This is a genomic window from Aeromonas sp. R10-2, from assembly GCF_040908445.1.
Classification (GTDB): domain Bacteria; phylum Pseudomonadota; class Gammaproteobacteria; order Enterobacterales; family Aeromonadaceae; genus Aeromonas; species Aeromonas veronii.
In genome coordinates this window covers 1-57,083 of the sequence record NZ_JBFODS010000068.1, presented here as the reverse complement: position 1 = coordinate 57,083, position 57,083 = coordinate 1, and the positions used below count along the sequence as shown (strand labels likewise).

49 protein-coding genes, 3 tRNA genes and 2 pseudogenes (1 of these 54 running past the window's edge) are annotated in these 57,083 nt (G+C 58.9%); 26 read left to right on the top strand and 28 right to left on the bottom strand.

Going from position 1 to position 57,083, the window contains the following annotated elements:
* On the top strand, window positions 1–2,063 hold the 3' portion of the coding sequence (gene mngB / locus AB5Y97_RS14550; RefSeq protein WP_201946907.1) for a mannosylglycerate hydrolase. 592 nt of this gene lie to the left of the window's left edge; the window shows 2,063 of its 2,655 coding nt (coding positions 593–2,655); its start codon lies beyond the left edge, outside the window; the stop codon is at window positions 2,061–2,063.
* 169 nt (window positions 2,064–2,232) lie between these two features.
* Here the strand turns inward: mngB and AB5Y97_RS14545 are convergent, their stop codons facing one another.
* Window positions 2,233–3,222, bottom strand: a complete 990-nt coding sequence (locus tag AB5Y97_RS14545; RefSeq protein WP_040066371.1) for a D-alanine--D-alanine ligase — start codon at window positions 3,220–3,222, stop codon at window positions 2,233–2,235.
* A gap of 204 nt (window positions 3,223–3,426) precedes the next feature.
* Window positions 3,427–4,035, bottom strand: coding sequence for a 2OG-Fe(II) oxygenase (locus AB5Y97_RS14540; protein WP_058057456.1), 609 nt, complete (start codon window positions 4,033–4,035; stop codon window positions 3,427–3,429).
* Between the two features lie 349 nt (window positions 4,036–4,384).
* On the opposite strand from AB5Y97_RS14540, the gene AB5Y97_RS14535 reads away from it, so the two are divergent.
* Both AB5Y97_RS14535 and AB5Y97_RS14530 read left to right on the top strand, forming a co-directional pair.
* On the top strand, window positions 4,385–4,861 hold the full coding sequence (locus AB5Y97_RS14535) for a glutathione peroxidase (RefSeq protein ID WP_368158262.1): 477 nt from the start codon (window positions 4,385–4,387) through the stop codon (window positions 4,859–4,861).
* A gap of 182 nt (window positions 4,862–5,043) precedes the next feature.
* On the top strand, window positions 5,044–6,432 hold the full coding sequence (locus AB5Y97_RS14530; RefSeq protein ID WP_368158260.1) for a DEAD/DEAH box helicase: 1,389 nt from the start codon (window positions 5,044–5,046) through the stop codon (window positions 6,430–6,432).
* A gap of 98 nt (window positions 6,433–6,530) precedes the next feature.
* On the opposite strand, the gene hutW is transcribed toward AB5Y97_RS14530, so the two are convergent.
* A complete protein-coding gene (hutW, locus tag AB5Y97_RS14525; protein ID WP_368158258.1) occupies window positions 6,531–7,892 on the bottom strand; it encodes a heme anaerobic degradation radical SAM methyltransferase ChuW/HutW in 1,362 nt (453 codons plus the stop codon).
* A 256-nt stretch (window positions 7,893–8,148) separates the two neighbouring features.
* On the opposite strand from hutW, the gene AB5Y97_RS14520 reads away from it, so the two are divergent.
* A complete protein-coding gene (locus AB5Y97_RS14520) occupies window positions 8,149–9,744 on the top strand; it encodes a methyl-accepting chemotaxis protein (RefSeq protein ID WP_164536955.1) in 1,596 nt (531 codons plus the stop codon).
* Between the two features lie 122 nt (window positions 9,745–9,866).
* Here the strand turns inward: AB5Y97_RS14520 and aroG are convergent, their stop codons facing one another.
* From aroG to AB5Y97_RS14495, 5 genes are all read right to left on the bottom strand, one after another.
* A complete protein-coding gene (aroG, locus tag AB5Y97_RS14515; RefSeq protein ID WP_005351268.1) occupies window positions 9,867–10,922 on the bottom strand; it encodes a 3-deoxy-7-phosphoheptulonate synthase AroG in 1,056 nt (351 codons plus the stop codon).
* A gap of 220 nt (window positions 10,923–11,142) precedes the next feature.
* Complete coding sequence (gene aroA / locus AB5Y97_RS14510; RefSeq protein ID WP_118853929.1) at window positions 11,143–12,426, bottom strand: 3-phosphoshikimate 1-carboxyvinyltransferase; 1,284 nt, start codon at window positions 12,424–12,426, stop codon at window positions 11,143–11,145.
* Window positions 12,427–12,653: 227 nt separating this feature from the next.
* Window positions 12,654–13,742 (bottom strand): 3-phosphoserine/phosphohydroxythreonine transaminase, encoded by a 1,089-nt coding sequence (gene serC / locus AB5Y97_RS14505; protein ID WP_368158256.1) that lies wholly within the window; start codon window positions 13,740–13,742, stop codon window positions 12,654–12,656.
* A gap of 225 nt (window positions 13,743–13,967) precedes the next feature.
* A complete protein-coding gene (locus tag AB5Y97_RS14500; protein ID WP_274160505.1) occupies window positions 13,968–14,894 on the bottom strand; it encodes an electron transfer flavoprotein subunit alpha/FixB family protein in 927 nt (308 codons plus the stop codon).
* Complete coding sequence (locus AB5Y97_RS14495; protein WP_274160506.1) at window positions 14,891–15,643, bottom strand: electron transfer flavoprotein subunit beta/FixA family protein; 753 nt, start codon at window positions 15,641–15,643, stop codon at window positions 14,891–14,893. The genes AB5Y97_RS14500 and AB5Y97_RS14495 overlap by 4 nt, the downstream gene beginning before the upstream one ends.
* Before the next feature lie 169 nt (window positions 15,644–15,812).
* Between AB5Y97_RS14495 and AB5Y97_RS14490 the strand changes: the two genes are divergently transcribed.
* The 3 genes from AB5Y97_RS14490 (at window position 15,813) to AB5Y97_RS14480 (ending at window position 19,307) form a co-directional block, all read left to right on the top strand.
* Window positions 15,813–17,456, top strand: a complete 1,644-nt coding sequence (locus tag AB5Y97_RS14490; RefSeq protein WP_368158253.1) for an electron transfer flavoprotein-ubiquinone oxidoreductase — start codon at window positions 15,813–15,815, stop codon at window positions 17,454–17,456.
* Between the two features lie 293 nt (window positions 17,457–17,749).
* The gene (corA, locus tag AB5Y97_RS14485; protein ID WP_005337059.1) at window positions 17,750–18,697 is read left to right on the top strand and encodes a magnesium/cobalt transporter CorA; all 948 of its coding nucleotides are present in this window, start codon (window positions 17,750–17,752) and stop codon (window positions 18,695–18,697) included.
* Between the two features lie 148 nt (window positions 18,698–18,845).
* The gene (locus AB5Y97_RS14480) at window positions 18,846–19,307 is read left to right on the top strand and encodes a DUF2919 domain-containing protein (protein WP_042023947.1); all 462 of its coding nucleotides are present in this window, start codon (window positions 18,846–18,848) and stop codon (window positions 19,305–19,307) included.
* A gap of 12 nt (window positions 19,308–19,319) precedes the next feature.
* Here AB5Y97_RS14480 and AB5Y97_RS14475 read toward each other — a convergent pair whose 3' ends face one another.
* Entirely contained in the window at window positions 19,320–20,090 is a 771-nt protein-coding gene (locus AB5Y97_RS14475; RefSeq protein ID WP_201946919.1) for a hypothetical protein, read from the bottom strand.
* A 220-nt stretch (window positions 20,091–20,310) separates the two neighbouring features.
* Between AB5Y97_RS14475 and AB5Y97_RS14470 the strand changes: the two genes are divergently transcribed.
* Together AB5Y97_RS14470 and AB5Y97_RS14465 are read left to right on the top strand one after the other, a co-directional pair.
* On the top strand, window positions 20,311–20,862 hold the full coding sequence (locus AB5Y97_RS14470; RefSeq protein WP_368158250.1) for a lipoprotein: 552 nt from the start codon (window positions 20,311–20,313) through the stop codon (window positions 20,860–20,862).
* Window positions 20,863–21,057: 195 nt separating this feature from the next.
* Complete coding sequence (locus tag AB5Y97_RS14465) at window positions 21,058–23,055, top strand: hypothetical protein (RefSeq protein ID WP_368158248.1); 1,998 nt, start codon at window positions 21,058–21,060, stop codon at window positions 23,053–23,055.
* 84 nt (window positions 23,056–23,139) lie between these two features.
* Here the strand turns inward: AB5Y97_RS14465 and glgC are convergent, their stop codons facing one another.
* Window positions 23,140–24,414, bottom strand: a complete 1,275-nt coding sequence (glgC, locus tag AB5Y97_RS14460; RefSeq protein WP_005337070.1) for a glucose-1-phosphate adenylyltransferase — start codon at window positions 24,412–24,414, stop codon at window positions 23,140–23,142.
* Window positions 24,415–24,603: 189 nt separating this feature from the next.
* Here glgC and AB5Y97_RS14455 point away from each other — a divergent pair, with 189 nt between their 5' ends.
* Entirely contained in the window at window positions 24,604–26,244 is a 1,641-nt protein-coding gene (locus AB5Y97_RS14455; protein ID WP_042055710.1) for an EAL domain-containing protein, read from the top strand.
* On the opposite strand, the gene AB5Y97_RS14450 is transcribed toward AB5Y97_RS14455, so the two are convergent.
* The 9 genes from AB5Y97_RS14450 to AB5Y97_RS14410 form a co-directional block, all read right to left on the bottom strand.
* The gene (locus tag AB5Y97_RS14450; protein WP_042055706.1) at window positions 26,207–26,701 is read right to left on the bottom strand and encodes a hypothetical protein; all 495 of its coding nucleotides are present in this window, start codon (window positions 26,699–26,701) and stop codon (window positions 26,207–26,209) included. The genes AB5Y97_RS14455 and AB5Y97_RS14450 overlap by 38 nt on opposite strands.
* Window positions 26,702–26,876: 175 nt before the next feature.
* Window positions 26,877–27,239, bottom strand: a complete 363-nt coding sequence (locus AB5Y97_RS14445) for a DUF2750 domain-containing protein (protein WP_005337077.1) — start codon at window positions 27,237–27,239, stop codon at window positions 26,877–26,879.
* Between the two features lie 180 nt (window positions 27,240–27,419).
* On the bottom strand, window positions 27,420–28,724 hold the full coding sequence (locus tag AB5Y97_RS14440; protein WP_005337079.1) for an inosine/guanosine kinase: 1,305 nt from the start codon (window positions 28,722–28,724) through the stop codon (window positions 27,420–27,422).
* A 186-nt stretch (window positions 28,725–28,910) separates the two neighbouring features.
* Window positions 28,911–29,303 carry an MAPEG family protein gene (locus tag AB5Y97_RS14435; protein ID WP_139463897.1) on the bottom strand — a complete coding sequence of 131 codons (393 nt, stop codon included), beginning with the start codon at window positions 29,301–29,303 and terminating at the stop codon, window positions 28,911–28,913.
* A 34-nt stretch (window positions 29,304–29,337) separates the two neighbouring features.
* Complete coding sequence (gene hemH / locus AB5Y97_RS14430) at window positions 29,338–30,312, bottom strand: ferrochelatase (protein WP_245130591.1); 975 nt, start codon at window positions 30,310–30,312, stop codon at window positions 29,338–29,340.
* Window positions 30,313–30,408: 96 nt separating this feature from the next.
* Complete coding sequence (gene adk / locus AB5Y97_RS14425) at window positions 30,409–31,053, bottom strand: adenylate kinase (RefSeq protein WP_245130593.1); 645 nt, start codon at window positions 31,051–31,053, stop codon at window positions 30,409–30,411.
* Window positions 31,054–31,356: 303 nt separating this feature from the next.
* Window positions 31,357–32,115, bottom strand: coding sequence for a tRNA-(ms[2]io[6]A)-hydroxylase (miaE, locus tag AB5Y97_RS14420; RefSeq protein WP_005346385.1), 759 nt, complete (start codon window positions 32,113–32,115; stop codon window positions 31,357–31,359).
* A 205-nt stretch (window positions 32,116–32,320) separates the two neighbouring features.
* Window positions 32,321–33,841 (bottom strand): amidophosphoribosyltransferase, encoded by a 1,521-nt coding sequence (gene purF, locus AB5Y97_RS14415; RefSeq protein WP_005351229.1) that lies wholly within the window; start codon window positions 33,839–33,841, stop codon window positions 32,321–32,323.
* Window positions 33,842–33,862: 21 nt separating this feature from the next.
* Window positions 33,863–34,351 (bottom strand): CvpA family protein, encoded by a 489-nt coding sequence (locus tag AB5Y97_RS14410; protein ID WP_005337086.1) that lies wholly within the window; start codon window positions 34,349–34,351, stop codon window positions 33,863–33,865.
* Between the two features lie 8 nt (window positions 34,352–34,359).
* Here AB5Y97_RS14410 and AB5Y97_RS14405 point away from each other — a divergent pair, with 8 nt between their 5' ends.
* Window positions 34,360–34,536: a hypothetical protein gene (locus AB5Y97_RS14405; protein ID WP_155395816.1), complete on the top strand. Its 177-nt coding sequence runs from the start codon at window positions 34,360–34,362 to the stop codon at window positions 34,534–34,536.
* 2 nt (window positions 34,537–34,538) lie between these two features.
* Here the strand turns inward: AB5Y97_RS14405 and serS are convergent, their stop codons facing one another.
* The 5 genes from serS to lrp form a co-directional block, all read right to left on the bottom strand.
* Window positions 34,539–35,834: a serine--tRNA ligase gene (serS, locus tag AB5Y97_RS14400; RefSeq protein WP_368158245.1), complete on the bottom strand. Its 1,296-nt coding sequence runs from the start codon at window positions 35,832–35,834 to the stop codon at window positions 34,539–34,541.
* Window positions 35,835–36,140: 306 nt separating this feature from the next.
* On the bottom strand, window positions 36,141–37,478 hold the full coding sequence (locus AB5Y97_RS14395) for a replication-associated recombination protein A (protein ID WP_201946925.1): 1,338 nt from the start codon (window positions 37,476–37,478) through the stop codon (window positions 36,141–36,143).
* Window positions 37,479–37,554: 76 nt separating this feature from the next.
* Entirely contained in the window at window positions 37,555–38,163 is a 609-nt protein-coding gene (gene lolA / locus AB5Y97_RS14390; protein WP_041202312.1) for an outer membrane lipoprotein chaperone LolA, read from the bottom strand.
* An 80-nt stretch (window positions 38,164–38,243) separates the two neighbouring features.
* Window positions 38,244–40,760, bottom strand: a complete 2,517-nt coding sequence (locus AB5Y97_RS14385) for a DNA translocase FtsK 4TM domain-containing protein (RefSeq protein ID WP_368158243.1) — start codon at window positions 40,758–40,760, stop codon at window positions 38,244–38,246.
* Window positions 40,761–40,962: 202 nt separating this feature from the next.
* Window positions 40,963–41,454 (bottom strand): leucine-responsive transcriptional regulator Lrp, encoded by a 492-nt coding sequence (gene lrp, locus AB5Y97_RS14380; RefSeq protein ID WP_005300047.1) that lies wholly within the window; start codon window positions 41,452–41,454, stop codon window positions 40,963–40,965.
* A gap of 150 nt (window positions 41,455–41,604) precedes the next feature.
* On the opposite strand from lrp, the gene ald reads away from it, so the two are divergent.
* From ald to AB5Y97_RS14365, 3 genes are all read left to right on the top strand, one after another.
* Complete coding sequence (gene ald, locus AB5Y97_RS14375) at window positions 41,605–42,720, top strand: alanine dehydrogenase (RefSeq protein ID WP_047438314.1); 1,116 nt, start codon at window positions 41,605–41,607, stop codon at window positions 42,718–42,720.
* Window positions 42,721–42,905: 185 nt separating this feature from the next.
* Complete coding sequence (gene trxB / locus AB5Y97_RS14370; protein WP_019445530.1) at window positions 42,906–43,856, top strand: thioredoxin-disulfide reductase; 951 nt, start codon at window positions 42,906–42,908, stop codon at window positions 43,854–43,856.
* A 62-nt stretch (window positions 43,857–43,918) separates the two neighbouring features.
* Entirely contained in the window at window positions 43,919–45,166 is a 1,248-nt protein-coding gene (locus AB5Y97_RS14365; protein WP_201946935.1) for a diguanylate cyclase, read from the top strand.
* 108 nt (window positions 45,167–45,274) lie between these two features.
* Here AB5Y97_RS14365 and AB5Y97_RS14360 read toward each other — a convergent pair whose 3' ends face one another.
* Window positions 45,275–45,745, bottom strand: coding sequence for a glycine zipper 2TM domain-containing protein (locus AB5Y97_RS14360; protein ID WP_005337104.1), 471 nt, complete (start codon window positions 45,743–45,745; stop codon window positions 45,275–45,277).
* Between the two features lie 19 nt (window positions 45,746–45,764).
* On the opposite strand from AB5Y97_RS14360, the gene aat reads away from it, so the two are divergent.
* The 3 genes from aat to infA all read left to right on the top strand — a co-directional run bounded on the left by aat (window position 45,765) and on the right by infA (window position 47,472).
* Complete coding sequence (aat, locus tag AB5Y97_RS14355) at window positions 45,765–46,472, top strand: leucyl/phenylalanyl-tRNA--protein transferase (RefSeq protein ID WP_201946937.1); 708 nt, start codon at window positions 45,765–45,767, stop codon at window positions 46,470–46,472.
* Window positions 46,469–47,185 carry an arginyltransferase gene (locus AB5Y97_RS14350; RefSeq protein ID WP_123173239.1) on the top strand — a complete coding sequence of 239 codons (717 nt, stop codon included), beginning with the start codon at window positions 46,469–46,471 and terminating at the stop codon, window positions 47,183–47,185. Before aat ends, AB5Y97_RS14350 begins: the two co-directional genes overlap by 4 nt.
* Window positions 47,186–47,253: 68 nt before the next feature.
* Window positions 47,254–47,472, top strand: coding sequence for a translation initiation factor IF-1 (gene infA, locus AB5Y97_RS14345; RefSeq protein ID WP_005300033.1), 219 nt, complete (start codon window positions 47,254–47,256; stop codon window positions 47,470–47,472).
* 68 nt (window positions 47,473–47,540) lie between these two features.
* Here infA and clpA read toward each other — a convergent pair whose 3' ends face one another.
* Complete coding sequence (gene clpA / locus AB5Y97_RS14340; RefSeq protein WP_201946938.1) at window positions 47,541–49,796, bottom strand: ATP-dependent Clp protease ATP-binding subunit ClpA; 2,256 nt, start codon at window positions 49,794–49,796, stop codon at window positions 47,541–47,543.
* A gap of 59 nt (window positions 49,797–49,855) precedes the next feature.
* On the bottom strand, window positions 49,856–50,173 hold the full coding sequence (gene clpS / locus AB5Y97_RS14335; RefSeq protein ID WP_005337111.1) for an ATP-dependent Clp protease adapter ClpS: 318 nt from the start codon (window positions 50,171–50,173) through the stop codon (window positions 49,856–49,858).
* Window positions 50,174–50,402: 229 nt separating this feature from the next.
* Here clpS and cspD point away from each other — a divergent pair, with 229 nt between their 5' ends.
* Entirely contained in the window at window positions 50,403–50,621 is a 219-nt protein-coding gene (gene cspD / locus AB5Y97_RS14330; protein ID WP_005300025.1) for a cold shock-like protein CspD, read from the top strand.
* Between the two features lie 117 nt (window positions 50,622–50,738).
* Here the strand turns inward: cspD and folD are convergent, their stop codons facing one another.
* Complete coding sequence (gene folD / locus AB5Y97_RS14325; protein WP_005337113.1) at window positions 50,739–51,593, bottom strand: bifunctional methylenetetrahydrofolate dehydrogenase/methenyltetrahydrofolate cyclohydrolase FolD; 855 nt, start codon at window positions 51,591–51,593, stop codon at window positions 50,739–50,741.
* A gap of 213 nt (window positions 51,594–51,806) precedes the next feature.
* Between folD and AB5Y97_RS14320 the strand changes: the two genes are divergently transcribed.
* From AB5Y97_RS14320 to AB5Y97_RS14285, 8 genes and pseudogenes are all read left to right on the top strand, one after another.
* Window positions 51,807–51,883: transfer RNA gene (locus tag AB5Y97_RS14320), tRNA-Pro, on the top strand.
* Between the two features lie 37 nt (window positions 51,884–51,920).
* Window positions 51,921–51,997: transfer RNA gene (locus tag AB5Y97_RS14315), tRNA-Arg, on the top strand.
* 52 nt (window positions 51,998–52,049) lie between these two features.
* A tRNA-His gene (locus tag AB5Y97_RS14310) sits at window positions 52,050–52,125 on the top strand.
* Window positions 52,126–52,440: 315 nt separating this feature from the next.
* Window positions 52,441–53,151, top strand: coding sequence for a two-component system response regulator RstA (gene rstA, locus AB5Y97_RS14305; RefSeq protein ID WP_201946940.1), 711 nt, complete (start codon window positions 52,441–52,443; stop codon window positions 53,149–53,151).
* A gap of 21 nt (window positions 53,152–53,172) precedes the next feature.
* Window positions 53,173–54,498, top strand: a complete 1,326-nt coding sequence (gene rstB / locus AB5Y97_RS14300) for a two-component system sensor histidine kinase RstB (protein WP_201946942.1) — start codon at window positions 53,173–53,175, stop codon at window positions 54,496–54,498.
* Between the two features lie 54 nt (window positions 54,499–54,552).
* Window positions 54,553–54,735: a hypothetical protein gene (locus AB5Y97_RS14295; protein WP_005337116.1), complete on the top strand. Its 183-nt coding sequence runs from the start codon at window positions 54,553–54,555 to the stop codon at window positions 54,733–54,735.
* A 153-nt stretch (window positions 54,736–54,888) separates the two neighbouring features.
* Window positions 54,889–56,547 (top strand): annotated as a pseudogene (locus AB5Y97_RS14290) (lysylphosphatidylglycerol synthase domain-containing protein); the annotation flags it as partial.
* 61 nt (window positions 56,548–56,608) lie between these two features.
* Window positions 56,609–57,083, top strand: a pseudogene (locus AB5Y97_RS14285) (IS3-like element ISAeme20 family transposase); the annotation flags it as partial.

The following is a 57,083-nucleotide window of genomic DNA, read 5'->3' as shown; positions in this document are numbered from 1 at the left end:
TCGAATCCTATTTCGAGGTGCTGGAGAAGGCCTCGGTGACCAAGGATATCCTGCTGCCCAACGGCCACGATCAGATGCCGCTGCAACAGAACATCTTCGCCATCATCGACAAGCTGCGCGAGATCTACCCCCAGCGTGAATTCCACATGAGCCGCTTCGAGCAGGTCTTCGAGCGCATCGAGGCGTGCCGCGACCAGCTGGCCACCCTCAAGGGGGAGTTCAACGACGGCAAATACATGCGGGTACACCGCACCATCTCCTCCACCCGGATGGACATCAAGCTGGCCCACGCCGCCATCGAGAACAAGATCGTCAACATCCTCGAACCGCTGGCAAGCATCGCCTGGGCACTCGGCTTCGAGTACCACCACGGGCTGCTTGAGAAGATGTGGAAGGAGATCATGAAGAACCACGCCCATGACAGCATCGGCTGCTGCTGCAGCGACAAGGTGCATCAGGAGGTGATGACCCGCTTCATTCTGGCCGATGACATGGCCGAGAACCTGATCCGCTTCTACATGCGCAAGATTGTCGACAACATGCCGGTGGCGCTCTGCGAAGACGGCGTGCAGGTGGCCGACAAACTCTGCCTCTTCAACCTGATGCCCTTCCCCCGTCAGGAGGTGATCAACACCAGCATCCGCATTCGTGCCCAATCCTTTGCCCTGCGCGATGAAGCAGGCCAGCCGGTCCCCTACTTCATCCGCGCCAGACGCGAGATTGATCCGGGTCTGGTAGACCGACAGATCGTTCACTACGGCAACTACGACCCCTTTATGGAGTACGACATCCAGCTCTGCCATCCGCTGCCGGCCATGGGCTACTGCACCCTCCATATCGAGGGCAACCAGCCGGGACTGGAGCAGCCGGTGACGGCCAGCGGCGAGCTGCTGGAGAACGATTTTTACCGCATCGCCCTCAATGACAACGGCACCCTGCAGATCCTGGATAAACTGCGCGGCACCACCTTTGATCAGGTGCTTACTCTCGAAGAGGGCTCCGATGATGGCGACGAATATGACTACTCGCCATCGCGGGACGAGTGGCTGCGTTACTCCACCGAGTTTGCGGTGACCCGTGAGGTCACCCATGAAGCGTGGCAGAGCACCGCCACCCTCAAGCTTCGCATGGCCTTGCCTGCCAACCTCGCCGAGCGGGCCAGCCGCCAGTGCAGTGGTCACCTCGATGTCACCTGCCGCATCACGCTGGCGCATCAGAGTCCGCGCATCGACATCGAGCTGGAACTCGACAATCAGGCCGATGATCACAGGGTGCGAGTGCTGATCCCCACCCCCTTCCCGAGCGACACCGTGGTTTCCGACAACCAGTTTGGCTGCATCACCCGCCCCACCCGCGACAGCGCCATGGCGAACTGGGAGGCAGAAGGGTGGAAAGAGGCCCCCATTCCGGTCTGGCAGCTGATGAACTTCGTCGCCCTGCAAGATGGCAAGCAGGGGCTGGCGGTGCTGAGCGATGGTCTGCGCGAGTTTGAAGTGATTGGCGAGCAGTGTGACACCCTGGCGCTCACCCTGCTGCGCGGGGTCGGCGTACTCGGTAAAGAGGAGCTGCTGCTGCGCCCGGGTCGCCCCTCCGGCATCAAGCTGCCCACCCCGGACTCCCAGGTGCGCGGCAAGCTCAGCTGCCGTTTCAGCCTGCTGGCGTTTGCCGGTGATCACATCAGCGCCAACGTGATGCAGGCGGCGCGCAGCTACCTCACCCCGGTGCGCTGCTACAACAAGATCCCGTTCGATGCCATGAAGCTCAACAAGGCGAGCTTCACCACCCCGCTCCACTTCAGTCTGCTCACCATGGATCCCTCCGGTCCGGTGCTGAGCACCCTGAAAAAGGCAGAGGATGAAGAGGCGCTGGTGATCCGGGTCTACAACCCGAGCGAGCAGGCTGTGCTGAAGGGTGGCAAAGTGAGCTGCGAACACGCCCTGAGCGACTGGCAAGCGGTGCGGATGGACGAACAGCCCCTGCCCCTTGAACTGGCTGATGGCGAATTTGGCGAGCTGGCGCCGTGCCACTCCCGCAGCGTGCGCTTTCGGGTGGCTCGCGGCTAACCGCCGGTAACACCCACAGCTAGCAACAGGCGGGGAAGAGTCATCCCCTCCCCGCCTGTTTATCCCTTCAAGCTTGCCTGCCCCGCTTGATAAAGGCATAAAAAAATCCCCGCCGATTGGCGGGGATTTTTATTGGGTTCTGCTTCATCCCGCGAGCGGGAGAGCCCGCTTAGCTGGCCTTGCGCAGGATCTGCTCAAGGTAGTCGGCGAAGCGGTGACCGTGATGCTCCAGCAGTTTCGGGAACATGGAGATGGAGGTCATGCCCGGGAAGGTGTTGATTTCATTCAGCAGGATCTCCCCCTCCTCGGTCAGGAAGAAGTCGATGCGCGAGAGATGGGTCAGTTTCAGCTGACGGAACGCCTTGAGGGCATACTCGTGAATAGCGTCAGCCTGCGCCTCGGTCAGCCCCTCGGCGCGCAGTGCGGTCTCGGTATGGCTGGCACTGCTGTACTTCTCTTCATAGGTGTAGAACTTGTCCTGCGGCACGCAGATCTCGCCCGGATAAGTCGCCACCAGCTCGTCACCATACTGGTAAACCGCCACTTCCAGCTCACGCGGCTTGACCGCCTTCTCAATCAGAACCTGTTCGGAGTAACCAAAGGCATCGGCAATACCTTTCACCAGATCCGCTTCGTTGCTGGCGGAGTAGCAGCCAACGGAAGAGCCCTGGGAGGCCGCCTTGATAAAGACCTTGCCCCACTTGGCCAGCGCGGCTTTGGCCTCGGCCAGCGCCGCTTCATTTTGCTCGGTCAGGAACAGATATGGGGTGTTGGGAATGCCGATGGCGGAGAGCCACAGCTTGGTGCTGATCTTGTTGAAGCAGATCTTGCTCGCCTCGGCATCGCAACCGAGATAAGGCAATCCGGCCAGTTCGAGGAAGGATTGCAGATCGCCGGTCTCACCCGGGTAGCCGTGGATGCAGGGCACCACGTAATCCACCGGACGGGCCACGCTGTCAAACGAAAGCAGCTTGTCGAGCCCCAGCTTGCACTCGCGGCCATCGGCACTGAGCCAGCGATCGGCGAACATCTCGACGCGGGTCACTTCGACACCGGGCAGAAGGCCCAGTTGTTGCTCGAGGAAATTGGCGCTGCGCAGAGAAACCTCGTGCTCGGAGCCACCGCCGCCGCACAGCAGCAAGACATGCATGTTCTTCATTAGATGTGATCCCTTGGGAAAAGCGGCCTCGTCATGACCATTTGATAAGCCAACCACCATAAAAACCGGACGAAGCCAGATACGAACATAAGTGCGCGCCAGTGTAGCAAGGGAGATCAACCCTTGTCAGCTGATGGGAGACCCATGACCCCACTTCTTGCAGTGAAAAGTCTCCCCTGTGTCAAAATCGGGACACATTGCCCCTCAGCGCGGGGGATCGACCCTTCCCATGCCGTTGCCATTGACCCGAAACCAGCCGGCAATGCTGTAGCGCTCGCGATTGGCAGGCAGTACCTCGTGGGGAAACTCCTCGGAGAGAAACATGACCAGCCGGCCCCCCTTGGGGCTCACATCCATCAGAAACTGCTCCTTGTCATCATACATGCGCAGCACTCCACCCGCTTCGGGCAGCCAGTCGTTGTTGAGGTAAAACACGGTGGTAAGACGGCGGTTGGAGCGACCGGCAAAGGCATCCCGATGGGTGGCGTAAAAATCCCCGCTGCGATAGCGCGCGAAGTGGGCCTCGTAGTCGAACAATCCCAGCATCAGCATCCGGTTGGCGGCAAGACGCAGGGACTCCATCCGGGCGAGGTAGTCAGCCACCGGCGCACCGAGGGAGGGCTCCAGCCAGTGGATCTGGTCACGGCGAATATCGGGATTGCCCTGATGCAGGGCGTCACGGCCGATCCCGGCCGGTTGCCATTCGCCTGGCAAACAGGCTTTGAGGGCATCCACCTCGGCGGCGGTCAAAAAATCATCCACTATCACCCATCCCCGGGTGTAAATGGCATCCATGGCAGCTTGATAGTCCAAGATTGGCTCACAATGAGTGGAGAGAGGGCGCTTTGTAGCGACTTACCGGCAAAGTCACAAACCGGTTTGCTTCTCTTGAGAAGTCCCAACATCAATACGCGAGTTGCTGCCCGCCTCCCCGCTTTTTATCGCCAGTTGTGATCCCGCTCTGCCAAAGAGCGTATTGGCTGTCGAAACTGTGATGGCCCTTGCAATCGGGACGAGGAGGCGCCGCGGCCTCCTTGCGGTACCAAGAGCCAACCGATACCGTAGCCGCATCGCCATGTTGCTGTTCATCCGGCGCTTGTCTCTGTCACCGACCGAACTACTCACGGCACAACCCGCGCATCACCCACGAAAGGATCTTCTCATGCCTCTGCCCGATCTCACTTTGCAACGACTGGATGGTACCCCCTACCCGCTGACTCAACTGGCGGGCAAGGTAGTGCTGGTGGTCAATGTGGCCAGTCGCTGCGGCTTTACTCCCCAATATGAAGGGCTGGAAACGCTCTATCGGGAGCTCGGCCCCAAGGGGCTGGTGATTTTGGGCTTCCCCTGCAACCAGTTTGGCAATCAGGAGCCGGGGGATGCGGACGAGATCGCCCGCTTCTGCTCCCTCGACTATCCGGTCAGCTTCCCCATCATGGCCAAGTGCGATGTCAACGGTGAGCATGCCCACCCCTTCTACCAGTGGCTCAAGCAACAGAAACCGGGCTTTCTTGGGCTGGAAAACGTCAAATGGAACTTCACCAAGTTCCTGATCGACCGCGATGGCAACGTGGTGGAGCGCTTTGCCCCCCAGGCCAAACCGGAGAGTCTGGCCGAGCAGATCAGCGAGATGCTCTGACCCTCCCGAGCCGTTTTGTGCCACTGCATTGAGCGATTGTATGGCGACCGGTGCGACAGCTACTGCGCAGCGGCCGCTCTTTTGCTATATTACGGCCCCACTATCTTTTCCATATCGTGGCTGGCCCCAACACGCTGGCTGCCCGTTGAGCCAAAGGCTCATCTCAGGAGTTTCTCTCGAACATGTCATTCAACGAACTGGGTCTGTCTCCGCATATTCTGCGGGCCGTCAAGGAGCTGGGTTACGAACAGCCAACCCCCATCCAGCAGCAAGCGATTCCGGCCATTCTGGCCGGTCAGGATGTGCTCGGCGGCGCTCAGACAGGCACAGGCAAAACGGCCGGTTTCACCCTGCCGATGTTGCAGCGTCTGCTGGCCAACCACGGTCGTGGCCGTCGTCAGGTGCGCGCACTGGTACTGACCCCGACCCGCGAACTGGCGGCCCAGGTGGGCGAAAGCATCATCAAGTATGCCCACCACCTGCCGTTCAAGACTCTGATCGCCTATGGCGGTGTCAGCATCAAGCCCAATCTGGACGCCATCAAGCTGGGTGTGGACATTCTGGTCGCCACCCCGGGCCGTCTGCTGGATCTGCTGACCCAGGGCGCTCTAACCCTGAGCCAGCTCGAAGTGCTGGTGCTGGATGAAGCGGACCGCATGCTCGACATGGGCTTTATCGTCGACATCCGCCGCATCATGAAGGCGCTGCCTGCAGAGCGGCAAACCCTGCTCTTCTCTGCCACCTTCTCAAACGACATCAAGGCGCTGGCGGATGATCTGCTGAACGACCCCACCCTGATCGAGGTGGACCCCAGCAATACTGCCGCCGAACAGGTGACCCAGCGCATCATTCAGGTGGATCGGGAACGCCGCCGCGAGCTGCTCTCCCACATGATTGGCCGTGGCAACTGGCAGCGGGTGCTGGTGTTTGTTCGCACCAAGCAGATCGCCGACCGCCTCGCCCAGCAGATGCAAAAAGATGGTCTCAATACCGTGGCGATCCACGGTGACAAGAGCCAGGGTGCCCGCAACCGGGCGCTGGCCGATTTTCGCAGTGGCGAGGTGCGGGTGCTGGTAGCGACCGATATCGCCGCCCGCGGTCTGGACATCGATCAACTGCCCTACGTGATCAACTTTGAACTGCCCCAGATGGCGGAGGATTACATCCACCGTATCGGCCGTACCGGCCGCGCCGGTCGTGGCGGCGAGGCCATCTCGCTGGTCAGTCAGGACGAGCTGGGTCAGCTCAAGGCGATCGAAGCCCTGATCGGCCAATCCCTGTCCGTTGAGATCCTGGAAGGGTATGAGCCAAGCGGCAAGCCGAGTCGACAGACTCTGCCGGGCAGCAAGCCGGTGCAGAACCCGCCTCGGTCTCGCGGTCATGCCAACGCCAAGAGCAGCAATGCCAAGGGCAAGCCGGCCGCGGGCAAGGGCAAAGCCAAGGGTGATGCAGCCAAGAAACCCGCCCCGGCCCGCAAGCGGGAAGTGGTGGGCGAGGATATCGGCTTTACTCCGATGCGCCGCCTGCCCAAGGCGATGCGCGACAGCTATCAGGAGAGCAGCGACGAGTAAGCTCGCGCGACGCTAACTGCCAAGCCAAAAGAGGGAGCCTGCAAGGCTCCCTCTTTCGTTATGGATCGCACGGAGTCGTGCAAATGCTCCGCTCGGTCTCAAACCAGCGAATGGCGCACCGCGGCGGTACCATGGCTGGGCGGCGCAGAACCATCGAGCGGATTGAGCTGCAAGAACTCGAACAAGCCAGCCTGCATATTGACATTCCAGAAGCGTCCGGCGAGGGAGAGTTGCAACCGTGCATTCTCGATCTCGGCCAGCCCGTGCTGCTGCCAGGCGGCAAAAAGCGGCATCAGATGGGTCAGCAAAGGCGCTGGCAGACGATCCAGCGCCAGCACGCCACTGTCGAGGGCGCCACGCAGCAGACCGTCCATCCTTGCATTGGGATTGCGTCCCATCACCATCCCGGGCGCCCGCTTGCCACTGGCCAGCGCGTCATGCCAGGGGGCCAGATCCCGTCCATACATCAAGCCGTGGCCAAGAATGCTGCCCCCAGCACCGGCGCCAAAGGGGAGGATCTCCGCACCGCGCTTGGCCATCTGGTTATAACGACTCTGCTCGGCCGGGCTGCGCCGCCAGTGACTGCAAGAGAGACGCTCCCAGCCGTGAGCTTCCAGTTGCGCCCCGCCATAGGCATACATGGCCGCCCGCTGCTGGCCATCGGCGAGCCAATCCAGAGTGCCCTTCTCCTGCGCCCGCTCCAGATTGGTGCCCTGCATGGCGATGAGCTGGTAGAGATCGACCCCGTGTACACCACTCGCTATCACATCGCGGATATCCTGCTGCCACACGGCATCATCCTGACCGGGCAGACCAAAGATGAGATCCGCCACGATCACAGCCGCATCATCCCGGGTCAGATCACCCAGACGGGTCAGCAGCGTCTCCCTGTCATCGAAACGGGCCGCCTGCTGACGCACCCGGGTATCAAAGCTCTGCACCCCGAAGGAGAAGCGGTTAAAGCCCCCCGCCAGCGCCACCTGCCATTTCTCATCATCAAAGCCGTTGAGCCGCCCCTCCAGCGTCACCTCGGCATCGGCCGCCAACGGAAAACGGCGGATCACGGCGGCCAGCATGGCCAGCTCGTCGGCGCTCATGTCGGTCGGCGTACCACCCCCTACATAGACGGCTGAAAACGGCATGCTCTGCGCCAGCGGGGTGTCAGCCGCCTGCGCAAGAGAGGTACAGAGGGCGTTGACATAGCGGTTGATCCGCGCCGGATTGGCGCCATTTTCAAAGAAATTGCAGAAGCTGCAGCGCTTTCGGCAAAACGGAATATGGATGTAGAGGGCGCGCTCCTCAGCTTCACTCTCTCGCTGCCACCAGCTCTGCCAGCCAGCCTCATCCAGCGGGAAGGGGCGCATCCCTCCCCGACTGGCGTGAGCCGAGGTCTTGGCGCTAAAAGCAAACTTGAGGGGATCCGGCGTGGCAATACCGGTCATGGAAGGGGTCAGATTCATGATGGTCACTATTATCAGCAAATAATGACAATGATAACGATTATCGTTACTGGCAATTTGTTCTGGATCAACCCGAGGAGCAGCCCCCCTCCCGAAAGGCATTTTGGCAACCTGCATTACCGATCTGCTTAACAGATTATTTACTCAAGAGTGGTTATCGTGTGCCGATAGAGAACCATCTCCCGCCGTTTCTTCGTCTACGATCAAGATGATACGGGATCACATAACAACACCAAGCGCATGGAACTTGCCCAAAATGCATAACCTCTCCTTGAACTGGAAAATATTCCTCCCTCTTGCGCTGGTCATCAGCACCACCTTTGGCCTCTGCTTCGAACTCTCCGCCTGGCTGCAACGGGATCTCGCCATCCGTCTGGCAGAGGAGAAAGTTGAGAGCATGGCCAACACCTATATGGATCAGGTGAACGTGCTGATGATGACAGGTGGCATGGCCAACCGGCAGATAGTGCAGACCAAACTCAAGAGTGAAGCGGGCATCGTTGAGGCCCGTCTGGTGCGCGCACCAGCAGTAAGCAACCTGTTTGGCCCGGGTCATCCGGATCAGAAAGCGCAGGATCCCCTCGATGAGCGAGCCATCAATCAGGGCGAAGCCATTCTGGAGCAGCAGGGCAACCGGCTCATCCTGATCAAACCGTTCAAAGCCTACAAGGAGTATCGCGGCACCCAGTGCCTCACCTGTCACCAGGTCAATGAAGGAACCGTGATGGGGGCAGTGCGGATCAGTTATGACCTCAGCCACACCTTCGGCGAGATCCGCCACAACAACCTGATCCTGAGCGGCAGCCTGGCCGCCGTCTTCAGCATCGGCTTCGGCTTGCTCTGGTGGGTATTGCAACGCTACGTGAAACACCCCCTGCGCCAGCTGCAGCTCACCATGATCCGGATGGCCAAAGAGCGCGACCTCGCCCTCCCCCTGGTCAATCACAGCCGGGATGAACTGGGCCAGATGACCCGCGCCGTCAATGATATGGTGCAGGGATTCCGCCACAGCCTGCAGGAGGTGGAAGGGGCGACCCACCAGCTCTATCAGGAGTCGAACCAGATCCGTCAAGTCGCCACCCAGACCGAAAACTCGGCCCGCCAGCAAGAGGGGATGACCACCCAGGTCGCCGCCGCCGTGAGCGAACTGGCCGCCAGCTCTCATGAAGTGCGCGAACATGCCCGCCACAGCGCCGAGCTCTCCGCCCTCACCAATCAGGATGCCGCTGACACCAGTCGCCTCGCCCAACACTCCATAACCGATATGGGCGAGATGTCGGCAGAGATCGATCGGGTGGATCAGGTGATCCAGCAACTCGACAGCCGCTGCTTGGCGGTTGACGGCGTACTCGAGGTGATCAAGGGAATTGCCGATCAGACCAACCTGCTGGCCCTCAACGCTGCGATTGAAGCGGCCCGGGCAGGCGAACAAGGCCGTGGCTTTGCGGTGGTGGCCGATGAAGTGCGGGCCCTCTCCAACCGCAGCCGCGCCGCCAGCGAAGAGATCTCCCAGATGATCGCCGCCCTGCAAAATGAAGCCCAGAGCGCAGTTACGGTGATCGGGGATGCAAAAAGCAAAGCCGATGAGAGCATCAGCAAGACCGAAGCGACCCTGGCAGCCATGCAGAACATCATCGAGCGCATCGCCCGCATCAATGACCTCAACGCCCAGATGGCTCAGTCGGCCGAAGAGCAGGACAGGGTCTGCCATGAGGTAGACAGCTCGGTGAGCGATATTCGCAACACCTCCAACGATACCCTGGGTCAGGCGCACGCCGCCAACCTCGCCAGCATTCAGCTGGTGGAGCAGTGCCAGAAACTGGAGGCTCTGCTGAAAACCTACCGTTGGTAATCCACTTCACCAACGAAAAAGCGCGACCCGAGGGTCGCGCTTTTGTTTTGATTCGATTTGGCCAAACGGTCGCTTGCTGCTCCAGCGGCGCGTTGACGATTAACAGCGCCGCCGGGATGACTTTAGCGGGCGTTACGGGTTGCGACGGCATCAGCCAGGTTGCGCAGCAACACTTCGGTATCAGCCCAACCGATGCAGGCATCTGTGATGCTCTGGCCGACTGTGAGTTCACACCCTTCCACCAGATCCTGACGGCCTTCCACCAGATGGCTCTCCACCATCACACCAAACACCGCCTTGCTGCCGGCACGCAGTTGGCCGGCTACATCTTCAGCCACCACCATCTGGTTCTTGAACTGTTTGCTGCTGTTGGCGTGACTAAAGTCGATCATCACCTTCTGTGGCAGACCGGCCTTCTCCAGCCCCTTCACAACTTCGCTGACATGGGCGGCGCTGTAGTTCGGCTCACGACCACCACGCAGAATGATGTGACAATCCGGGTTGCCGCGGGTCGCCACGATGGCGGAGTGACCGTATTTGGTGACCGACAGGAAGTGGTGCGGCGCACTGGCAGCACCAATGGCATCGATGGCAACCTTGATGGTGCCGTCAGTGCCGTTCTTGAAGCCCACCGGACAGGAGAGACCGGAGGCCAGCTCGCGGTGTACCTGGGATTCGGTGGTACGGGCACCGATCGCGCCCCAGCTCATCAGATCCGCCACGTATTGCGGGGTGATCATGTCGAGGAACTCGGAGGCAGTCGGCAGCCCCATGTCGTTGAGATCCAGCAACAGCTTGCGACCAATGCGCAGACCGTCGTTGATCTTGCAGCTGTTGTCGAGGTACGGATCGTTGATCAGCCCCTTCCAGCCCACTGTGGTGCGCGGTTTTTCGAAATAGACCCGCATCACGATCTCCAGCTGACCTTTCAGCTCGTCGCGCAACGCCTTGAGGCGCTTGCCGTACTCCAGCGCGGCAACCGGATCATGGATGGAGCAAGGACCAATCACCACCAGCAGACGATCATCTTCGCCGGCCAGAATATTGTGAATGGCCTGACGGGATTCAAAAACGGTGGACGAGGCAACCTCGGTAGCCGGAAACTTCTCAAGCACCGCAACCGGGGGTAATAACTCTTTGATTTCACTGATACGAACGTCGTCGGTTTGATGCTGCATGACAAGGCTTCCTGCTAGATGACTGCGATTAGGAAATCTCAACATAGCCCGCGACAGCGCATGTGTAAATAGGAAATTACAGCAATCACAAAACTATTTTATATGGCAATCTTGCAAGTTATTGAAATGATGCTAAGCGAAATGACGATGCTGGTGAGGAAGGCAAAAAGGCCCGCTCAGCGCGGGCCCGAAGCGTCGGTGATGACGGGTTTGTCAGTGATCAGCCACGCTGGCTGATACTGGCCAGCTTGTCGAAGTAATCCGGGAAGGTCTTCGAGGTGCACTTGGGATCATTGATGGTGACCGGGGTATCCGACAGCGCCACCAGCGAGAAGCACATGGCGATACGGTGATCGTTGTAGGTATCGATCTCGGCATGCTTGAGCTGGGTCGGCGGGGTCACGGTGATAAAGTCATGCCCCTCCTCCACTTCAACGCCCAGCTTGCGCAGCTCGGTCGCCATGGCGTGCAGACGATCGGTCTCTTTCACCCGCCAGTTGTAGATATTGCGAATGGAGGTCGGCCCCTCGGCAAACAGCGCGGCAACGGCGATGGTCATGGCCGCATCGGGAATATGGTTCATGTCCATATCCACTCCGTGCAGCGGCGCCTGCTCCGCCTCGATGAAGCCATCGCCCCAGGTGATGCGCGCGCCCATCTTCTCCAGCACATCAGCGAAGTGGATATCACCCTGAATGCTGTGCTTGCCGATACCGGTGACCCGCACCTTGCCCTTGATGGCGCCCGCCGCGAGGAAGTAAGAGGCGCTGGAGGCATCTCCTTCCACCAGAAAATCACCCGGGCTGATGTAGGTCTGGTTGCCCTTGATGTAGAACAGCTTGTAGTTGTCGTGCTCGATGACCACCCCGAACTGCTTCATGATGTGCAGAGTGATGTCGATGTAGGGCTTGGAGACCAGCTCTCCCTTGATGTGGATCCGGGTATCACCGGCCGCCATTGGCGCCGCCATCAAAAATGCGGTCAGGAACTGGCTGGAAACGGAGCCATCGACGTGCACATCGCCGCCCCACAGCCCCTTGGCATCCACCACCAGCGGCGGATAACCATCGTGTTTCAGGTACTGGATATGGGCACCCGCTTCACGCAGGGCATCCACCAGATGGCCGATGGGACGCTCTTCCATGCGCGGCTCGCCACCCAGGGTATATTCACCGGAGCCGAGGCATAGCGCGGCGCAGAGCGGTCGCATCGCAGTACCGGCGTTGCCGAGGAACAGATTGACCGGCTCTTTTACCGCAAAGCTGCGGCCCAGGCCCTGCACCGTACACTCGGTCTTGTCGGCGGAGAGCTTGTACTTGACCCCGAGCTGGGTCAGCGCAGCCAGCATATGACGAATGTCATCGCTGTCGAGCAGGTTGGTCAGACGGGTGGTGCCACGAGCCAGCGCCGCCAGCAGCAGCGCACGGTTAGAGACACTCTTGGAGCCGGGCAGATTGACCTCACCGGCCACACGAGAAATGGGTTCCAAACGCAACGAATTCATAGACTTCCTGTGCTATCTCAAAAATAAACGCCTGTCCGGACGTTAACAGCCTGCGTCCCGCTCGGCAAGGGCACTTTCAGGGGAAATCGCACGGCAAACGCCAGCGCGCTGGTTCTGTTGAAAAAAAGACGCCGGGGTATCCCCGGCGTCTTGAATCACTGCAATAGCTGGAAGCGGCTCACGGGTTGTCACGAGAGGCCACCAGCAAACACATAGGGGCTCTGTTCTCAGCCGTTGCGCTTGGCAAAGCCATCCATAAAGCTGACCAGGGCCTTCACTCCCTCCAGCGGCATGGCGTTGTAGATGCTGGCGCGCATGCCACCGACGATGCGGTGTCCTTTGAGGGCCAGCAGACCAGCCGCTTCCGATTCGGCCAGGAACTGCTTGTCCAGCTCGGCATTTTTCAGCTGGAACGGGATGTTCATCCGCGAACGGCAGCTGACATCCACCTGATTGCCATAGAAGCTCGACTGATCGAGATAGTCATACAGGAAGTCGGCCTTCTCCTTGTTGCGCGCTTCCATCGCCTCGAGGCCACCCTGTTCTTTCAGCCACTCGAACACCAGACCGGCCAGATACCAGGCGTAGGTGGGCGGGGTGTTGAACATGGAGTCGTTCTTGGCAGTGAGCTGGTAGTCGAAAATCGACGGTACATCAGCGCGGGCCAGATCCAGCAGATCATCGCGCACGATGGCGATGGCAAGCCCGGACGGCCCGATATTCTTCTGGGCACCGGCATAGATGATGCCAAAGCGGCTCACGTCGAGAGGACGGGAGAGAATGGTGGAGGAGAGATCCGCCACCAGCGGCACCTCGCCAGTGGCCGGGATGTCGAACATCTCGATGCCGTCAATGGTTTCGTTCGGGCAGTAGTGAACATAGGCCGCATCGGCGCGAAACGCCGGGGTCGGCAGCAGGTGGGAGATCCCCTGCTCGTTCTTGGCAACCCCCTGGAAGGTCTGGATATCGCCATACTTTTTGGCTTCATCCACAGCGCTCTGGGACCAGACGCCAGTCAGCAGGAAGTCCGCTTTCTTGTTGGCCCCGCCCAGCAGGTTCATGGGCACGGCGGAGAACTGACCGCGACCGCCACCGTGCATGAAGAGCACCTTGTAGTTGTCCGGCACCGCCAGCAGTTCGCGCAGATCCGCTTCGGCCTTCTCGGCAACCGCCATGTAGGGCTTGCCGCGATGGGAAAGCTCCATGACCGAGGCTCCCAGCCCCTGAAAATTACAAAATTCGCGCTGGGCGCGCTCCATGACTTCAACCGGCAGCATGGCGGGGCCGGCGCAGAAGTTGTAAATCTGTTTGCTCATGACGCTTTCCGTGAGTGGATGAGAGTAATCGATGACTTGTCAGGTTTTACACAAGAGCAGCCAGCGGATCAAAGGCTTTTTGGGAGCTGGCTCAACCTTTTACCGTCACTCTGCGTCCCCCTTGCAGGAGAAAAAGCCCTGAACGGGTCAGGGCTTGCAGGGAACATGCACAGAAATGGCGGGCAGAGCGCATAAACGACCACAGCTCAGCCATTTCTGACAAATTTACAGTTTGGCGGTGAGCTCCGGCAGCAGGGTGAAGAGATCCCCCACCAGCCCGTAGTCCGCTACCTGAAAGATGGGGGCATCGCTGTCCTTGTTGATGGCCACGATCACCTTCGACTCCTTCATCCCCGCCAGATGCTGGATGGCGCCCGAAATACCGACCGCGATATAGAGCTCGGGCGCCACCACCTTGCCGGTCTGCCCCACTTGCAGATCGTTGGCGACATATCCCGCATCAACGGCGGCTCGCGATGCCCCCACGGCACCGCCCAGCTTGTCGGCCAGCGCTTCTATCAAAGCAAACTGCGCCTTGGAGCCCAGTGCCCGGCCACCGGAGACCACCACCCGGGCGGCGGTCAGTTCGGGCCTGCTGGAGCGCACCGCGCGGCGCTCGACCAGCCGGGTACGGCCAGAGAATTCGGGCACAGCCAAGCGTTCGATGAGGGCCTGCCCGCCCGTCGCCGCCTTGGCAAACGCGGTAGCCCGCACCGTCATCACTTTGACGGGCGCCGAGCTCACCACTCTGGCAATGGCATTGCCCGCATAGATGGGGCGCAGGAAGGTGTCGCTGCTCTCGATAGCCGTCACCTCGGAGAGCATCTCCACCCCGAGCCGGGCCGCCACCTGTGGCAGCAGCGCCTTGCCCATGGCACTCGCCGCCATCAGGCAGTGGCTGTAACCTTCGCACCAGCTGGCCAGCAGCTTGTCGACCCCATCCAGCAGCCCGTCGGCCAGCAGGGGATGTTCGGCAAGCAGAACCTTGTCGACACCGCCGAGAGCTGCCGCCTGTTCACCCGCCTCGGTCAGCCCCTGACCCAGCAACAGCAGATCGACCTGACCGCCGATGGAGCCGGCTGCGGTCACCAGTTGTGCCACGTTGTCGGCCAGATGGCCCTGATGATGTTCGGCAATGATCAGCACGCTCATGGCAGCACCTTCGCTTCGTGTTTGAGTTTGTCCACCAGCTCGTCCACCGAGCCCACCTTGATCCCGGCGCTGCGGGCTGGCGGCGCCATCACCCCGAGCAAGCGGGTCTGATTGGCCACCTCAACGGCAAGTGTCGAGAAGGGGGCGCTATCAAGCGGCTTGCGCTTGGCCTTCATGATGTTGGGCAGCGAAGCAAAGCGCGGTTCATTCAAACGCAGATCGGCGCTTACCACCGCAGGCAACGGCATGCCCAGGGTCTCGAGGCCACCGTCGATTTCGCGAGTCACCAGCAGCTCTCCCGCTTCCACCTTGAGGGCGGACGCGCAGGTCGCCAGCGGCCAATCATTGAGGGCAGCCAGCATCTGGGCCACCTGATTGTTGTCTGAATCGATGGACTGCTTGCCGAGCAGCACCAGATCCGGCTGCTCCTGCTCACACACCTTGTGCAAGGCGCGGGCGACAGTCAGCGGGGCGAGCGTCTCATCGGTGACATAATGCAGCGCCCGATCCGCCCCCAGCGCCAGCCCATGGCGCAGTTGCTCGGCGGCAGCGTCAGGGCCGAAGGTCACCACCACCAGCTCGCTGGCAACCCCGGTTTCCCGCAGCCTGACCCCCTCCTCCACCGCAATTTCACAGAAGGGGTTGATCCCCATCTTCACATTGGCGAGCTCCACGTCGGAGCCGTCTCCCTTCACCCGGATCTTGACGTTGTAGTCGACTACCCGTTTGATCGCGACCAGCAGCTTCATGGGGTCATGCCTCGTCTATTTGGATTGAATTCATTAGTGTGCCTCTGCGTTTGTTGCAGTACGCTCTTCCCTGATTTTTTGCTTTTTCTTGCTCAGTTTTACTTACAACTGCTTTACGTTTACGTAAACTACCAGCATTACCCTAGGCCAACCAGAGCGCAGAGGCAAGATGGAACGGGAAGCAATGGAATTTGATGTCGTCATCGTCGGCGGCGGTCCGGCGGGGCTCAGTGCAGCCATCGCCCTGAAACAGCAGGATGCCACTCTCTCTGTCTGTCTGCTGGAGAAGGGAGCGGAAATTGGCGCCCATCTGCTCTCCGGCGCCCTGTTTGATCCCGTCGCCTTGCAAGAGCTGCTGCCGGATTGCTGGCAGCAAGCGCCGCTCGGCGTGCCGGTCAGCGACGATCAGGTTCATCTGCTGCAAAGCGAGCAACGCTCCCTGCAACTCCCCGCTTGGGCGGTGCCGCCCCGGATGCACAATGAGGGTTGCCACATCATCAGCCTCGGCAATCTCTGCCGCTGGCTTGGCCAACAGGCGGAAAAACTGGGAGTCGAAATTTACCCAGGGTTTACCGCCAGCGAACTTATCATGGACGCGGGCCGGGTCAAGGGGGTCATCACCGGCGATCTGGGGCTGGATCGGGCGGGCAATCCGAAAGCAGATCATGTGCCCGGCATGGCACTGCTCGGTCGCTACACCCTCTTTGCCGAAGGGGCCCGCGGCCATCTCGGCAAGCAGCTGATCGCCGCATTCAATCTTGCAAGCCCTGCCCAGCCTCAGCACTATGCCATCGGCTTCAAGGAGCTGTGGCAACTGCCAGCAGGTCGGGGCAACCCGGGACAGGTGCTGCACGGTAGTGGCTGGCCCCTTGGCAAGCAGGGGGGCGGCAATAGCCACGGTGGCTTCTATCTCTATCACATGGAGGGGGATCAGGTGGCAGTAGGGCTGATTGTCGATCTCAACTACCAGAATCCCTGGCTCAGCCCGTTCGACGAATTCCAGCGCCTCAAGCATCACCCGCTTATCGCCGGCGTGTTGCAAGGGGGTGAACGCATCAGCTATGGCGCCCGCGCCATCACCAAGGGGGGCTGGCACGCCCTGCCCCGCATGCACTTCCCGGGCGGCCTGCTGATCGGTTGTGATGCGGGCACTCTCGACTTTTCCCGCATCAAGGGGATCCACACCGCCATGAAGTCCGGCATGCTGGCGGCAAAAACCGTCGCGATGGCGCTGCGAGGTGGCGATGAAGGGGGCCGGGATCTGGCCCAGTATGGCGACGAGCTGCAACAGAGCTGGCTGGCCCGCGAACTCAAGGCGGCGCGCAACTTCGGCGCGGCGCTTCACCGTTATGGTCTCTGGTTGGGCGGTGCCTTCAACTGGCTGGAGCAACAGCTGTTTGGCGCAAACTCGCCCTTCAAGCTGCTCGATAAGGCTCACGACTACCGTCAGCTGCGCGTGGCCAGCCGCTGCGAGCCCATCCATTATCCCAAACCCGATGGCAAGCTGAGCTTTGACAAACTCTCGTCTGTGTATCTGGCCAACACCAGTCACGACGAGGATCAGCCTTGCCACCTCAAGCTGCAGGACGAGCGCATTCCGGTCGAGGTCAATCTGCCCACCTGGGCTGAACCCGCCCAACGCTACTGCCCGGCCGGGGTATTTGAAGTGCTGGAAATGGAAGGCGCGGCCAAACTGCAGATCAACGCCGCCAACTGCATCCACTGCAAAACCTGCGATATCAAGGACCCCAGTCAAAACATTATCTGGACGCCGCCACAGGGGGGCTCCGGGCCCAATTATCCGAATATGTGATGGAGCGGGGCAGCGGCAACAAGCAGCCCCAGCTAGCCCTCCTCCAGCCAAAGGCTGGGTTCTACCCCGCATAGCCGCTCAGGTGATCCGACCTTGCTGTTTTTTTGAACAAACAAGCTGAATCCCTGATGAATAGCCCCTGACAAGCGCGGCCCGCCCCTGTATAGTTCGCCGCATTCAGGTTTTCCATCGGCCCGATCTGCTTATCCACGGGATCGCCTTCTGCAGCGATCTAAGGCCGCATGACCTGTGCAACCATCCCTGATTACCCATGACTTTTTAAGGGGGGACAGATGATCACCGCCTACATTCTCAACAACAAGGTGCTGGACATAGTCACGCTCGGGCCTGACGACATAGTACCTGACAACACGGTCTGGCTGGATGCCTACAAGCCGGACACGGCAGAGCGAGAATGGTTGACGGGCCTGTTCCTGGAAGAGGTCCCCGACAAGGAAGAGCTCGACGACATCGAAGCATCCGCCCGTTTTTACTGGGATACCGATGGTCTGCACATTCACTCCCTGTTTCCCCAGCGGATCGGTCGTGACACCAAGGGTGTCCACGTCTCCTTTACCCTGCGCAACAACCTGCTGATCAGCATTCGCGAAGATGACATCGGGCTGGTGCGCCTGCTGCGCCACTATATGCGCCAGGATCGGCTGGAAGTGGAGGATGCCCTCGACATCCTGCTGGAGGTGCAGAACCTCAAGGTGGAGTACCTCTCCGACCTTATCGAAGATGGTTACAAAACGTTGGAAAACACCGCCGATCAGATCTTCGAGCCGGATCAGATCAACCCCATGCTGAAAGAGTTGATGGCACAGGAAGAGGCCAACGGCCAGATCCGTCTCTCTCTGCACGATACCCGCCGCGCCCTGCGTTTCCTCAAACGCAGCCTGCGCCAGCGCATGAGCCTTGAGCAGAACAAGTGGATCGACGAGATGCTGCACGACGTGGAGTCCCTGTTGCCCCACACCCAGTTCCTGTTCGACAAGATCAACTTCCAGCTGGAGGCCTCCATGGGGGTGACCAATCTGGAGCAGAACAAGGTGATCAAGATCTTCTCGGTAGCCGCCGTAATCTTCCTGCCGCCGACCCTGATCGCCAGTATCTACGGCATGAACTTCGGCCGCATGCCGGAGCTCGCCTGGGAGTATGGTTATCCCATGTCACTGGTGCTGATGGTGATGTCATCGCTCGGCACCGGCCTCTTCTTCAAGCGCAAAGGCTGGCTGTAACGCCGCCGACGCGCGCTGCGATATCTGAAGAAACCGATTGGGGGGCATGGCCCCCCGATTAATTTGCGCCACGCCCAACGCCTTGCAAAGGACGCTTCGTCGCCCCATATCCCTTCCATCACTCAATTCAAGTGGATAACGGGCAACCATGACCCTCTACCCCGAACACCGATATGACGATCACGGCCAGTTGCGCCCGCCCCTCTGGTTCTGGCCTATCGCCCTGTTGCTGACCCGCTCGGTCTGGCTCTTTCTGATGGCAGGAGTGACCCGCGAGAGCGGCAGCGAGATCCTGACCCTCTTTTATCCGGACAAGATCACCCTCTACATCAGCCTGCTGACCGACGTACCCGCTATGCTGGCGTTGCTCGCCTGCGGGGGCACCTATCAGCAGACCCAAAGCATTCGCGCCAGACTCCGGCGCCACAGCCCGCTGCTGCTGCTCTGCTCTGCCGTCAGCGGCCTGCTGATGCAGTTGCACAGCCTCAATCTGCAGAAGTGGTCATTCAGCTGGCCCACCGCACTGGTGCTGGTCGCCAGCCTCTGGGCGCTCTGGTATCTGCTGCGCAGTCGCCAACTGCGGGAATATGCCGCAGATCAGCCCCACTGACGGGGCTGACACCTATTGACGAGTGACCCGGATCTGCAGGGTCTGGCGCTCGCTCTGGCTGCCTCGCCCGCCCTGTAGCTGGGTGCCGAGGCTACTCCCCTGATCCGCTGAGCTGGTCGAGAGCTCCCCCACCGTCAGCCACTGGCCCGGGGCCCCGCTCACCTCGGTGGCACTCTGGCCACGATTGATGGTGCCCTGATCCAGCCTCGCCTGTTCGCTGCTCAGCGCAATCTGCACCCGATCGCCAATCAAGGTAGCCGTGGCATAGAGGCCGTTCACCAGCGGCATCATCCCCACCACGGCCCCCCCGTTCCACTGATAGAAGGTGACCGGCTGATAGGAGCCCATCTGCAGCAGCACGGGACGGCCCGACAGCCCGCGCACCTGCCAGCTGTCGTTCTGGCTGCGCTGGTACTGCCGGGCGTTGCCATCGACCAGCCACTGCCGCTTGGCCTCGTCGCGACTGATTGAGCCCCCCAGTTGCTGACCGCTGGCGGCACCATCGACCCGCCACTCGATAAGCAGGCTTTGCGGTGGCTGGTTGATCTGCGCCAGCGTGGCTTCGGCCTCCTGCAGCTGGGCTGGCGTCCCGCTCAGCACCAGCTGATTACCCATGGCACTCACCCCAAGCTGGGGATAGATCTCCTTGAGGGTCTGCACCGCCGCCTGCGCCTCGAAGACCTGGATCACCTTCACCTCGGCCCACAGCGATGGGCTCCAGAGTCCCATCATGCAGCCAAGCCACAGCAGCGCCCTGCGGCCAGCCTTGCCCATCCGAACCATTACGCTCTCCTCGTTCTCTGTGCTCTTCTCGCTCTGTAGACCTGCGCCCGCAGCCAACAGCTCAGCCCTATTCCGCTCACTCGTCGATGATGAACCCGACGGTTGCCAAAAAACAATCGGGAATGCAGCAACTCCGTGATTTCCCACGGTATGAGGCTCTCATTCCACGCCCGTTATCGCGTAAGATAGCGCCATCATATTTGCCCAAGCGGAATCCATCATGTTGAAACAGCTGTTGTTACTCCCCCTCGCCCTGCTGCTGGGGGCCTGCTCCCTGACCCAGTACAACGTCAGCGAGACCGAAATCAACCAGTACCTCAAAGATCAGGTCTCTTTTGAAAAACAGCTGGGGATCCCCGGCATCATGTCGAGCAAGATCCGCCTGGATGAGATGCAGAGCCGTATCGGCCGCAAACAAGCAGATCGCATCGAGCTGGACGCCGCTGGCGACCTGCAGGTGAGCAGCCCCCTTGGCAGCCAGCAGATGAAGATCCGCTTTGCCCTGAGCGCACGCCCGGACTATGTGGCCGATCAGGGCGCCATCTATCTGCGCGACCTTGAACTGGTCTCGGTCAAGACCGAGCCGGCCGATATTGGGGCTGCCCTCACCCCGCTGCTGCCCACCTTCAATCAGTCGCTCTCCCTCTTCCTGTCGCAGACCCCGGTCTATCGCCTCGACAGCAGCCGCAAGAACGAAGCGAGGATCAAGGAGAAGGTCGAAGCCCTCAAGGTGGAGCCTGGCCGTCTGGTCATCCCGTTCAAGCTGCTCTGATCGCCGCCGCACTGGCACTTTCATCGCAATAAACAGATAACCGTCCTCTTCGACAGCGCACATCCGGTTTAACGTGCAGCCGAATGGGGCGGTTTTTTACTTCTCAAGTTCCCCTCAACACAGCATAATGCAGACCATTCTCATTTAGATTCGTCATGAGAAGCGTCAATAATAAAACCAATGGTGAGAAGGGACATGAGAAAAACCGTACTGGTTCAGGCAATCGCCTGCGCACTCCTCAGCAGCGCCGCACAGGCTGCCGTCAAAGTCGAAGACAAGACATTCAATACCGCCGCCAACATGCTGGCCTATACCGAATTCGAGCTCTCCGGTGAGCCGCTGGCCGAAGCGCTGGGGCTGGATCTGGACGTGCTGGATGCCAACCGTGCCGATGAGCCGACCCCGTTCGACTTCGCCGCCGGCATCGAATCCTACGAATACTCCGAAGAGGCCATGTACGCCCTCAACTACCAATCCGGCATGGGCCCGCATCTGGTGAACGGGCCGCAAAACCTGGCCCGAGGCGGCACAATGGCCTCTCTGGGGCAACGGGTGTTGGCCATGGCCGATGCCGTTGGCTTCCCGGCTGATGAAGTGCCGCAGGGCATGTATCCCCTCTCCCTGCCCTACGCCTCCGCCAATCCGGAGTTTGCCCAGGCCGTCAACGCCACCCCGGTCAATGGCGACCAGATCACCATCAAGACCGCCAAAGGGACCGAGAAAACCGTCAAGACCCAGGTACCCGCCTACTTCCGCGACTACAGCACCCTGCGCTGGAGCGGCAGCGACAACCTGCTGGTGCCCGCAGCGGTGGGCGGCATCCTGCTCAAAGAGGTGATGTGGTCGCAAGACTTCCTCGGCGGTATGCACGTAGCCGAAACCGATGAAGAGGTAGAAGCCGCCTCCGCCATCATGGATCAGGATGGCAAGCACAAGCTGGGCGTCTCTGCCGCCGATGGCTTCAACGGCATGATGCTGACCGAGCAATCCATCGACAAGCTGGCCATCATGCAGAACCAGCTCGGCTTCGATGGCAAGCAACTGGGCGCCAAGATCACCCCGCAGTACGATCCGGCCAAGGGCGTGATTTACTTCCCCCATCAGGTGAAAGTGACCGAAACCAGCAACAATGATGCCGGTGCCATCGGCAAGCTGGAGGTGGTGGATGGCTCCGCCCAGCTGCGCGATGCCTGGATGATGCTGTGGCCGCTCTCCGAGTTCTATGCCTTCAGCGATCAGCGCAGCGCCAACACCAACCAGAACCCGGCCTTCCACGCCGTGTTTGACGGCGCGCCGTTTGCCGCCGCACCGGCTGCCAACAAGGCCAATGACCTGGGCAAAGCGGTCGCAGGCAGCGATGCCTTCTCGCTGGCGATCAATCTCTCCAACCTCACCTTCAAGAACCTGGCTGCCCTGCACTTTGATACCAAGGCTGGCACCCTGGTCGACAGCTGGCAGGCAGGCAAACAGGGCAAGCACGTCACCACCTTTGACGCCGCTTACGCACTGGTCGCCCTGCAGATCTTCCAGCGCGCTCAGGATGCGCTGCCGGTAGGCTACGCCGCCGGTGACAATGGCGAGCTGAACCTCAAAACCAAGCAGGGTCAAGAGGCGCTCGACTTGATCCGCAAACAGGCCGATTTCATCCTTGCCAACCTCAAGGGTAAAAATGGTCTGGTGCATGACGGCATCACCCTGGGTGGCAAGCTCGATGCCGGCCACTCCATCGATGCACAGTTCGCAGCCATCCGTGGTCTGACCGCGGCGTTCCTCGCCACCTCCGATGCCAAGTACCGCACTGCCGCCCGCGAGCTGTTTATCGCTGCCGACAAGGCCTACTTCAATGCCAAAGCGGGCACTTGGCTGGCGGGTAAACAGGGTGAATACACCCCCTGGACCCAGGCCGCCATCTCCGGCGCCCTGCGCTCTGCCATGCTGAACCTGCGCAACGAAGGGGCCGAGAAGGCGCCCGAGCTGGAGCTAGCCAAGCTGACCGGTCAGTACGTCAGCTGGTTCCGTGGCACCGTCAACGGTGGCATGCAGATGGCCGAGTGGATTGGTGACTCCGGCGAGAACATCATCGAAGGTGCCGGCAGCGATACCGACGAAGATGGCGTACCGCAAGTGACCGCCGCCGGTGGCAAGCACGGCACCGCCATGGTGATGGCCGCTAAAGCAGTGGTTAGCGAATAATCCTCGCCATTCACCAGCATGAAAAAGGGAGCCAACTTGGCTCCCTTTGCATTACAGCGTCTGACACAGTTTCAAGGACTTTCCTCAAACCAGCTTGTCCAGCATCTCCTTGGTCACCAGCACAATCCCCTGCTCGGAGCGGTAGAAGCGGCGGCTATCCTCATCGGCATTCTCGCCCACCACCAGCCCATCGGGCAGCACACATCCCTTGTCCACCACCACCCGGCGCAGACGGCAACCGGCGCCGATCTCGACCCCGGGGAAAATAATGGCCTGATCCAGGGTGCAGAAGGAGTGCACCCGCACATTGGTAAAGAGCACAGAGTTGAGCACAAACGACCCGCTGACGATGGTACCGCCCGAGAACATGGAGTTGATGGTCATGCCATGCTGACCATTGCGATCCTGCACAAACTTGGCCGGTGGCGTCAGGGTCTGGCTGGTCCAGATGGGCCAGTTCTGATCGTAGATATCGAGCTCGGGCAGCACGGAGGCGAGATCCATGTTCGCTTCCCAGAAGGAGTCCAGCGTACCTACATCACGCCAGTAGGGCTTTTGCCCCTCACGCGCCCCGACACAGGACATGTTGAAGGGGTGAGCAAATGCCATCCCCTCCTCCACGATGCGGGGGATCACGTCCATCCCGAAGTCGTGTTTGGAGTCCTGATTGTGAATATCCTCCTCCAGCAGTTGGTAGAGGTACTCCGCCTCGAAGATATAGATCCCCATGGAGGCCAGCGAGCGATCTTCGCAACCCGGCATGGCGGGCGGATTGGCCGGTTTTTCGACGAAGGCGCGGATCTTGCGCTGCTCGTCGATATCCATGATCCCGAAGGCCGATGCCTCAGCCCGCGGCACCTCGATACAAGCGACCGTCACCTTGGCACCGAGGCGCACATGGTCGAGCAACATGGCGGCGTAATCCATCTTGTAGATGTGATCCCCCGCCAGCACCACCAGGTATTTGGGGCCGTAGTCACGGATGATATCGACGTTCTGGTAGATGGCATCGGCGGTGCCGCGATACCAGTGCACCTCGTCCACCCGTTGCTGGGCAGGGAGCAGGTCGATGAATTCGTTCATCTGGTAACGCAGGAAGGACCAGCCCGATTGCAGGTGACGCAGCAGGCTGTGAGATTTGTATTGGGTGACTACACCAACGCGGCGGATCCCCGAGTTGATACAGTTGGAGAGCACAAAATCAATGATCCGGAATTTGCCACCGAAATGGACGGCAGGCTTGGCGCGGTTGTCAGTCAACTGCTTCAGGCGACTACCACGTCCACCCGCCAGCACCAGTGCCATACTCTGGTTCAATAATTGTCGTGCTTTGGCACTATTTTCGGGCTCTAACAACATGATTTACCTCTGCCTTGTTTGATCTATTTTCAACTCATCTTCGCCTGTTTCGGCACCTGTGAAAGTGGTTTCACTCACATTTAACCGATCTCAATTGACCCTTTTCACCGAGTTGCGAGGAATAGCATGCTTTGCTCCGCCAGCTTGGTTAAAATTCCCCCACAAAGCAGCCACTTCAAGGATGACAAGATGGTTCACAAGCTCGGACGTACCCTCTTTCTGATCGCCACCATAGTGACCATACCCCTGCTGCTCCTGCAAGCAGTTTGGTTAGCCCTGCAGAGCACACCGCTTACTTTGGCCATTATTCTGGCCACCACACTGCTTGGCATGATCCTGCTGTTGATGCTGGCCATCCGCACCATGGATGGCATGCTCCAGCATCAGGAGCTCACCTGGGTCAAGGCGATCAGGGGGCGGGATCCCTCACAACTCGATGAGCCCGCCTCCCAGGAGGTGCTGCAACAGCTGCTGGAGCAGTTCGAAAGCGCCGAGCAAAGCGCTCATCGCCAGCTGACCGAACTCAGCAACCTGGCCACCACCGACGAGCTGACCCAGCTACTCAACCGCCACGCGTTTCGCCGCGACATGACCGAGTTGCTGCAGCGGGATCAGGACACCCAGACCGCGACCCTGGTGCTGATCCGTGCCACCGAGCTTGGCAAAATCAACGCCCAGCGCGGCTTCCAGTCTGGTGATGCCTACATCAAGGACATGGCGGCCCTTATCAAGCGGGTGGTAAGCCGCTTCCCGGGCAATCAGGTCTACCGCATTTCGGGGGCCGATTTCGCCGTACTGGTGCAACCGGTGGCCAATATTCCTCCCCATCTGCTGGGGCAGGATTTGAAGGTGGCCTTCGATCACTATCAGGATCAGCACGAGCTGGAGAGCACCGGTTACTCGGGGCTGACCAAGCTCAGCAGCGGCCAGAAAATTGAAGCCGTGCTGGCCAGAGCGGATCTGGCGCTGGCTCGCGCCCAGACCGAAACCATCAACGGCTGGGCCATCCAGCAGGATGACAGCGCCTCCGATCTGCAGGGGCAACACCACTGGCGCGATGTGCTGACAGAAGTGCTGGCGCAGGAGCGGCTCAGCTTTACCTACCAGCCGATCCAGCCCCTGCATCGCAGCATGCTGGCCTACAACGAGATCTACACCCGCTTCAGCGGCAATGACGGCACAGCCCTGCCCACCGACACCCTGTTTGCCATGGCCCAGCGGCTCGATATGGTGATGCGGCTGGAGCAGCTGGTCATTACCCACATCATGCGTCAGTACCGGGCCTTTGGTGCCAATCAGAGTCGCTGGGGGATCAACCTCTCCCCCAACCTGCTGCAAAACAGCGCCTTCCTGATCTGGCTTGACCGCCAGCTGCTCAAAGATCCCAATACCAGCGCCAATCTAGTGTTCGAACTGGATGAAGAGCATCTGGAACGCAACCTGACAGGCGCCAAGCGGGTGTTTGAACTGCTGCGTCGCAACGGCAGTCGCTCGGCCATCGCCAATTTCGGCAAGGGGATCGGCTCCTTTACCCTGTTTCGCGAGCTCAAGCCCGACTACATCAAGCTGGACCCTGCCCTGATCACCGGGCTGGAACAGGATCAGACCAACCAGCAGTTCGTGCGGATGATCGTCGATGTATCACATCGGATGGGATGCCAGGTGATTGCAGAGGGGGTGGAACAGCTTGGTCAGAAACAGCTGCTGCAGGGGATGTACGTCGATGGCTTGCAGGGCTATCTGATCGCCCGGCCGCAACCGCTGCGACCGGATATCAGCCAGCTGGGGCTCTTTACTGAGGATGCTTCAGCTTCAACAGGGTCAGAATGATGTCATTGAGCTGGCGATAGCGCTCCAGCTCCTTCTGATCGTAACGGGTCGCCAGTGTAGTGGGGTTGTGGCGGTTTTTGAGGTAACGGTTGATCTGCAACCGGTTGAACCCCGCCACCTGATAGACCTGGCCAAGCAGGGTATTGAGCTCATCGTGCTCCAGACCGGCTCTGGCCAGATAGTCCCCATCGGCGGGACTCTCGGTCTGGTGGCTCCACTTGCCAATGCGGCCGCTCTCTTGCAGGTAACTGAGCCACTGCTCGATATAGAGCGGTTTGCACCCCGCCAACAGATTGAAAAAGCCCACCGCATCGCAACGACAACCGCTCAGGAGCACGACCGCCAGCTGATCGTCATCGCACTGGAAGGTCACAGGTCCGGCTTGCGCCCAATCCAGCGCCTGCACCCGAATGCTGGCCTTCTCACCCGCAGCTCCCGTTACGTCGAATACAAACATGGCGCTCCTCCCTTGGCAAAAGGTTGATGATGGACCATCCCCCTGACAGGTGCAAAGGCAAATCGGCTTTTAACTCATCAATCGGGCCATTCGACCATAAAAAAGACCGGCACCCTCACGGGTGCCGGTCTTTGTCCCGATGCCCTGTGTGTTCAGGCCATCAATGGAGGCGCTTTCAGGCGTCCAGTTCAACCAGTGCCTTGGCCAGCTCGATGGGTTCGAGCTCCTGGCCTTCCAGATCGGCGTTCCAGTTCGGGCCGACCAGCACATCGTCTTCATCCAGATCGTTGATCCAGATATCGAGAAACTCTTCCAGATCGATCACTTCCGGCTCGTAATCGGCCCACTCGTCGACGCAATGTAGACGGGCGTCCTCTTCGGCAGACCAGAGCGGCATCACGTCGGCATCTTCAAATTCGGCGGAGCGGCAGACGACCCAGTCTTCCCCATAGCGCAGACCCCACACCTGACCCGACTCGCGGACTTGTTCGATAAACAGTTGGAAATTGGCGTCAAGGTTGTCGTTAAGCATGCTCATGGGATTCTCTCTTTCTTTCGGGTGCTGCGGCATTGTCGGGCGACAATACGATGGCCAAATGGTGTCGTAAAAGTGACATGGACTCAAGCATATTGGGGTTATTCCGGGAAAAAAGCCGGGATAACCCATATTTGCCTGCAAAAACGCCTCCCGATGGAGGCGTCTTGCAGATTCAGGAGATCAACGCTCCCAGTAAACCTCTTCCAGGCTGTCCTCTTTCTCAGGCAAACCGCGGGAGAGACGGGGGCTGCTCTGGGCCAACACCTCGTAGCTGACGCGGTTGGCGTATTTGCACACCTGGGCCAGTGAGGAGTAGGTCAGGAACTCGGAGATGTGCTTGGCGGAGTTGGGCACATTCATCCGGTGATAGGAGTTGGCCACCATGTCGTGCAGCACGGCGGAAAGGGCGCCATCCCCTGCCCCGTTGGTGTTCTTGATCTTCTCCGGGCCACCCATGTACGGGGAGATGTGGGAGTAGATACGGGCCGGTTTACGGCACTTGGCGCGGGCCATCGGGCGGCTGAACTCATACATGTTGAACTCGGGGATGACGCCCGGCAACAGGGTATGAGTGGTCTCGCGCTTGTAGTCCTCATCGGTGTAGCTCGCCATGTAGAGGCCGATGGGGCCTGCAGTACAGAGCACCATGTCGGCCCAGTCGAGCGCCTTGTCGGCCGCACCGAGCGGATCTGCGATGCCGGTCAGGGCCTCACCTTCGTCTTCGTTCATCGCCAGCACAGTCACGTTTTCGGCAATGAAGTCGCGCCACCACTGGGGGTTTTCGTCGATGACGAAACGGGTGCCCAAGGTCAACACCACGGGAATACCGGCCTCGCGGGCATAACGCACTGCGGTCATGGCCGCCTCTTTCATCGGATCACCATCGTCACCACGCACCAGATAGGCGGTGATCACCAGTGCAGATGCCCCTTTGATCACATCCTCCGGAATGTGCTGCACATCCAGCTGGTTCATCTTGCCGGCGTTGATGCCGAAGCTGCGCTCGCCGCACTCGGTAATGAAGGTGAAGCAACGGCCGATGGGGCCATCCACCGGCTGCAGATAGTCCAGATTGACGCGGGAAGAGGTGTTGCACAGATAACGGTAGGCGTAGCAGCCGATTCGAATATCCTGACTCATCACACCCAGCAGGATGGAGTGGGAATCGGCCAGTACCGAGTAGTTGTGTACCGTATTGCCAATGGTGCCACCGGCAAACTCGCTCACCACCATGTTGTTGGCCTTGAGCTCGTCATAAATCCGTTCGGCCACGTCGTCATTGATAACGACGGAGTGCCCCTTGCTCAGACCATAACGGGTCAGAAAGTCTTCATCCACATGGGCTTCAATATCAACCAGGGTCTGATCAATCCCGACCACGTAGGCTTTGCCCAGCTCGGTTAACAGGGGATTTTGCGGAACCAGGGGATCGCGTCTGTCGACAGGGAAGTAGTGTTTGGACTTGCGCTGACCGGGAAATTTCATGGCAATGTTCTGTGCTCTGGGGGAAAGAGGGGCGGGATTTTAACACAATCCGCCGCCCCGAAAAGTCGCCCTGTTTAAATAATGGAGTCAGTATAGACAAGGCTTGCAAGGAAAAACGTTTGCCTTTTCACCATAAAAAAACCACCCCGTCCGAGGTGGTTCCCTAGCATAAAAAGGCGTCTGTTTTCAGGCGGCCGCCATGCCCTGCAAAAGGGCCAGTACCGAAAAGAGGCCGAGGGCGAGCCAGAACAGCAAGGTACCCAGAAAACGGGGCACATTGGGGGCTTTGGGGATCTGGATGCCGATGGCATGCAGGATGCGGCCGACCAGCAGCATAGCGCCACCGGCATGCAGCCAGAGCGCACCGGCACCGGAGAGCTCGCACAGCGCCATCAGCAGCAGGGTCAGCGGCACATACTCGGCAAAATTGCCGTGGGCCCGGATCGCCGCCAGCAGCTCGGGGGCCTCCCCCTGCCCTATCATCACCCCGAACTGGGCGCGGCGTTTGACCACCCAGAAGGAGAGCCCCAGAAACAGCAGCCCCAGCAGGCCTGCGTATATCAGCGTGATATGTATCATGACTCGACTCCTTGTTTGACTGACTGCCGGTCACTCATGCCAATTCGCGGCAAATGAGCGAGACCATCATCCTGATGTGGGCCTGATCACTGTTGAGGGCCGGAATATATTCAAACCGCTCGCCACCGGCCTCCATGAAGACCTCCCGATTCTGTACCTGAATTTCCTCGAGGGTTTCGAGGCAGTCGGCCGCAAAGGCAGGACAAATTACATCAAGCCGCTTGATGCCCGCTGCAGGCATACCGGCGATGGTCACGTCGGTGTAGGGCTTGAGCCACTCCTCCTTGCCAAAGCGGGACTGGAAGCTTGCCGTCCACTGCCCGGCATCCAGCCCGAGCGCCTCGGCCAGCAGAGTGGCGGTGTGGCGACACTGGTGACCATAGGGGTCCCCTTCGTTCTCGTAGCGCTCGGGAATACCGTGGAACGACATCAGCAGGTGATCACCCTGACCGTGCAGCTCCCAGTGACGGCGCACGCTCATGGCCAGCGCCTGAATGTATTCGGGGTGGGCGTGATAATCACGAATGAGCCGTACCACCGGCAGATTGCGCTCTTTCTTCATTGCCTTGCTCCAGGCATCGAAGACCGAGGCGGTGGTACTGACCGAATATTGCGGATAGAGCGGCAACAGGATCACCCGGTTGACCCCTTTGGCCTTGAGCGCCTGCCAGCCATCATTCACTGACGGGGAACCATAGGTCATCGCCAGCTCTACCGGCACCTCAACCCCCTCCCGCTTGAGCTCCTGCTCCAGTGCGGCGCGCTGCTGCTTGCTTATCACCATCAGCGGCGAGCCCTGCTCGGTCCACACCTGCTGATAGAGCTTGGCCACTTTGGGCGAGCGCGTCGGTAAGATGATGAAGTGGAGCAGCGGGCACCAGAGGTAGCGGGGCAGGTCAACCACACGGGGATCGTGCAGGAACTGGCTGAGGAACGCTTTGACGGCAGCGGTGGTCGGTGCGGCTGGGGTACCCAGATTGACCAGCAATATTCCGGTTTTCGTGGTCACGTTGGCTTCCTGTCTATCTGTCATTATGCAAAAAGGGCCCGACAGGGCCCTTCTCTATTTATCTGATGGCACGGGAAACAGTGCCGGCAGCAAAGATCAGCCCAGAATGGTGGCAAGCTGCTTGCTGACCAGATCAACCGGCTGGGTGCCGTCGATCTTGACGTAACGGGTGTGGCCCGCTTCCGCCTCTTTGCCGTAGAAACCGATCAGCGGCGCGGTCTGCTGATGATATACATCCAGACGCTTGCGTACTGTGGTCTCTTCGTCGTCGGCGCGGACCACCAGATCTTCACCGGTCACGTCATCCTTGCCTTCCACTTTCGGCGGGTTGAACACCACGTGGTAGGTACGGCCGGAGCCGGAGTGAACGCGACGGCCGCTCATGCGCTTGACGATCTCTTCGTCCGGCACATCGAACTCCAGCACGAAATCAACCACGACACCGGCGTCCTTCATGGCTTGCGCCTGGGGAATGGTGCGCGGGAAACCGTCCAACAGGAAGCCTTTGGCGCAGTCCGGCTGAGCGATGCGCTCTTTGACCAGACCGATGATGATGTCGTCAGAGACCAGCTGACCTGCGTCCATCACAGCTTTGGCTTTCAGACCGAGCTCGGTGCCCGCTTTGATCGCCGCACGCAGCATGTCGCCGGTGGAGATCTGGGGAATACCGTGTTTTTCCATGATGAACTGAGCCTGGGTACCTTTGCCGGCGCCCGGAGCCCCCAACAGAACAATGCGCATACACGCTCCTATTGATTGGTTATTCAAATCTTGCGAAGGCAAAAAAGTACACGGTTTCGCCCGTTTCTACAAGGGTGAGCCACCTGAATGAGCACTTTATCACCACAATAACCGGCTGTTCGAACAGGATTTCATCGCAAGGGGAAGACGCAAAAATAGCCAGGGATTCAGCATAGAGCGCCAAAAGCAGGAAGGAGGTACGACAGAAAAAAAGATCCCGGCTCAGGGCCGGGAATTGCGCTCAAAAGTAACTACTTGTCGCTCGTAGTAGGAACAGGGCAATAGTAGTTTGCCCCCTGTGCGTCAACAACTGTCAGATGTGACAGGCAGGCCGCTATGAAACCGGAACTGGGGATCCGGCGAGCAGATTAGCTCGGCTTCCAGCTTGCCAAAGAAGGCCACCCGCTCGCTGATATCCTCCCCTGCGTACTGTTCGGCCAGGCTCAGGTAATCCTGATAGTGACGCGCTTCGGAGCGCAGCAAAGAGACATAGAAGCGGCTCAGCTCTTCGTCCAGATGGGGCGCCAGCTTGGCAAACCGCTCGCAGGAGCGGGCCTCGATATAGGCACCGATGATCATCTTATCGACGATGGTGGCCGGTTCATGGGTGCGCACATGCTGCATCAACTGACGGGCATAGCGGGAGGCCGTCACCGGCCCGTATTCGATGCCGCGGGCCTGCATGATCTCCAGCACCTGCTCGAAGTGGTGCAGCTCCTCCTGAATGAGTCGCACCATGGGAAACAGCAGTGGATTGCGCTCCAGCTCGGCAAAGACGGTGCGATCAGACTCCCCCATGCTGCGTTTGCCCAGGATCTCGGCCTTCTCCGGAATGGCATCCAGCTCGCGATAGAACTCCAGCTTGGGCAGCAGATGGCGCTTGCCCTTGGGCAGGCAGTAGCGGCGCACCAGACTGTGGGCAGTGAGTGCGGCCTTGGTCTCGCAGTTGGCGTGATCGATGAGCAGGGTCGGCAAACGGGCCGGATCTCGCGCCATCTCCACCCACTCATCCGGGGTCTCGCACTGCAAAAACTGGCGCACTGGGGCTAGCAGATCATCCATCTGAACTCTCGTCTCTTAAAAGCGTATCGGTCATATATGTTGCCGCCTATGCTAGCGGATCCTGCTGGCCATGCCCATATCTGGCAAGATAAGCGGATGTTTTTCAAACAGATATCTCCTCCCCCTTCTGCCTGTGTGAGGCAAAAACGACAATGGGGGCAACAGGCCCCCATCTCGCTATCCCATCCGGCAAAACCGCAAACGTTTAACTTCCTTCGTTAAAAATTTCCAGATTGCTGGTGCCTTCCTGCCACTCACGCACCGCTTTGGTGTCATCGTTGCGCAGGGCATTGAGGTGATCCAGATAGGACTGGTCCACGTCGGAGGTGACGTAGTGGCCATTGAACACCGAGGTCTCGAAGTGACGCAGATCCGGGTTGATCTCCCGCACGGCGGCTTCCAGATCTTCCAGATCCTGGAAAATCAGACCGTCAGCGCCAATCAGCTTGCACACCTCTTCCACTTCACGGCCGTGGGCGATCAGCTCGTTGGCGGTGGGCATATCGATGCCATAGACGTTGGGGAAGCGAATTTCCGGCGCCGCCGAGGCGAAGTAGACCTTGGCTGCCCCCGCTTCACGGGCCATCTGGATGATCTGCTCGGACGTGGTACCACGCACGATGGAATCGTCCACCAGCAACACCTTCTTGCCCTTGAATTCGGAGCTAATGGCGTTGAGTTTGCGGCGCACCGACTTCTTGCGCTGGGTCTGGCCCGGCATGATGAAGGTACGGCCGATATAGCGGTTCTTCACGAAGCCCTGACGGTATGGCAGGTCGAGGGTATGAGCGATCTCCAGCGCCACGTCACAGGAGGTCTCGGGGATGGGGATAACCACATCGACATCGAGATCTTCCCACTCGCGGGCAATCTTCTGACCCAGCTTGCGACCCATGTTGAGGCGGGCGGCGTAGACCGAGACCTTGTCGATGCACGAATCGGGACGAGCGAAGTAGACATATTCGAAGATGCAGGAGCTCATCTGCGGGTTTTCCGCACACTGCTCGGAGAAGAGTTGACCCTGCTCGGTGATGTAGATGGCTTCACCCGGCGCAATATCCCGCACCGTCTCGAAACCGATGGCGTCGAGTGCCACGCTCTCGGAGGCGAGCATGTACTCCACCTGGCCCTGCTCGTCCTGACGACGACCGAGGATCAGTGGGCGAATGCCGTTGGGATCGCGAAAACCGATGAGACCATGGCCAATCACCAGCGAGACCACCGCATAAGCACCGCGGATCTGCTGATGGGTTCTGCGCACCGCGGCGAAGATATCTTCGGGGCGCAGGGCCATCTTGTCACAGCGATCCAGTTCGTGGGCCAGCACGTTCAGCAACACTTCCGAATCGGAGGTGGTGTTGATGTGACGACGGGCGACCTTGAACTGCTGCTCCTTGAGCTCCTTGGCGTTGGTGAGGTTGCCGTTATGGGCCAGCACCATGCCGTAGGGAGAGTTCACATAAAAAGGTTGGGCTTCTGCGGCACTTGAGCTGCCTGCGGTGGGATATCTGACATGACCTATGCCGATGTTCCCTTGCAAACGCTGCATGTGGCGCACTTCAAACACGTCCTTCACCAGGCCATTGGCCTTGCGTTGCCGGAAGTTTCCACTATCAATGGTCACGATCCCGGCGGCATCCTGTCCCCTGTGCTGCAACACCGTCAAGGCGTCGTAGAGGGCCTGATTGACGGGGGTGGTGCCAACTATACCGACAATACCACACATGTCTTTGCTACCTCGAAGTCACTATACCTGTTTAAGAAAACTGGATGAGTTCAACATGAACCCGAAAAACCACTGGATCACCGGCTTGAACTCCGGCACCAGCTTGGACGCCACCCACCAGTCGCTCTGGGAGAGGCTGGTGAAGGTATCCATGAAAAAAAGCAGGGCACTGACGATCAGCACCCCGCGAATTGCACCGAAGCAGACCCCCAGCACCCGATCGGTACCGGAGAGACCCGTCTTGTCCACCAGCAGGCCCACCACATAGTTGACCACGCTGCCGAGGATCAGAGTCGCCACAAACAGCGCCGCGATGGCCAGACCGTTGCGAACCAGCGCGTCGGAGAAGGAGGTAAAATAGACGGCGAGATCAGGATAGAAATGGCTGGCAATAAAGAAGGCGACGAACCAGGTGACAAGAGACATGGCCTCCTTGACGAAGCCGCGCACCAGGCTGATGAGAGCAGAAAAACCGACGATGCCGATGATGGCGTAATCAATCCAGACCATAGAAAAAGATGTCCTGCGAAATTGCGGCGCAGTCTAACAAAAACGATTGCGCATTGCTTGATAAAAATGTGTTAACTGTTCAAAGCGACGCCGAAAAGCCGCATTTTTTCAGTACTAAAACGGTTGATCGGCGCCAGAATGCACAACGCCATGGCAATGCCATGGCGTTGTGGTCAGCGGCTTGAGCTTACCCGATGTGGGTCAGGCCACCCATGTAGGATTGCAGCGCAGCGGGGATGGCGATGCGACCATCTTCCTGCTGGTAGTTCTCCATCACGGCAACCAGGGTACGACCCACTGCCAGACCGGAGCCGTTCAGGGTGTGCAGCAGCTGCGGCTTGCCGTCGATGCGCACGCGAGCTTGCATGCGGCGCGCCTGGAAGTCGGTGCAGTTGGAGACAGAGGAGATCTCGCGGTAAGTGTTCTGGGCCGGCAGCCACACTTCCAGATCGTAGGTCTTGGAAGCGCAGAAGCCCATGTCACCGGTAGAAAGCGCCATCACGCGATACGGCAGCTCCAGCAGTTGCAGCACCTTCTCGGCGTGACCCACCATCTCTTCCAGTGCATCCCAGGATTTCTCCGGGTGAACCAGCTGAACCATTTCAACCTTGTCGAACTGGTGCATACGGATGAGGCCACGGGTATCACGACCGTAGGAACCGGCTTCAGAGCGGAAGCAGGGGCTGTGGGCGGTCATCTTGATCGGCAGTTCTTGCGCGTCAAAGATCTCGTCACGGGCCATGTTGGTGAGCGGCACTTCGGAGGTCGGGATCAGGGAGAACTTGCGCAGCTTGCCCTCTTCTTCCCCTTCACCTTCGATACCGGTATTGAACAGGTCCTGAGCAAATTTCGGCAACTGACCGGTGCCATAGAGGCTGTCCGGGTTCACCAGATAGGGCACGTAGCACTCGGTGTAACCGTGCTGCTGGGTGTGCAGATCCAGCATGAACTGAGCCAGGGTACGGTGCAGACGGGCAATCTGACCCTTCATCACTACAAAACGGGTACCGGAGAGTTTGACGCCGTTCTTGAAGTCAACGCCCTTGGCCGCTTCGCCCAGATCGATGTGATCGCGTACCGGGAAGCTGAACTCGCGCGGGGTACCCCAGCGGCGCACTTCCACGTTGTCGTTCTCGTCACGGCCCACCGGAGTGGTCTCGCTCGGCAGGTTGGGGATGGCGTCGGCAATGGCTTTCAGCTGGGCCAGCAGGGCATCCAGCTCGACCTTGCTGGTTTCCAGCTCGTCGTTGATCTTGGTCACTTCGGCCTTGAGCGGGGCAACATCTTCACCACGACGGGCAGCTTCACCGATGGATTTGGAGCGGGCGTTGCGCTCGGCCTGCAGCTCCTGGGTACGGGACTGCAGATCCTTGCGTTTCTCTTCCAGAGCGTTGACAGCTGCTACGTCCAGAACGTAGCCACGTGTCGCCAGACGAGCGGCAGCCTCTTCGATATCGCTGCGCAGATATTTGGGATCCAGCATGGTTTACCTACTTTTTTAAAATGGGATCTGGGCCTGAGTCGTCATGACGGGCTGGGAAACAGATCCGGAAGTTAACATCGGTTGGCGCACCCCAATCGTCTTCAGAATCGGGCCTCAACAATCAGGCCTTCGAGATCAAGAAGATGGCGCAAGGCCAAGACAAGCGGGGTCAGACGGGCAGTGTAGCAGACCGCCCCCCCGCCCGAACAGGGACTATTTGTGTCGTTTTTACCGACTTTGGCACGCAAACCGTCCTGCATATTCAAACGCCTGACCAATTTTCAGCCACGCGGGGTAACAAAGGGGCTATTTGCCCCGTTGCTGCGGACTTTGCCTGTCCAGTTCATGGAGGTAATCGAGCTTCTGGCCAATCTGCTTTTCAAGGCCGCGATCGGTGGGCTGGTAGTACTGTTTGCCCGCCAGCTCGGGCGGGAAATACTGCTCGCCCGCAGCATAGGCGCCCGGCTCGTCATGGGCATAACGGTACTCGGCGCCATAGCCCAGATCGCTCATCAGTTTGGTCGGCGCATTGCGCAGGTGTACCGGCACCTCGAAGTCAGGGAGGTTTTTGGCATCATGAAGCGCCGCCTTCCAGGCGGTATAGACCGCATTGCTTTTCGGGGCGCAGGCGAGATAGACGATCGCCTGGGCGATAGCCCGCTCCCCTTCCGCCGGCCCGATCCGATGGAAACAATCCCAGGCCGACAGGGCGACCTGCATGGCACGGGGATCGGCATTGCCCACATCTTCCGAGGCAATCGCCAGCAAGCGGCGGGCTATATAGAGGGGATCGCAACCGGCGCTCACCATGCGGGCATACCAGTAGAGCGCCGCATCCGGCGCCGAGCCGCGAATGGATTTGTGCACCGCCGAGATGAGGTCGTAGAAGTGATCGCCCCCCTTGTCGAAGCGGGCCACGTGCTCCCCCACCACGGCGGCGAGCAGGGCACTGTCGATCACCCGCGCCCCTGCACTGTCGGTTTCGGCCATGTCGGCCAACAGTTCCAGATAGTTGAGGGATTTTCGTCCGTCCCCATCCACCGCCTTGGCCAGCGCCTCTTTGACGCCAGGGGCGAAGGTGAGTGCCGGATCATTGAGACCACGAGGATCGATCATCGCCTGATCGATCATGGCGAGGATGTCGCTCTCCTCCAGTCGCTTGAGCAGATAGACCCGTGCCCTAGAGAGCAGTGCGTTGTTGAGTTCGAACGAGGGGTTTTCAGTGGTGGCACCGATAAAAGTGATGGTGCCATCTTCGATGTGAGGCAGGAACACATCCTGCTGACTCTTGTTGAAGCGGTGCACCTCATCCACGAACAGGATGGTACGCACCCCGCGCCAGCTGTTCTCCTTCGCCTTGTCGATAGCGGCGCGGATCTCCTTGATGCCGGAGGTGACCGCAGAGAGCCGCTCCACTTCAGCCTGACAGTAATGCGCCATCAGCTCTGCCAGCGTAGTTTTGCCGGTACCGGGCGGCCCCCACAGGATCATTGAGTGGCAGTGACCCGCCAGAATGGCTTTGCGCAGGGGCTTGTCAGCCCCCAGGATATGTTGCTGACCGATATACTGGCCGAGGTTTTGCGGCCGCATCCGGGCCGCCAGCGGACGAAAGTCCGATGAAAAATCCAGCGACAAGTTACTCATCTGTATTGACCACCCAGCGTCACGCCACCCGCCTTTGACTGGCGCAGTGGCGAGCAATCAAACGACCGCTTGCTCATTAGCGCTGGTCGTCCAGCTCGACCCCCTTCGGGATCTTGAAAACAAATTCGTTGCCCTTGAGCACCGGCTTGCGGTTGAAGCTGCTCAGGGTGAATTCACTCCACTGCCCTTGCGCCTCTTTCACATCGAAACGACTGATGTTGTCTTGTCTGTCAAAGGTGACACGGAAGGAGGCGATCAGCTCATCCTTGTTGCGGCTGGTGACGGTATAGACATCTCCCTGCTGGGTCACGTCATAGTTCTTCCAGAACTTGTCGTCATTGCCAGCGATCAGAATAAAGGGAGTGTTGAGCACCGCATCTTTCAGCTTGAGGGCGGTGACCTGCTCGACGAAGGGATCATAGACCCAGACATCCTGACCATCGGCCACGATCAGGCTCTCGTCCGGCGAGGTGGTGTGCCAGTTGAAGCGGTTTGGCCGCTGCACCAGCAGATCGCCGCTGGCCTTTTGCAGCTCTTTGCCCTTGCTGTCATAGACGGTCTGGGCAAATTTGGCGGAGAAGAGGCTGACACCCGCCAGCTTCTGTTTGAGATCGCTGGCCGCATCGGCCCACACCTGACTGCTGGCCATCAGCAGCACGGTACCCATCAACAGTTGTTTTTTCATCACGCTCTTCATAAAGACGCTCTCGATAAAAGGCCACGCCCGCGGAGGGCATGGCCAGGGATAGAATGAAACGGTGAGGCTTAGTCCCGCACCGGCGGCGGTGCCAGCACGTCGCGCTGACCATTGCCACCCGGTGAGCTGACGATGCCCTGATTCTCCATCTGCTCGATGAGACGGGCTGCCCGGTTGTACCCAATCTTGAACTTGCGCTGGACGCTGGAGGTCGAGCCACGGCGGGACTCCACCACAAAGGCGACCGCTTCGTCGAACAGGGGGTCGAGCTCTTCATCGCCACCGCCGCCATATTCGCCGCTGCCACCTTCGCCACCCGACTCACCGGAGAGGATCTCCTCGATGTAGTTCGGCTCGCCGCGCAGTTTCCAGTCCGCCACCACCTTGTGCACTTCGTGGTCATCGACGAACGCACCGTGTACCCGGGTCGGGTTGGAGGTGCCAGCCGGCATGTAGAGCATGTCGCCCATACCGAGCAGGGATTCGGCGCCGCCCTGATCGATAATGGTACGGGAGTCGATCTTGCTCGATACCTGGAACGAAATACGGGTCGGGATGTTGGCCTTGATAAGACCGGTAATCACATCCACTGACGGACGCTGGGTCGCCAGAATAAGGTGAATACCGGCAGCCCGCGCCTTCTGGGCGATACGGGCGATCAGCTCTTCCACCTTCTTGCCGACGATCATCATCATGTCGGCAAATTCGTCCACCACCACCACGATGTGAGGCAGTTTCTCCAACTCTGGCGGCATCTGATCCATGGAGTCACCCGGGCGCCACAACGGATCCAGCAGAGGTTCCCCCTCCTCGATGGCAGCCAGCACCTTGTCGTTGTAGCCCTTGAGGTTGCGCACCCCGACTGCCGACATCAGCTTGTAACGGCGTTCCATCTCGCCCACACACCAGCGCAGGGCGTTGGCGGCGTCCTTCATGTCGGTCACCACCTCGGTCAGCAGATGCGGGATCCCTTCGTAGACCGAGAGTTCCAGCATCTTGGGGTCGATCATGATGAAGCGCAGATCATCGGGGGATGACTTGTAGAGCATCGAGATGATCATGGTGTTGACCCCCACCGACTTACCTGAACCTGTGGTACCGGCCACCAGCAGGTGCGGCATCTTGGCCAGGTTCACCACCACCGGCTCCCCTGCGATGTCCTGACCCAGGCCCATGGTGAGCGGGTTGCGGCTATCGCGGAAGGCATCGCAGTCGAGGGTTTCGCGCAGGTAAACGGTCTGACGCACCCGGTTGGGCAGCTCGATACCAACATAGGTTTTACCCGGGATCACTTCCACCACCCGCACGCTGCTGGCAGAGAGGGATCGGGCCAGATCGCGCGAGAGGTTGGTGATCTTGCTCGCCTTCATGCCCGGCGCCAGATCCAGCTCGAAACGGGTAATGACCGGGCCCGGATAGACACCGACCACCTTGGCCTGCACGTTGTAGTCGGCAAGCTTGGCCTCCACCAGACGGCCCATGCGATCCAGCTCATCCTTGCTCATCATCTGGGTCTTGGCGGGTGGACGGTCGAGCAGTTCGATACTCGGCAACGGCGGCATTGTTGACTGCGGACGACGCTTGGGCTTGGTTGGTGCGACGGCTACCGGCGCGGCAACCTCGTCGTCCCCTTCGGCCCAGGGCAGATCCAGATCGTCCTCATCATCGTCATCGGCCACAGCCAGTACCGGCTGACGGCGACCATTGGCGGCCGCCACCGCACGTTTCGGCTTGGCAGCCTGAGCTGGCTCGTCATCCTCATCATCAAACTGGGGATCGAACTCGAAGGTATCGTCGTCGAGTTCTGGCAGCCACTCTTCGGCGGCAGCCTTCTGATTTTTGGCCTTGGGCTTGCGCGTCCAGCTGGTGTGTGGCTCATCTTCCTCATCATCAAACGCTATGGCCCCTACCCCGCCTTCCAGCAAGGGATCCGGCCCCTCGTTGCGGGGTTGACGCCAGCCACCGGTCAGCCAGCGGCCGAGGGTGGTCGGGAAGTGGTAAACAGCGCTGACCGAACCGGTACAGGCCGCACCGATCTGCTCGACGATGGTGAGCCAGGACCAGCCGGTAAACAGGGTGATGCCGGTTGCCACGAAGCAGAGCAGCATCAGGTTGGCACCGACGCCGCCAAACAGCGGCACCACCGCGGAGGCGATCACATCCCCCACCAGACCACCGGCGGAGAAGTTTTGCATATCGTTGAAGTTCATGCTGGCAATGGCCGACATGCCGAGTACGGTCAGGATAAAGCCGATGATCCGCACCCCCAGGGTGAGGTAATCCACATCGAGCAGACGGCTCGGGCGCCAGAACAGACTCCAGCCCAGCAGTACCACCAGCGGCGGCACCAGATAGGAGAAAGCACCAAAGGTAAACATGGTGATATCGGCGAGCCAAGCACCGGCACTACCGGCGAGGTTCTTCACCTCCCCTTGCCAGGAGGTCTGGGACCAGCCGGGATCAGCGGGATGATAGGACAACAGGGCAAGCAGAAGATAAGCAGCCATCAGAGTGATGGCGATCAAGACGGCTTCGAAGATCCGTTGTGTACCTGATAAAGGAGTAAACAGCTTTTTATCGGCCAAACTCCGGCTCCTTTCTGAAAACATGTAATGCAGGAAATAAGGGGGCCTAGTATCCCCGAAAAGCCCATCGATTGTCAGCCAGAGCCTGATGGGACGGGGCCATATTTGCAATTATCTTTACAAGAAGAAACGAGCGGACCGGCCGCTCGTTTCTGACTGTCATGGTGTCTCATATGGAAAATACACCACGGCATAACCTGCTTTATCGGGTGCTGATCACCAGACGACTGCTCTGCTTGACCTCTTCCATCACCACGTAGGTGCGGGTGTCATTGACACCGGGCAGACGCAGCAGGGTTTCCCCCAACAGACGGCGGTAAGCCGACATGTCGCTGACTCGGGTCTTGAGCAGATAGTCGAAGTCACCGGAAACCAGATGACACTCCTGGATCTCTTCGAGTACCTGAACAGCCTTGTTGAACTGTTCAAACACATCAGGCGCCCCGCGATTGAGGGTTATCTCTACGAACACCAGCAGAGATGCGTCCAGATAATGAGGGTTCAGAATAGCGGCATATCCTTCGATATAACCTTGTCGCTCGAGGCGACGAACCCGTTCCAGACACGGTGTAGGACTCAGGCCAACTCGCTTGGACAACTCAACATTCGAAATCCTGCCATCCTTTTGCAGTTCATTAAGAATGTTGCGGTCAATCCTGTCCAAATCCTTTAGCCGACTCTTAGCTTCCATCATTTTATTCCATCCTTTGGCTATTTTTTGGTAAGAATCACCAGTCATTTTATAATTATGGTCACAAATCCTGTCAATACCTGAATATACTAGGCGCAAATGTTGGTTAACATTTTGGCAACATGAAACACCAATCTATAGACGAGGGATAGCATGATTATCGGTGTACCTAAAGAGATAAAAAACCATGAATACCGCGTAGGCATGGTTCCGGCCAGTGTACGTGAACTGACAGCACGAAACCATACTGTTTTCGTCCAAAGCGGTGCCGGAAACGGCATTGGCTTCAGCGATGCAGATTATATCGCTGTTGGAGCCGAAATTTTGGCCTCTGCTGCAGAGGTTTTCGCCAAAGCCGAGATGATCGTCAAGGTCAAGGAACCTCAGCCTGTCGAATGTGCCATGCTGCGTCCGGGTCAAACCCTGTTCACCTATCTGCATCTGGCGCCAGACTTGCCCCAGACCGAAGCCCTGCTGAAAAGCGGCGCCATCTGTATCGCCTATGAAACCGTCACCGACGGCCGTGGCGGCCTGCCCCTGCTGGCCCCCATGTCAGAAGTTGCCGGACGCATGTCTATTCAGGCGGGTGCCCAAGCGCTGGAAAAATCGCGCGGTGGTAGCGGTGTGCTGCTCGGCGGCGTACCCGGTGTCGAACCGGCCAAGGTGGTGATCATCGGTGGCGGCGTGGTCGGCTCCAATGCGGCCCGCATGGCCATTGGCCTGCGCGCGGATGTCACCATCCTCGATAACAACGTCGATACCCTGCGCCGTCTCGATAACGAGTTCCAGGGAGCGGCCAAGGTGGTCTACTCCAACAGCGAGACGCTGGAGCGCCATCTGCTGGCGGCCGATCTGGTCATCGGCGGCGTGCTGGTGCCGGGTGCCACTGCGCCAAAACTTGTCAGCCGTGACCACATTGCGCGCATGAAGCCGGGTTCTGCCATCGTCGATGTGGCCATCGATCAGGGCGGCTGTGTGGAAACCTCCCACGCCACCACCCACCAGGATCCGACCTATATCGTCGATGAGGTGGTGCACTACTGTGTCGCCAACATGCCAGGGGCGGTGGCCCGCACCTCGACCGTGGCGCTCAACAATGCCACCCTCCCCTTTATCATCAAGCTGGCACAGCAAGGGTATCGTCAGGCACTGCTGAACGATCCCAACCTGCTGCACGGGCTCAACGTGATGGAGGGCAAGCTCACCTGCAAGGAAGTGGCCGTGGCACATGGCCTTGCCTACACGGATCCCCTAACCCTGCTGAACTGATCTGCGCTGGCCTGCGCCAGTTGGAGATGAGTGAAAATCCGCCCGCGATGGGCGGTTTTTTTATTCCTTTATTTTGCATGTCACCCCTTGTGAACACGATTAGTGCAATCGACTCACCAGCCTTTGACCCCGGATCACGAATTACCTACAATCGCGCAAACTCATCACATCCCGGAAATGACATCATGAGCCAAGTCACTCACAGCAAATTGCTGATCTTAGGGTCAGGCCCGGCCGGTTACACCGCGGCCGTCTATGCCGCCCGCGCCAACCTCAATCCCCTGCTCATCACCGGCATGCAGCAAGGGGGTCAGCTGACCACCACCACCGAAGTGGAAAACTGGCCAGGTGATCCGGAAGGCCTGACCGGCCCGGCCCTGATGGAGCGCATGAAAGAGCATGCTGAGAAGTTCGATACCCGCATCCTGTTTGATCACATCAACAGTGTCGAACTGACTCAGCGCCCGTTCCGCCTCAAGGGCGACAACGGCGAATACACCTGCGATGCCCTGATCATCGCGACCGGCGCCTCCGCCAAGTATCTGGGTCTGCCCTCCGAAGAGGCCTTCAAGGGGCGCGGCGTCTCTGCCTGTGCCACCTGTGACGGTTTCTTCTACCGCAATCAGGAAGTGGCGGTGATCGGCGGCGGCAACACCGCTGTGGAAGAGGCCTTGTATCTGGCCAACATCGCCAAAAAGGTGCACCTGATCCACCGCCGCGACGAATTCCGTGCCGAGAAGATCCTGATCAAGCGTCTGCACGACAAGGTTGCGAGCGGCAACATCGTGCTGCACACCCACCAGACCCTGGACGAAGTGCTGGGTGATCAGATGGGGGTCACCGGTGTGCGCCTGCGCAACACTCAGGACAACAGCACCAGCGAGCTGCCGCTGATGGGCGTCTTCATCGCCATCGGCCACCAGCCCAATACCCAGATCTTCGATGGCCAGCTGGAGATGCAAAACGGCTATCTGAAGGTACGCGGCGGCCTCGACGGTTTTGCCACCCAGACCAGCATTGAAGGTGTCTTCGCTGCCGGCGATGTGGCCGACCACAACTACCGTCAGGCGATCACCTCTGCCGGTACCGGCTGCATGGCAGCCCTCGATGCCGAACGCTACCTTGACGCGCAATAAATAAGCGCAGTTGTGATATAAGGCATACCAGTCGGTATGCCTTTTTTATTTAAAGGAGTCTAATGAAACAGAAGATATTGATTGTCGAAGATAGCCTGACCATCCGCCGTATGCTGACTCAGGCCATTGCTCAGCAGACAGGCCTCGAGATTGACGCCTTCGATACCCTCGAAGGTGCCCGTCACTGCCGGGGCGAGGAGTATGTGGTCGCGCTGGTGGACCTGACCTTGCCGGATGCGCCCCGTGGCGAAGCGGTCAACGAGCTGCTGGCTCGAGGTTTGCCGGTGGTGATCCTCACTGCCGACATCAGCGAGGATAAACGTGCAGCCTGGCTGGAAACCGGCGTGCTGGACTATGTGATGAAGGATTCGCGCCACTCGCTGCAATATGCCGTTAGTCTGGTGCACCGCCTCTATCTCAACCAGTCCATCGAAGTGCTGGTGGTCGATGACTCACGCACCTCCCGTCACCGCACCATGGCCCAGTTGCGCAAGCAGTTGTTGCAGGTGCATGAGGCCAGTCATGCCCGTGAAGCGATTGCGATGCTGGAGCAACACCCGGACATCCGGCTGGCACTGGTCGACTACTATATGCCGGATATCGATGGCATCAGTCTGGTGCGGATGCTGAGAGAGCGTTACAGCAAGCAGCAGCTCGCGATTATCGGGATCTCGGTCTCGGACAAACGCGGTCTCTCTGCTCGCTACCTCAAGCAAGGCGCCAACGACTTTCTCAACCAGCCGTTCGAGCCGGAAGAGCTGCAGTGTCGGGTCAGCCACAATCTGGAGGCGCTCGAGCAGTTCAACAGCATTCAGGAGTCAGCCAATCGCGACTACCTGACCGGTCTCTACAATCGGCGCTACTGGTTCAACGAAGGGCAAAAATGGTTTGAAGAACATCAGCGCCAGCAGACGCCTCTTGCACTCTGTGTGCTCGATGTGGATCACTTCAAGCAGGTCAACGATCACTGGGGCCATGCCATCGGCGATCAACTGCTCTGCCATCTGACCCGGCTACTGACCCAGTTCTTCCCCGATGCCATGATCGCCCGGTTTGGCGGAGAGGAGTTTGCCATGATGGTGCCTCACTGTACCGTCCCCGTGTTGATCAAGCGTCTTGAAGGGCTGCGTCAGCAGCTGCGCCAGCAACCCTTGTCACCGGAAACCCCGCTCTTTGTTCGCGCCAGTTACGGCGTGATCAGCGTCGGGCGGATATCCATGGACGAGGCGCTGAGCGTAGCGGATCGGCTGCTCTATCAGGCAAAGAACACCGGTCGCGACAAGATAGTCTCTCAAGAGATAACTATCTGAATCCTCAGGGCATCAGTCCCGTGTATTACCGCCCGACAGACTTTCCGACAGGAGAGTCTGCGGGTTCCTTTCCTGCCACAGTCTTCCCATCACCATGACTATCGAAAGTCAGTAAGTCTTGTCGACCCGCACCCCATCATCGAAGTAGAGAATGCGCACCTTGTCTCCATTGGCAAAGACCATGGCGGGATCATAATCCTGGATCACGTTGATAAGGGCATTTTGCTCGTTGCGGATCAGCAGCTCCACCAGCTTGTTTTCCACCACGGTTCCCCCGGACTGGTATTGCTGCGCAGCCGCAGCTCCCGCCAGCGCCCCGACGGCGGTGGCGATTTCACGACCATGACCGCCACCAAACTGGTTGCCAAGCAGACCGCCCAACACGGCACCACCCAGCGTCTTCCAGCCAGAGTGCTCTGACTCCAGGATCTGGCGCTGGGTAATATTGCGCACCGTTTCGACCTGACCAAACACCACCTGATTGACCGGCCGCGCGGTATTGCGCTGGTAGACCTCCGCCCCGGCGGGCGCCGTGACAAAGCAGAGCAAGCTGGATACTATCAGGATAATGGCCTTCATCTATGAACCTCGTTGCCTTATGTCTCGCTATCTTACCCAACTGGATGATGAGCTTTGCTGGTTTCCCGACCCCAGCCATGCGCTGGAAGAGCCCAACGGCTTGCTGGCGATCGGCGGGGATCTCTCCCCTGCCAGATTGCTGGCAGCTTATCACAAGGGGATCTTCCCGTGGAATGAACCCCACCAGCCGACCCTGTGGTGGTCACCGGATCCCCGCGGAGTGATCCGTCCCGACCAACTCCATGTGGGGCGGACACTGCAGAAGATTATCCGCCGTACCCCATTCGATATTTCCGTCAATCGCGCCTTTAATGAAGTCATTACCGCCTGCGCCGCCCCTCGTCGCACTGCCGATGGCACCTGGATCAGCCAACCCATGATCGAGGCCTACCAGCAGTTGCACCGGCTGGGTCATGCCCACTCTATCGAGATCTGGCAGGAGGGAGAGCTGCAAGCGGGGCTGTATGGCCTATCTATCGGCCGACTGTTTTGCGGTGAATCCATGTTCAGCCGGATTGATAACGGCGCCAAACTTGCCATGGTGGCACTCTGTCGCCACTTCGCCCGCCATCGCGGCGATCTCATCGATTGCCAGATGCAGAACCCGTTTCTGGCGACCCTGGGTATCGAGGAGTGGCCAAGGGCCCGTTTTCTGGCCGAGCTGGCGCGCCTTGGCCATCAACCACTGTTGGCTTCCTGCTGGCAAGAGGGGGAGATCAGCCTATGACTGAAGAAGTGATCCTTAAAGTAGGGCTGACTCCCAAGCATCCCTGCAGTTATCTGGACCATGAACAGGAGCAGTTGCTGGTGCTGATGGATCACAATCTGCTCAACGCCAACGGTTACGAGCGATTGTTGACTGCCGGTTTTCGCCGCAGTGGCAACGACATCTATCGTCCCCACTGCCCGGCGTGCCATGCCTGCCAATCCCTTCGTATTCACAGCGAGCACTTTCGCCCAAGCCGCGGCCAGAAGCGGATCCGCCAACTCAACCGGGATATCGAGATCGTCCTCAGTTACGATGACAAGCCCGAGTATTACCTGCTCTACGAACGCTACATTCGTGAGCGCCACCACGATGGCAGCATGTACCCGCCCAACCGCAACCAGTATCGCGGTTTTCTCCATTGTGACTGGATGCCGCCGCTCTACCTGGAGATGCGCAAAGAGGGCCGTCTTATTGGCGTGGCTACCACAGACCTGCTACCCCACTCCTTGAGCGCTATGTACACCTTCTTCGATCCTGACTATGCCGATCGCTCCCTGGGTACCTTTGCCATCCTCTGCCAGCTCGATCTGGCCAAGCGAACCGGGCGAAGCTGGCTCTATCTTGGCTATCTGGTAGAGGCGTGTCGCAAGATGAATTACAAACGCAATTACCTCCCTCATGAGCTGTTAATTCAGGGGGAATGGAAAAATATCGACACCAAGCCCGAGTAAACTTTACACATAGCCTTAAATCCGGCATGATCCAGCGGTTTTTTGTTGTGGCTTATCAAGAGGATTCAATGGCTAAAGAAGACAGTATTGAGATGCAGGGCACTATTCTCGAAACCCTGCCCAATACCATGTTCCGTGTGGAACTGGAGAATGGTCACGTGGTTATCGCTCATATTTCCGGCAAGATGCGCAAAAACTACATTCGTATCCTGACTGGAGACAAAGTAACGGTAGCACTGACTCCCTACGATCTCTCCAAGGGACGTATTGTTTTCCGCTCTCGCTAAGCCAGGAATTCAGCAAAAAACCCCAACCTTTCGGTTGGGGTTTTTTGTCGTTTTCTGATCACTGACGCTTAGTGGGAAACAGCTTCAACATTGACCTGAAAATCAAAGCTGAGGCTGTCATTTACCAACTCAACCTTCACAATTCCCCCGTCAACCAGTGAACCGAACAGGATCTCGTTGGCCAGGGGTTTCTTGAGGTGCTCCTGGATCACCCGCCCCATCGGTCTGGCGCCCATGGCTCTGTCATATCCCTTCTCTGCCAACCAGTGGCGGGCACGCTCGGACACCTCGAGAGAAACTCCCTTCGCATCCAGTTGAACCTGCAATTCGACAATAAACTTGTCGACCACCTGATAAATCACCGTCATATCGAGATGGTTGAACCAGATGGTGTGATCAAGCCGGTTACGAAACTCCGGACTGAAGGTCTTGTTGATCACCGCCATGGCATCGTGGCTCAAATCCTGTTGCTGGAAGCCAATCGATTTACGCTGGGTCTCCTGCACACCGGCGTTGGTAGTCATGACCAAAATCACGTTACGGAAATCCGCCTTGCGCCCGTTGTTATCGGTCAAGGTGCCGTTGTCCATCACCTGCAGCAGTAGATTGAATACATCCGGATGCGCCTTCTCAATCTCGTCGAGCAACACGACGGAATGAGGATGCTTGATCACCGCATCAGTCAGCAGACCACCCTGCTCAAAACCAACATAGCCGGGAGGCGCACCAATCAGCCGAGATACGGTATGTCGTTCCATGTACTCGGACATATCAAAGCGCAGCATCTCGACACCCAGCGCCTTACCAAGCTGCTGGGTGACCTCGGTCTTGCCCACCCCGGTCGGGCCAGCGAAGAGGAAGCAACCAACCGGGCGACGCTCGTTACCCAAACCTGAACGAGAGAGGCGAATCGCATCGGTCAGCACCTCGATGGCTTTATCCTGACCAAAGACCACCATCTTCAGATTGCGCTCCAGGTTCTTCAGTACCTCTTTATCCGAGGAAGAAACTGATTTCTCCGGAATGCGGGCTATCTTGGCTACGGTGGACTCAATTTCCTGCACATTGATCACTTTCTTGCGCTTGCTCGCCGGCAGCAACCGTTGACCGGCGCCCGCCTCGTCGATCACATCGATCGCCTTGTCGGGTAGGTGACGATCATTGATGTACTTGGCAGAGAGCTCGGCAGCTGCACGGATCGCCTTGGCGGTATAGCGTACGCCGTGGTGAGCTTCATAGCGGCTCTTGAGCCCCATCAGGATGCGAGTGGTGTCATCGATAGTCGGCTCGACAATATCGATCTTCTGGAAGCGGCGGGCCAGCGCACGGTCTTTCTCGAAGATCTGGGCATACTCCTGATAAGTGGTGGATCCCACACAGCGGAGCAAACCATTGGAGAGCAGCGGCTTGATCAGGTTGGCTGCATCCAGCTGACCACCGGATGCTGCACCGGCACCGATGATGGTATGGATCTCGTCGATAAAGAGGATGGCCCCTTCCTGACGCTCAATCTGCTTGAGCAGTACCTTGAGGCGCTTCTCGAAATCCCCACGGTATTTGGTGCCCGCCAGCAGAGACCCCATATCCAGCGAATAGATGGTACTGCCCGCAATCACCTCGGGCACATCACCCTTGACGATGCGATAGGCCAAGCCTTCGGCAATAGCAGTTTTGCCCACGCCCGCTTCACCCACCAGCAGCGGGTTGTTCTTGCGACGACGGCAGAGCACCTGAATGGTACGATTGAGCTCCTGATCACGGCCAATCAGCGGATCGATGCGCCCTTCCAGCACCAGCTGGTTCAGGTTGGTGGCAAAGCTTTCAATCTGGGCGGCCGAGACATCATCATCAGACTCGGGATTGTTATTGCTGCCGAGATCCGGCTTGTTATCCTTGCGAACCCCGTGGGAGAGGAAATTGACGACGTCGAGACGGCTGATCTCGGCTTTTTTCAGGAAATAGGCAGCTTGTGACTCCTGCTCACTGAAGATAGCGACCAGCACGTTGGCGCCGCTGACTTCGGTATTGCCGGAGGATTGCACATGGAAGACGGCACGCTGCAACACGCGCTGGAAGCCCAGTGTCGGCTGGGTTTCACGATCTTCATCATCGCGCGGTATGAGCGGAGTAGTTTGGGTGATGAATGCGCGGATCTCCTTGCGCATCTGCTCAACATCGGCACCACAAGAGCTCAGCGCCTCATGGGCTGAACTGTTATCCAGAAGGGCTAACAACAGGTGCTCGACGGTCATGAATTCGTGGCGCTCGTCACGGGCCAGTTTGAAAGCCTCGTTCAGCGTCTTTTCTAGATCTTTATTCAACATAGGCACCTCCCCTAGTACAGCTACAATGTGGTGTCACACTCGCCATCAAGTCATCAGATTCAAGCCTTTTCCATAGTACAGAGCAGTGGATGTTCGTTGTTACGTGCATAGGTGTTGACCTGGACAACCTTGGTTTCGGCGATCTCTGCGGTAAACATGCCGCAGACACCCTTACCACTATAATGCACACTCAGCATGACCTGAGTCGCCTTGTCCAAATCCATACCAAAGAACTTTTGCAGCACCTCCACCACAAACTCCATGGGCGTGTAGTCATCGTTGTTCAACACAACCTTATACATGGGTGGCGGCTGCAGCTTTGTTTTCTCTGCTTCTGCAATCTCTTCATTAGCAAAGAGTTCTTTCTGCTTGCTCATAATCGCGCTTTGGTACCTCTAGATTACTACCGTCTAACACAAGGTTGTCAATAGACTTGTTAACCAGATCACATCAGCTGTTAACAACTTCTTGACTCGCTCAAAAGTTAGACTAGATTGGTTACTTGCTAATCTGTGCCCGTCTGCTATGGGCCCATGTCCCTAGTTATAAAGGGCTGGCGCAGGTTACTCAACGACTTCTGGGTAATCAATAAAAGGATGTAGAAGTATGGCAACCGGCACAGTTAAGTGGTTTAACAACGCAAAAGGATTTGGGTTTATCTGTCCGGAAGGGGGCGGTGAGGATATCTTCGCTCACTACTCCACGATTCAAATGGAGGGCTACAAGACCCTGAAAGCGGGTCAGGCTGTCAATTTTGAACTGCAACAGGGGCCGAAAGGAAATCACGCCTCTGTGATTGTGCCAAACGAAGCACAAAATATGTAAATAACACCCGTTGGATAAATAAAAAACCGGTTCCTCTCTGAGCAACCGGTTTTTTATTGTCAGATTTCTGGCGAATCCTGCCTCCTCACGGGATCACAGGGTTATCACCAGCCATGATCAGTCGTGATATTCACTGCAGGCGATCAGGGTATTTTCCATCAGGCTGGCGACCGTCATCGGGCCCACACCACCGGGTACCGGAGTAATGAAGGAGGCATGGCTGCGCGCCGTCTCAAACTCTACATCCCCGACCAGCGAGCCATCAGCCAGGCGGTTGATGCCCACATCGATCACCAGTGCCCCCGGTTTGATCCACTCCCCAGGGATGAAGTTGGGCTTGCCGACCGCAACAACCAGCAGATCGGCACGGCGTACCTGCTCTTCCAGATCCCGGGTAAAACGGTGACAGGTCGTGGTCGTGCAGCCCGCCAGCAACAATTCGAGGGTCATGGGACGCCCGACGATGTTGGAAGCACCGACCACAACGGCGTGCAAACCATGGGTTTTGACACCGGTGGTCTCGATCAGCGTCATGATCCCTTTCGGAGTGCAGGGGCGCAGCGCCGGAATACGTTGGGCCAGACGACCGACGTTATACGGGTGAAAACCATCTACATCCTTGTCAGGCTGGATCCGCTCCAGCACCTGAGTTGTATCAAAGTGATCCGGCAACGGCAACTGAACCAGAATGCCATCTACGTGGCTATCCGCATTCAACTGGTCAATCAGCGCCAGCAGCTCTTCCTGACTGGCGGTTGCACTCAGATCATAGGAGCGGGAGAGAAAACCCACCTCCTCGCACGCCCGACGTTTGCTGCCGACATAGACCTGAGAGGCTGGATCCGCCCCCACCAGAATGACTGCCAGCCCTGGAGCCCGTTTCCCTGCCGCCAACCGCTGTTGGACTTGCGCCGCGACCTGGCTGCGAATCGTTTGCGCAACCTGTTTTCCATCTATGATTTTGGCAGACATCGTTCTCCACTCACCATGTGTTCAACTGCCGCGCATTGTCGCATTTTTTTAGCCGGGATGTTAGCGGCAGACGCACGCCATACCTGTAGCGGGCAATAAGTAGGCACTTGAATTTACTGGGGGAAAAAGTCGTTGACGCTGGCCCTTACGCTTGGCTATGATGCCCGCCCGTTGCCCAGTACGACTCTTGTCGATATGCTGGTCAGGGATTTTCGGTGATTAGCGCAGCCCGGTAGCGCATCTGGTTTGGGACCAGAGGGTCAAAGGTTCGAATCCTTTATCACCGACCATGTTCATCAACTTGTCGTCAAGACGTGTTGATACAAAGCGCCCTTAGCTCAGTTGGATAGAGCAACGGCCTTCTAAGCCGTGGGTCGCAGGTTCGAATCCTGCAGGGCGCGCCATTAATGCTCCCCTTTCCTCTTGGATTGGCGAGCGTTGATGAAAATTTCAGTGGTGGCTGTAGCTCAGTTGGTAGAGTCCCGGATTGTGATTCCGGTTGTCGTGGGTTCGAGCCCCATCAGCCACCCCATTATTCTGTCGATAATCGCCGCAAGGTGATGTCCATCGACTTGGTGCAGTGACCTTCTGGTCTGCTCCGCGAAAAACCGGCCTTGGCCGGTTTTTTGTTTTGCGCTCGACTGTACCTTGCCTTGTCTGCAAGGCCATTATCCTCCAGATCGATAAACGCGGCTCCGCCCATTTGTCACGATGTGTGCCTCCCCATCGATACACACAGCCACTCTCCCCCACACATCAGCCTGCCCGGTTCTTTTTCTGTATTTCCCAAGCGCCATTGATATGCGGATCGCTCTTCTTCTCTCCTGCTTTCCGTTGGAGCTTTTCTATGCAACGCATTCTTTTTGTCGAAGATGATCCCGAGATTGGCCAGCTCATCAGCAGTTGGCTCGGTCGCCACGATATGGACGTGATCCTCGAGCCCAGAGGGGATATGGCGCTGGCCCGGGTCGAGACCGAACAGCCCGATCTGGTGCTGCTCGATATCATGTTGCCGGGGCAGGATGGCATGTCCCTCTGTCGGGATCTGCGGCCACGCTTCGACGGCCCCATCGTAATGCTCACCTCGCTGGATAGCGACATGAACCAGATCCTGAGTCTGGAGCTGGGCGCCAACGACTACATCCTTAAAACCACCCCGCCCCCCGTGCTACTGGCCAGACTGAGGGTGCAGTTTCGCCAGCACCAGCAAGCATCAACCCAACCGGCAGCCACCAGCTGCGTTCCCCAGCAGCTGCAATTTGGTCGGCTGCGGGTGGATGGCCCGGGGCGAGATGTGCGGCTCGATGGCGAGAGCATTGCTCTCTCGACCGCCGACTTTGATCTGCTGTGGGAGCTCGCCTGCCACGCGGGCCAAATCTTGAGTCGGGAAGCCCTCTTTCGCAGCTTGCGCGGCCGGGAGTACGACGGCCAGGATCGCAGCATGGATGTGGCCATCTCCCGCCTGCGCCGCAAACTGGGTGATAACCCCGACAACCCGACCCGGATCAAGACGGTGCGCCAGAAAGGCTACCTCTTCGTCCCCCACGCCTGGGAATAACCCTCTTTCGGGAGCACCGCCATGCGCCGTCTCTTTATCCAATTCTATCTGTTGCTGATCGGCTGCTTCACCCTGGCCATCCTGCTGGTTGGCGTGGTCTATCAGGTGACCGCCGAACGGGCGGGTGATCGCTATCTCGAACGCATGATGCAGGGCTCTCTTGGCCTGTTGACCGGCGAGTTGGCAAGAACCCCGCCAGAGCGCTGGCCCGATCGACTGGCCGAGCAGAGCAGTCAGTTTACCCTCCCCCTCAAGATCGGCGAGCTGGTGCGCCAGCCGCTGGCCAACGAGGATCAGGCCTTTCTGGCCGCTGGCAATATTGTCATCGTCGAGGAGGATGACACCTTCCTGCAGCGCATCCCCGATACCGATCGGGTGCTGATTGTCGGCCCGGTTCCCTATCTCTCCTACCTGCACGAGCTGCACTGGGTCGATGTGGGACTGCTGCTGGTGATCGGCCTCTCTCTCGGCCTGCCCATCCTTCTGTGGCTGCGTCCCCACTGGCGCGGCTTGCAACAGTTGGAGCAAACCGCACGTCGCGTAGGCGATGGGGATCTCTCCTGCCGAACCAATCTGCCACCGGGCAGCAGTCTGGCCCGGGTGGGACGCACCTTCGATCAAATGGCGACCCAATTGCAGGCCATGATTGCCAGCCGCAAGCAACTGACCGATGCCATCGCCCACGAGTTGCGCACCCCGCTGGTCCGGTTGCGCTATCGGCTTGCCATGCTCGATCCTGCCCCTGCCGAGCAGGAGCAGCAGGCGCTGGAGCGAGATCTGGGAGCGCTGGACGCTCTGATCGAAGAGATGCTCACCTACGCCAGGCTGGATAGACCCGAGTTGCCGTTGCAGCGCGACGAGCTTGAACTCAGTCACTGGGCACAAGCGCATCTCGGCGACTGGCAAGCGCTGGCCCCCGAAAAGAAGCTCACCCTCGATCTGCCGCCACGCCACATGCCCTGGTGCGGCGATCAGCGTCTGCTGACCCGCGCGGTGGAGAACCTCATCGGCAATGCTCTGCGCTACGCCGAGAGCGAGGTCACCCTCTCCATCTCGCGGCTACAGGAGAACTATCTGCTGGAGGTTAGCGACGATGGACCGGGGATCGATCCGGCGCTGGCGCCCCAGATCTTCGAACCATTCGTGCGCCTTGATCAGAGCCGGGATCGTCGCACCGGCGGTACCGGGCTGGGGTTGGCCATCGTGCGCAGCATTGCCCGTCATCACGGGGGGGATGTGGCGTTGCTGGCCAGTGACCACGGCGCCCGCTTCTGCCTGACCCTGCCTGTACATTTGGATACAAACCGTCACCAACCGCTCACTGAAGGGCCGCCGCAACCGTCATAGGATGACTGTCATGGAGAACGCTCCATAACATCAACCCGAATAAGGAAATTGACCATGAAAAAGATCATTCCCCTGACTCTGGCCGCTGTTTTTGCCCTGACTTCCGGTTTCACCATGGCGGCCACTCCGACCAAGACAGCCACACCGCAGGCGACCCAGACCAAGGTGGTGAAAAAACACCATAAAGCCACCCACGCCAAGACCCCTGCCGTCAAAGTCGCGCCGAAAACCAAGTGATCCAACCGATCACTGGATAACACAGAGGGAGGCTGACGCCTCCCTTTCCATCTCTTCCCGAAATTTTCCTGACGAGCGCCTCCCTCGTCCAAACCGGATCCACGACCCGGCTCCCCCTTTGCGGGAAACGGTCAATGACCACAGGAACATGGCATGTGGCGTCATCTGCTTAAATGGCTAGGCCCCTTGTGCAGCTTGCTGCTGCTCGGCACCGCACTGACCGTGCTGTATCACCTGACTCAGGCATGGCACTGGCACGATATTCGTGTGGCCATCTGGTCCCAACCCCTGCCGCGACTGGCGGGCGCCCTGTTGCTGACCCTGCTCAGTTATGGTTGCCTCTGCAGCTATGACATGCTGGCGCTCCATGCGCTGGGCAAGCGCCTTCCTTGGCAACAGGTCAGCATCACCTCCTTTATCGCCTACACCTTCTCCAACACCCTGGGATTTTCCCTGCTGACCGGCACCTCGGTACGCTATCGCCTCTACTCAGCATTGGGGCTCGCCACCGGGGAAGTGGCACGCGTGGTGCTGTTCTGCTCCATCACCTTTTTCCTCGGCCTGCTGGCGTGGGGAAGTGGCGCCCTACTGACCTGCGATGTATCACAGTTGCTGCCTGACTGGCCGCAATGGGCAGATACCCTGCTCAAGCTGGTGGGAATGATGGCTCTGCTGTTGGTGGCCTGCTACCTCTGCTGGCCCACACACCGTCTCTCCTGGCGCGAACACACCCTGACCCTGCCCGGCTTCAAGGTTCGTCTGTCGCAGCTGCTGGTCGCGCTGGCTGACTGGATGGCCGCCGCCGCCGTACTGTTCGTGCTGTTGCCCGCAGATAGCGTCCCCTATCCTGTGCTGCTCAGTGCCTTCGTGCTGGCCAGCTTCCTCGGGGTGCTGGCCCACGTGCCGGGCGGGATCGGGGTGTTCGAAGCGAGCATGAGCATGTTGCTGGCTAACTATCTGCCAACCGACAAGCTGCTCGCCTCGCTGCTGCTCTACCGCTGCATCTATTACCTGCTTCCCTTTCTCTGTGCCCTGCTGCTCTTTGCGAGTCAGGAGATGCTGCAACAAAAAGCGCGCTGGCAGCGGCTACAGGGGCTGATGAGCGCAGTACGCGAATTTCTGCCCGCCCTTATCAGCATGGGGACCTTCGCCGCCGGCAGCCTGCTGCTCTGCTCGGGCATGATCCCGACCATGCGCAGCCACATCGAAGTGTGGCTGCAGGTGTTGCCGCTCCATCTGCTGGAGCTCTCCCACGTGCTCGGCAGCGTGAGCGGTATCCTCTTGATCCTGCTGGCTCGCAGCCTCTATCGCCGTCACGACGCCGCATTTCGCACCACCCAGCTGCTGCTGGCTCTGGGTATCGCCTTCTCCCTGCTCAAGGGGGGAGACTGGGAGTCAGCCCTGCTGCTCGGCAGCTTCCTGCTGATCATGACTCCCTGCCGCTCTCTTTTCTATCGCAAGGGGTCGCTGCTCTATCCCCAGTACACCCCGGGCTGGCTCATCTCGGTCGGCGCCGTGCTGCTGGGAGCCCTGTGGCTGCTGCTCTTCTCCTACCGTCAGGTGGAGTATGACCACGCCCTCTGGTTCCACTTCTCGCCCCACGGCGGGGCTGCCCGCGGCCTGCGCGCCATGGGGAGCGTGGTGGCCGTGCTGGCCGTGGCCGGGGTTGCCCAGCTGCTTGCACCGCTGCGCGTAGTCGGTGAAAAGCCGGACAAGGAGACGCTGGCGCGCGCCCACGAACTGGTGGTGCGTGAAGGGGGGATCCACGGCTATCTAGCCCAGTTGCAGGACAAATCCCTGCTGTTCCACCCTGAGGTATCCTGATTTTCACAGACAGTCCCGATTGTTACGATGAGACAATCGGGGGTATTGAATGAAATCGAGAGAACACTATTCACCAGAGTTTCGGGCAGAGGCGGTTCGACTGGTGTTGGAGCAAGGCCTTGGCCAAGCTGAAGCCGCCAGAAGGTTGGGTATTGCCAAAGGCACACTGAGCAACTGGGTGGTCGCAGCCAAAGGAGGAAAGGATACATCGGCCATTCCCGGAGCGCGTTCTGTCGCCGAGCTGGAGGCTGAAGTGGCCCGGCTACGCAAAGCTCTCGCACAAGCCAACATGGAGCGCGACATCATAAAAAAGGCCGCCGCGTACTTTGCTCAGGAGTCACTGCCAAGTACGCGTGGATAGCCAACCAAAAGGACATCTATCCCATTTCCGTTATCTGTCGTGTGCTGGAGGTCTCTCGTGCGGGCTTCTACCACTGGCGCCAGCGTCCACCGTCACAGCGCCAACAAGAAGATGAACGACTCAAGGTCGCCATTCGGGCTGCTCACAGCAAGACGCGCCAGAC

Excerpts from the sequence above, each read along its gene's own strand:
- AB5Y97_RS14365 (WP_201946935.1), top strand. The coding sequence starts at position 43,919 with ATGAAACAGAAGATATTGATTGTCGAAGATAGCCTGACCATCCGCCGT.
- aroG (WP_005351268.1), bottom strand. The coding sequence starts at position 10,922 with ATGCAGCATCAAACCGACGACGTTCGTATCAGTGAAATCAAAGAGTTA.
- AB5Y97_RS14350 (WP_123173239.1), top strand. The coding sequence starts at position 46,469 with ATGACTGAAGAAGTGATCCTTAAAGTAGGGCTGACTCCCAAGCATCCC.
- AB5Y97_RS14405 (WP_155395816.1), top strand. The coding sequence starts at position 34,360 with ATGTCCTGCGAAATTGCGGCGCAGTCTAACAAAAACGATTGCGCATTG.
- ald (WP_047438314.1), top strand. The coding sequence starts at position 41,605 with ATGATTATCGGTGTACCTAAAGAGATAAAAAACCATGAATACCGCGTA.
- AB5Y97_RS14445 (WP_005337077.1), bottom strand. The coding sequence starts at position 27,239 with ATGAGCATGCTTAACGACAACCTTGACGCCAATTTCCAACTGTTTATC.
- AB5Y97_RS14360 (WP_005337104.1), bottom strand. The coding sequence starts at position 45,745 with ATGAAGGCCATTATCCTGATAGTATCCAGCTTGCTCTGCTTTGTCACG.
- aroA (WP_118853929.1), bottom strand. The coding sequence starts at position 12,426 with ATGAATTCGTTGCGTTTGGAACCCATTTCTCGTGTGGCCGGTGAGGTC.
- AB5Y97_RS14495 (WP_274160506.1), bottom strand. The coding sequence starts at position 15,643 with ATGAAGCTGCTGGTCGCGATCAAACGGGTAGTCGACTACAACGTCAAG.
- cspD (WP_005300025.1), top strand. The coding sequence starts at position 50,403 with ATGGCAACCGGCACAGTTAAGTGGTTTAACAACGCAAAAGGATTTGGG.
- AB5Y97_RS14480 (WP_042023947.1), top strand. The coding sequence starts at position 18,846 with ATGACCCTCTACCCCGAACACCGATATGACGATCACGGCCAGTTGCGC.
- AB5Y97_RS14465 (WP_368158248.1), top strand. The coding sequence starts at position 21,058 with ATGAGAAAAACCGTACTGGTTCAGGCAATCGCCTGCGCACTCCTCAGC.
- lrp (WP_005300047.1), bottom strand. The coding sequence starts at position 41,454 with ATGATGGAAGCTAAGAGTCGGCTAAAGGATTTGGACAGGATTGACCGC.
- AB5Y97_RS14410 (WP_005337086.1), bottom strand. The coding sequence starts at position 34,351 with ATGGTCTGGATTGATTACGCCATCATCGGCATCGTCGGTTTTTCTGCT.
- aat (WP_201946937.1), top strand. The coding sequence starts at position 45,765 with ATGTCTCGCTATCTTACCCAACTGGATGATGAGCTTTGCTGGTTTCCC.
- clpA (WP_201946938.1), bottom strand. The coding sequence starts at position 49,796 with ATGTTGAATAAAGATCTAGAAAAGACGCTGAACGAGGCTTTCAAACTG.
- glgC (WP_005337070.1), bottom strand. The coding sequence starts at position 24,414 with ATGTTGTTAGAGCCCGAAAATAGTGCCAAAGCACGACAATTATTGAAC.
- miaE (WP_005346385.1), bottom strand. The coding sequence starts at position 32,115 with ATGGATGATCTGCTAGCCCCAGTGCGCCAGTTTTTGCAGTGCGAGACC.
- AB5Y97_RS14295 (WP_005337116.1), top strand. The coding sequence starts at position 54,553 with ATGAAAAAGATCATTCCCCTGACTCTGGCCGCTGTTTTTGCCCTGACT.
- AB5Y97_RS14520 (WP_164536955.1), top strand. The coding sequence starts at position 8,149 with ATGCATAACCTCTCCTTGAACTGGAAAATATTCCTCCCTCTTGCGCTG.
- lolA (WP_041202312.1), bottom strand. The coding sequence starts at position 38,163 with ATGAAAAAACAACTGTTGATGGGTACCGTGCTGCTGATGGCCAGCAGT.
- AB5Y97_RS14435 (WP_139463897.1), bottom strand. The coding sequence starts at position 29,303 with ATGATACATATCACGCTGATATACGCAGGCCTGCTGGGGCTGCTGTTT.
- AB5Y97_RS14395 (WP_201946925.1), bottom strand. The coding sequence starts at position 37,478 with ATGAGTAACTTGTCGCTGGATTTTTCATCGGACTTTCGTCCGCTGGCG.
- hutW (WP_368158258.1), bottom strand. The coding sequence starts at position 7,892 with ATGAATCTGACCCCTTCCATGACCGGTATTGCCACGCCGGATCCCCTC.
- AB5Y97_RS14535 (WP_368158262.1), top strand. The coding sequence starts at position 4,385 with ATGCCTCTGCCCGATCTCACTTTGCAACGACTGGATGGTACCCCCTAC.
- AB5Y97_RS14475 (WP_201946919.1), bottom strand. The coding sequence starts at position 20,090 with ATGGTTCGGATGGGCAAGGCTGGCCGCAGGGCGCTGCTGTGGCTTGGC.
- corA (WP_005337059.1), top strand. The coding sequence starts at position 17,750 with ATGATCACCGCCTACATTCTCAACAACAAGGTGCTGGACATAGTCACG.
- adk (WP_245130593.1), bottom strand. The coding sequence starts at position 31,053 with ATGCGCATTGTTCTGTTGGGGGCTCCGGGCGCCGGCAAAGGTACCCAG.
- serC (WP_368158256.1), bottom strand. The coding sequence starts at position 13,742 with ATGAGCAAACAGATTTACAACTTCTGCGCCGGCCCCGCCATGCTGCCG.
- rstB (WP_201946942.1), top strand. The coding sequence starts at position 53,173 with ATGCGCCGTCTCTTTATCCAATTCTATCTGTTGCTGATCGGCTGCTTC.
- AB5Y97_RS14545 (WP_040066371.1), bottom strand. The coding sequence starts at position 3,222 with ATGAAGAACATGCATGTCTTGCTGCTGTGCGGCGGCGGTGGCTCCGAG.
- folD (WP_005337113.1), bottom strand. The coding sequence starts at position 51,593 with ATGTCTGCCAAAATCATAGATGGAAAACAGGTTGCGCAAACGATTCGC.
- AB5Y97_RS14470 (WP_368158250.1), top strand. The coding sequence starts at position 20,311 with ATGTTGAAACAGCTGTTGTTACTCCCCCTCGCCCTGCTGCTGGGGGCC.
- rstA (WP_201946940.1), top strand. The coding sequence starts at position 52,441 with ATGCAACGCATTCTTTTTGTCGAAGATGATCCCGAGATTGGCCAGCTC.
- AB5Y97_RS14500 (WP_274160505.1), bottom strand. The coding sequence starts at position 14,894 with ATGAGCGTGCTGATCATTGCCGAACATCATCAGGGCCATCTGGCCGAC.
- AB5Y97_RS14440 (WP_005337079.1), bottom strand. The coding sequence starts at position 28,724 with ATGAAATTTCCCGGTCAGCGCAAGTCCAAACACTACTTCCCTGTCGAC.
- AB5Y97_RS14450 (WP_042055706.1), bottom strand. The coding sequence starts at position 26,701 with ATGTTTGTATTCGACGTAACGGGAGCTGCGGGTGAGAAGGCCAGCATT.
- serS (WP_368158245.1), bottom strand. The coding sequence starts at position 35,834 with ATGCTGGATCCCAAATATCTGCGCAGCGATATCGAAGAGGCTGCCGCT.
- clpS (WP_005337111.1), bottom strand. The coding sequence starts at position 50,173 with ATGAGCAAGCAGAAAGAACTCTTTGCTAATGAAGAGATTGCAGAAGCA.
- AB5Y97_RS14455 (WP_042055710.1), top strand. The coding sequence starts at position 24,604 with ATGGTTCACAAGCTCGGACGTACCCTCTTTCTGATCGCCACCATAGTG.
- purF (WP_005351229.1), bottom strand. The coding sequence starts at position 33,841 with ATGTGTGGTATTGTCGGTATAGTTGGCACCACCCCCGTCAATCAGGCC.
- trxB (WP_019445530.1), top strand. The coding sequence starts at position 42,906 with ATGAGCCAAGTCACTCACAGCAAATTGCTGATCTTAGGGTCAGGCCCG.
- AB5Y97_RS14490 (WP_368158253.1), top strand. The coding sequence starts at position 15,813 with ATGGAACGGGAAGCAATGGAATTTGATGTCGTCATCGTCGGCGGCGGT.
- AB5Y97_RS14530 (WP_368158260.1), top strand. The coding sequence starts at position 5,044 with ATGTCATTCAACGAACTGGGTCTGTCTCCGCATATTCTGCGGGCCGTC.
- infA (WP_005300033.1), top strand. The coding sequence starts at position 47,254 with ATGGCTAAAGAAGACAGTATTGAGATGCAGGGCACTATTCTCGAAACC.